The organism is Curtobacterium sp. NPDC090217, from assembly GCF_044746705.1.
Classification (GTDB): domain Bacteria; phylum Actinomycetota; class Actinomycetes; order Actinomycetales; family Microbacteriaceae; genus Curtobacterium.
Map to the genome: position 1 here is coordinate 1,342,273 of NZ_JBIVCR010000001.1, position 56,259 is coordinate 1,398,531.

A 56,259-nucleotide genomic window follows, 5' to 3' on the forward strand; every position below is an offset into this window, starting at 1 on the left:
GACCAGAACACGGTCTACGCCACGGACTCGACCGGCAAGGTCATCGCGATCGACGTGACGAACACCGCGAGCGCTGGCACCACCGCCGACGTCACGTCCCTCGGAACCGATGCGAACAACGGTCTCGGCATCTCCCGCGAGGGCCTGAAGATGTACGCCGCGTCGAACAACGTCAACTCGACGCTCAAGGAGTACACGCCGGCGAACGGTGGCACCGCCGAGGTGTCCAAGACGATCACGACCGACGGCAAGCGCGTCGTGATCCGCGGCGCGGTGGACCCGACGACGGGCATCTACTACTACGGCGACAACACCGGCTGGCTCGGCGCGTACAACCCGAACACCAAGCAGTACCTCGGTCAGGTCGGTCAGATCAACGGCCTCAAGGCGGGCAACGGCGACTTCGCGTTCAGCTCGCGCGGTCTGCTCTTCGTCGTCGCGGCCGACACCGTCTACCGCGTGAACACCCCCACGCTGCCGACGGCCTCCGGGACCACGGCGCTCACGACGACGGCGATCGCGACGCTGCCGAGCGGCACGAACAGCCCCGGCATCGCGTTCTCGTCCGACGGCTACCTCTACCTCTCGTCGTCGCCGGCGGACACGTCGGTCCAGTCGACGACGCTCTACCAGCTCGACCCGACGACGGGGCAGCCGGTCAGGAACTTCGCCGTCAACGCGTCCTTCCGGGCCAGCGACCTCGCGACCTGCAACTACGCCGACACGGTGACCGGTGCCTCGAGCGTCGACGACCGCTGGAACTCCGGCGACCAGTTCGGCCTCGCCGTCACCGGCGGCGGCATCTCCTCGACCAACAGCGGCACCACCGCGACCACCAGTGGTTCGAAGAACGGCGTGCAGGACCAGCAGGCCGGCGCCGTGCTCACCACGCCGGGCAAGGACTACACCGTCACACAGACCGCTGCGGGTACCACGAACCTGGCGAACTACGCCACCACGTGGCGGGCGGTGAACGTCAACAGCGGCGCCGAGGTCGCGAAGGGCACGGGGAACACCGCGACCTTCACCTTCCCGGCCGCAACCTCCTCCGACGGCACCGATGTCGTCGTGACCTTCGCCAACGTGCTGCAGCGCGTCCACGTCGCGACGGCGGCGGACACGTACTCCACCCCGGTCGACACGAAGCTCGACGTCGCGGCCCCCGGTGTCCTCGCGAACGACACCGGTGACGGTCTCTCGGTCACGAGCCACACCGACCCCGCGAACGGCACGCTCACGATGACCGCGAAGGACGGGAGCTTCTCGTACGTCCCGAACAACGGCTTCTCCGGCACGGACCAGTTCACCTACACCGCGACGGACGGCGGTGGCCGGACCTCGACGAGCACCGTGACGATCACCGTCGCGCCGAAGGCCGTCGACGACGCGTTCAGCGTGCACGCCGGCTCGACCGCGACCACCACGACGAAGCAGACCGGCGTCCTCGGCAACGACCGCGGCACCGGCCTGACGGTCACGAACCACACCGACCCGACGAACGGCACCCTGACGCTGAACACGGACGGCACCTACTCGTACACGCCCAAGGCGGGCTTCTCGGGCGGGGACTCGTTCACCTACACGGCGAAGGACACCGCGGGCTCGACCATCACGGGCACCGTGACGATCACGGTCCTGCCGACGGCGAAGACCGAGACGATCACCGCGACCTCCGGCTCCTCGACGAGCGCGACCGCCCCCGGTCTGCTCGGCAACGACCTCGGGTCCGACCTGGTCGTCACCGGGAACACGACGCCCGCGCACGGTGACGTCACCGTGAACCCGGACGGCTCGTACACGTACACGCCCACCAGCGGGTACTCCGGCCAGGACTCCTTCGACTACACCGTCACCGATGCGAACGGCGCGGGGAAGTCCGACACCGTGACGGTCACGGTGACCGTGCTGCCGAAGGCCGTCGACGACACCGTCACGGTCGCCGCGGGCAGCACCGCCGCCACGACGACCCGCGCGACCGGCGTGCTCGGCAACGACCTCGGCACCGGCCTCACGGTCACGAGCCACACCGCGCCGACCAACGGCACCCTGAGCCTCGACGACGCCACCGGCACGTACTCCTACACGCCGAACGCCGGCTTCTCCGGCACCGACTCCTTCAGCTACACGGCGACGGACAAGGCGGGCAACCCGACCACGGCGACGGTCACCATCACGGTGACGCCGGCCGCCGCCGCTGACTCGGCGACCACGCCGGCGCAGACCCCGGTGACGATCGGCGTGCAGGACAACGACCACGGCACGGAGCTCGCGACCACGGTCGTGACCGGTCCGACGAACGGCACCGCGACGGTCCAGCCGGACGGCACGGTCGTGTACGCGCCGAAGGACGGCTTCTCCGGGACCGACTCGTTCACCTACACGGTGACCGACAAGGCGGAACGCACCACCGACCCCGTGACGGTGACCGTGACGGTGACCCCCGTCGCGAACCCGGACACGGCCGCCACGAAGGCCGGCGACACGCTGACCATCCCGGCGGGAGTGCTGACCGGCAACGACACCGGTTCCGACCTGCACGTCACCGGTGCAACGAGCACGAAGAACGGCGACGTCTCGGTCGACCTGACCATCGGCGACGTGACGTACACGCCGAAGGACGGCTTCTCCGGCACCGACACCGTGCCCTACGAGGTCACGGACGCCTCCGGCCAGAAGAGCACCGGCGTCGTCACGATCGTGGTCGGTCCGACCGCCGCGCCGGACACCGCCACCGCGACGGCCGGCGAGACCCTGACCGTCTCGAAGGAGGACGGCGTGCTCGCGAACGACAAGGGCACGGGCAAGCAGGCCGCGGTCGACCAGAAGCCGACGAACGGCGACCTCGACCTCGCGACCGACGGGTCGTACACGTACACGCCCCACGACGGCTTCTCCGGAACCGACACCTTCACGTACACGCTGACGGACGGCTCCGGCCGGACCTCCACGGGCACGGTCACCATCACGGTGAACCCGGGCACCGAGAAGGACGCGATCTCGACGAAGGCGGGCCAGCCCGTCTCGGTGACCTCCGGCGAGCTGACGAAGAACGACCACGGCGACGGCCTGCAGGTCATCGGCGCCCAGGGCGCTGCCAACGGTGACCTCTCGGTCGCCGACGACGGCACCGTCACCTACACGCCGCACGCCGGGTTCTCCGGCACGGACACCTTCACGTACACGGTCATCGACGCCCACGGCAACAAGGGCACCGGCACCGTCACCGTCACCGTCACCCCGGTCGTCGCGGCGAGCACCGGTTCGGCCACCACCGACGAGCCCGTCACGGTCTCCGACGAGGACGGCGTCCTGAAGGACTCCGACGGCACCGGCCTCGAGGTCACCGGCAACACGCAGCCGGAGCACGGCGCCGCCACCGTCGGTGAGAAGGGCGGCTACACCTACACGCCGAAGCCCGGCTACTCCGGTCCAGACTCGTTCGACTACACCGTCACCGACCAGGACGGCAACACGACGACCGGCACCGTGACGATCACCGTGCTGCCGAAGGGCGTCGCCGACACCGCCTCGACCCCGGCCTCCACCCCGGTCGACGTCCCGGTCACGAAGAACGACTCGGGCACGACGCTCACCGTGGCGACCGTCACGAACGGCACGAACGGCACCGTCGGCATCACCGGCCCCGGCACGGTGACGTACACGCCGAAGGACGGCTTCTCCGGAACGGACACGTTCACCTACACGGCGAAGGACCCAACGGGCGGCAGCACGCAGCCCACGACGGTCACGGTGACCGTGTCGCCGACCGCGAAGCAGGACCTCGTCACGACACCGGCCGGCACCCCGCTGCCGATCGCGAGCACCACGCTCACGGCCAACGACAACGGCTCCGGACTCACCGTCACCGGCCACGGCGACGCGGCGCACGGTGACGTGACCACCGGCACCGACGGCGGCCTCGTCTACACGCCGGCCCCCGGCTTCTCCGGCACGGACGAGTTCACCTACACCGCCACCGACAGCAACGACCAGACGACGACCTCGACGGTCATCGTGATCGTCGGTGCGGTCGCCATGCCGGACTCCGGGACGACCACGACGAACGGCACGCTCACGGTGACCACGGCGAACGGCGTCCTCGGCAACGACCTCGGAACCGGCCTGACCGCGAAGATCGACCGCAAGCCGACGCACGGCGACGTCGAGCTCGGCGCGAAGGGTGGCTACACCTACACGCCGAAGAAGGACTGGTCGGGCACGGACACCTTCACCTACACGGCGACGGACACCGACGGCAACACCGCCACGGGAGTCGTGACGATCACGGTCACCCCGACCGCGGGAGATGACAAGACCAGCACCCCGGCCGGCAAGACCGTCACCGTCACGGGCCCCGGCGTCCTCGGCAACGACCACGGCACGAAGCTCACGGTCGTCGGCTCCGGCACCCCGGAGCACGGCACCGTGACGATCGCCGCCGACGGCACGTTCGTCTACACCCCGGCCGCCGGTTTCTCCGGCACCGACCACGTCACCTACACGGTGCAGGACGCATCGGGGCAGCGCACCAGCGCGACGGTCACCATCACGGTGGGCATCATGGCCAAGGACGGCAAGGCGACCACCATCGCCGGCACCGCGGTCGGCCGTGACGGTGCGCACGGTGTGCTCGCCGGCTCGGATGGTGTGGCGCTCTGGGCGAAGATCGACCGGAAGCCCGCGCACGGCACCGTCACCCTGCAGAAGGACGGCGCCTGGGTCTACACCCCGGCCGCCGGCTTCACCGGGGTCGACTCCTTCACGGCCATCGTGACGGACGAGAGCGGGCAGACGACCACCGTGACGACGACCATCACCGTCCTCGCCCACGCCGTCGCGATCGACGACAAGGCGACCGGCACGGCGAACCAGCCGGTGACGATCGACCCGCTCACGAACGACACGCCGACCAGCGGAGCGACGTTCGACCGCGGCAGCCTCCACCTGGTCGACCCGAAGGGCGCACTCGTCGACAGCATCACCGTCGACGGCAAGGGCACCTGGACGATCCGGGACGGCAAGGTCGTCTTCGCCCCGGTGGACGGCTTCACCGGCACCGTGCAGGTCGGCTACAGCATCGTCGACAGCGACGGCCAGCAGGTCCTCGCGACCATCACGGTGGTCTACCCGACCGGGTTGGCCGCGAAGGTCCAGGCCGCCGAGCTCGCCTTCACCGGCACCACCGGCATGGTCGGGCTGTCGCTCGCGGCGCTCACGCTGCTGCTGGCAGGTGTCCTGCTGATCGTCCGCCGCCGGATCCGCGGAACCGACTGACGCACCGGACAGGAGGCCCGGATCACGTCCGCCACACGGCGGACGTGATCCGGGCCTCCCGTCTGCAGTCCGTGGTCGCGCCGGGCGCGACGGCTGCGGTCAGGCGACCGGCTCGATGAGCTCCGGGCCGTTGTTCTTCACGCTGTTGACCGTGCGCGAGACCTCGTACTGCTCGAGGCCCGCCGCGACCGCGAGCGACTCGTGGTCGAGCAGGGACAGCAGGTCGTCGGTGTGCAGGTCGCCGCCGAGCCAGTCGTCGTAGCCGTCGGGCGTGAGGAACGCCGGCATGCGGTCGTGGACCTCGCCAGGAGCCACGTGGGCGTCCCGCGTGATGATCGCCAGCGAGAGCTTCCACTTGTCCGGGTCGCCCTCGGGCTTGGTCGGGTCCGGCCAGGCGCTCACGACACCGGCCATCGCCAGCGCGCCACCGGGTTCGTGCACGAAGTGGGGTTCCTTGCCGTCCTCGCGCACGACCCACTCGTAGTAGCCCTGCGCGGGGACGATGCACCGGTTCGTGGCGAACGCCCGCTTGAACATGCCGCTCGTCGCCACGGTCTCGATCCGGGCGTTGATCGGCTTCGGGCGCTGCTTGACGAAGTCCTTCGCCCAGCTCGGCACGAAGCCCCAGCTGATCTGCGGGAGTTCGCGCTCGCCGTGGCGCTGCCGGACCGCGAACACCGGGTCGGTCGGGGCGACGTTCCAGCTCGGGACGAGCCCGGTGCCGACGACGCCGGTGTCCTCGTCGACGTGTTCGGTGCGATCGGCGAGTTCACCGATGAGCTCGGGGAGCAGGTCGGCGGTGGTGTCGGAGACGACGAAGCGGCCACACATGCGCCCAGTCTGCCCCGCGCCCCCGACAGTGGTCAGTCGCCGGGGAGGCGGATCTTCGAGCCGTTCGGGGTGCGTCGGTACTCTCCCGGCTTCGCCGGGGTGGACGGAACGTCGGGGAGGGTCGCCGCGAGGGCCCTGGCCCGCTCGACCTTGCCGAGCCGGATGACGTTCGCCACGGTGCGGCCAGCGCTGATGACACCGAGCCAGACGGGGAAGACCACGGCGGCGTCCAGCAGGAGGAGCGCCCCGAACACGAGCACCGCCACCGCAGTGAGGACCAGTCCGCGGAACACCTCGGGCACCATCCCGGCGCGCACCGCCTCGGCGTCACGGAGGACGTCGTCCCGGTCACCCGGGTCGATCGTCGGAGCGTCCTTCGCGCGGAAGTACCGCTCGATCGGGTCCGGCGCCGCCATCTGCGACCCCGACCAGTACAGGCGCGTGCCGTCGGCCGCTCGGGGTCGGAACGGGACGACTGCCACGCCGACGGCACCGGACGCGAGGGCGAGCAGCGCTGCGCCGACCCGGGCGGATGGGTGGTGGAGGTCCGGCCACGGTGCGACCGAGCCGATAACGACGAGCACGGCGGCGGCGGCCACGGCGGTCAGCACGCCGACGAGCGCCATCCGGCGGCGGCGTTCCGCGGGGATCGCCCGACCGACGTCCGCTCGGAAGACCGACCACCCGAGGGAGGACGGGCTCATGCGGGCTCGCTGGCCGGGGCGAGCGTCTCGGCGACCGCCCGTGCACGCTCGGCGCGTCCCAGCCGGTGCAGCCACACGGCGATGTTGCCCGCGTAGAGGACGAACCACAACGGGACGACCTGCGAGAACGTCCCGAGCAGCAGTGCGGCGAGGCTCGCGAGCAGGCCACCGACGACGAGCGGGCTCCACTGGGTGACGTCCTTGATGACCCCGCGGCGGTAGAGCAGCGTGTCGGTGAGCACCGCGTGCCGGTCCTCCGGACGCATCGCGGGCATGGTCCGCACGAGGTACCGCTGCACGCTGCCGCGGACCGTGCGGGCGGTGTCCGGTCGGACCTGCCGGCCGTTGATCGTCGCGGCAGGGTCGAGCGGCCGGCCGATCGGGCAGCACGCGATGGCGACGAGTCCGACGCCGAGGGACAGCAGCGCGACGGCGAGTATCGCGCGACCGGCTCCGGGACCGGTCCAGTCGAACGCGAGGTCGAGCCCAGTCATCACCGCGGCGGCGACGACCGTGACGACGGCACCGAACACGAGCGCGCGACGGACCTTGACGACGGACACGCCGTCACCGAAGTGGGTGCGGTAGGCCTGCCATCCGAGTCGGAACACGCCGTCCGTTCTACTCGGTGTCCTCGAGGATCGCTCGGACACGCCCGGAGCGGCGCGATCCCGACGGGTGTGGTCCCCGGAGTGGAGCCGCTCGTCAGGAATCGTCCAGCCTGGAGCGGTCACCTGCTGCCATGAGTCTCGACATCGTCTACACCGCCGTCGCCCACGCCTCCGGGGGCGGCCGCGACGGCCACGTCCGCAGCGAGGACGACCGGCTCGACCTGGACACCCGTCCGCCGAAGGAGATGGGCGGCAGCGGCGAGGGCACCAACCCGGAGCAGCTCTTCGCCGCCGGGTACGCTGCGTGCTTCCTCGGGGCGCTGCACGCGGCGGGTCGCGAGCTGTCGCTCGACACCACGGACGCCGAGGTCTCGGCCGAGGTCGGCATCGGCGGGAACGGGAACGGCGGGTTCGGGCTCGCGGTGGAGCTCGACATCTACGCGCCGGCGGTCGACGGTGCCTCGCGGCAGCGACTGGCGGAGCGGGCGCACGAGATCTGCCCGTACTCGAACGCCACCCGCGGCAACATCACCGTGACGCTCTCCCTCGTCGACTGACATGGACGCGCCCTCGCGCTGCCCGTGCCTGAGCGGCAACCCGTACGGCGAGTGCTGCGGACCCCTGCATGCGGGTGCCGCGGCGCCGACGGCCGAGCGGCTCATGCGGTCGCGGTTCTCGGCGTTCGCGCTCGGGCTGCCGGAGTACCTGCTCCTGTCGTGGCACCCGAGCACGCGTCCGGCATCGCTCGAGCTCGACGCGGATCAGCGGTGGACACGGCTCGACATCCTGTCGACCCGGGACGGAGGCCCGTTCGACTCCCGGGGACAGGTCACGTTCCGCGCGTGGTGGCGGACCGACACCGAGCGTGGCACGCTCGAGGAGACGAGCGACTTCGTCCGTGAGCAGGGCCGCTGGTTCTACCTCGACGGAGTCGTGTCGTCCTGACAGGGAGCCCCATGCGCCGCGACATCACCGCCTTCGGCGCCCACTCGACGGCAGCCGACGTCCTCGACGGGATCGACCTGACGGGCCGCACCGCGATCGTGACCGGGGCGGCCTCGGGCATCGGTGTGGAGACGGCCCGCGCGCTCGCCGGAGCCGGAGCCACCGTGACGTTGGCCGTGCGCGACGTCGCGGCCGGGCGCCGCATCGCCGATGACATCGCCAGCACCACCGCCCGGGCTGCCCCCGCGGTCGCCGAGCTGCACCTGGACCAGCCGGCGTCGATCGAGGAGTTCACCGCGGCGTGGGACGGTCCGCTCGACGTCCTCGTGAACAACGCCGGCATCATGGACGCTCCGGAGTCGTACACGCCAGCCGGGTGGGAGTCGCAGTTCGCCACGAACCACCTCGGCCACTTCGCCCTCGCGCTCGGGCTGCACGATGCCCTGGCGGTGGCAGGCGCGGCGCGCATCGTGTCGGTGTCCTCGAGCGGTCACGGCTCCTCACCCGTGGTGTTCGACGACCTCTTCTTCCGTCGTCGGCCCTACGAGCCCGGCCTCGCGTACGCCCAGTCGAAGACGGCGAACGCGCTGTTCGCGGTCGGTGTCGGGCTCCGCTGGGCGGCGGACGGCATCACCGCGAACTCCTGCATGCCCGGTGGCATCTGGACCGGGCTGCAGAAGCACTGGGACCCGGACGTCCTGGCTGCCACGAAGATCGCCGCCGCGGACGTCGTGAAGACCCCGGAGCAGGGCGCGGCCACCTCGGTGCTGCTCGCGACGGCACCCGAGCTGGCTGATGTGACGGGTCGGTACTTCGAGGACTGCCACGAGGCAGCCGTGGTCGACGCCGTACAGGACGGGCTGTACGGGGTGCTGCCGTGGGCGCTCGACACGCGTGACGCCGACCGCCTGTGGGACGTGTCGGTCGCGCTGCTCGACGCCGAGGCGCGCTCCCGGGCGTCCTGACGGCCCTGGCTCTCAGGCCCCGATCGTCTCCGGCAGGCCGACGGACACGCGCATCGCACGCCGGACGAGTGCCTCGGACGGCAGGAGCTCGTCCTCGTCCCCGGTCAGGAAGAACCGGATCTGGCCGATGGCCTGCTCGGTCAGCATGTCCAGGCCGTTCAGCACGCGACCACCTGCTGCCTCCCAGCGCGACGCGGCAGCGGTCGGCCACGGCTCGTACGCCACGTCGAACAGCAGCGCGTCGGGACCGGACGGCACGAGCGTCAACGAATCCGCGGCGCCACCCGGGAGCGTGGACACGACGAAGCCGAGCGGCCCCGCCTGCTCGAGGTCCGCCAGGGGATGGACCTCGAGCGAGACGCCGAGTCGCGTGGCGAGGCCCACGAGGTCCCGTGCCTTCGTCGTGTCGCGGAGGAACACCCGGACGAGCCGGGCGCCGAGTCGCAACGACGCGGTGAGCGCACTCGCAGCGGTGGCACCGCCGCCGAGGATCGTGGCCTCGCCGGGGACGTGCCCGAGCGCCTCGACCGGACGGACGATCCCCTCGACGTCGGTGTTCGCACCCGCGCGGACGACCCGGCCGCCCTCGTCCCGGAACGCCAGGGTGTTCGCCACCCCGAGCTCGTCGACGAGCGCCGTCGTGCGATCGAGCATCGGCAGGACTTCGCGCTTCAGCGGCATCGTCAGGCTGAGCCCGCGCTGTTCCGGACCCAGCCCCGCGACGAACGCGTCCAGTCCGCCGGACGTGACCTCGTGCCTCCCGTACGTGAACGGCACCCCGAGCACGTCGTAGGCCGCTGTGTGCAACGTGGGCGAGAGGGAGTGCGCGATCGGCGAGCCGAGCACCGCGAGGTGCGTGCGGGCGGGGTCGGGGAACGAGAGAGCCACATCGCCAGCCTAGTGTCGCGCGGTATTAGGGTAGCCTTACCTACGTGATCCGATCCTCCCTCCCCAAGCAGCGCTTCCGTCGCGTGCTCGCCGCGACCGGTGCCGTCGTCGCCGCCTCGCTCGTCCTCGCCGGATGCGCTGGCGGCAGCCCGTCCGACTCGTCCTCCTCCGGCTCGTCCGGCGACGGCGCCTTCCCGGTGTCGATCACGACCGGGCTCGGCACGACGACCATCAAGTCCCAGCCGAAGCGCGTCGTCGCCCTCGGCTGGGGTGACGCGGAGACGGCGCTCGAACTCGGCGTGCAGCCCGTCGGCGCGAGCGACTGGCTGGCGTTCGGTGGCGACGGTGTCGGGCCGTGGCTCAAGGGTGCGTACGACAAGTCCCCGAAGATCATCAACACGCTCGAGCCGAGCTACGAGGACATCCTCAAGCTCAAGCCGGACGTGATCCTCGACGTGAAGTCCTCCGGCGACAAGGACCGCTACGACAAGCTGTCCGCGATCGCGCCGACCGTCGCGATCCCGAAGGGGGCGTCGAACTACCTGGCATCGACGAAGCAGCAGACCACGATGATCGCGAAGGCGCTCGGCAAGGAGGCCGAGGGCAAGAAGCTGCTCGCCGGCGTCGACTCCGCCTACGCCGCCGCGCGCAAGGCCCACCCGGACTTCGCGGGCAAGACCGCCGTCATCGGTGCGTACACGTCCGAGGGCTTCGGCGCCTACGCATCGGCCGACAGCCGTGCGCAGTTCATGCAGGAGCTCGGCTTCACGATCCCGTCCCGCATCGACAAGGAAGCCGGCAAGGAGTTCTCGGTGCACCTGTCGAACGAGAACCTCGACCTGCTCGACGCCGACCTGACCGTGATCCTGCCGATCTACGTCGAGGCCTCCGCTGCCGAGTCCGACCCGCTGTTCCAGAAGGTGCCGTCGGTCGAGGCCGGTCACTACATCGTCTTCGACGACAAGGACGTGTCGTCGGCGTTCTCGATGGGGACCACCGCAGCGATCGAGTGGGCGCTCAAGCGCCTGCCGGACCAGTTCGAGTCCAAGCTGGGCTGACGCCGCCGAATCGACTGGAGGCCCGACTCACCATCTGCAGGACCGCATGCGGTCTGCACGTGGCGAGTCGGGCCTCCAGTGCGTTGCGGCCGGCGGTCTGCCCGACCGGTGCTGCCGGGATCAGCCCGCGAACATCGAGCCGAGGAACGCGAAGAGCAGGGCGATGAGCGGGAAGGCCCCCTGCACGAACGCGGAGTTGAGGTAGCGGCGGCCGGTACCGACGAGGACCACCGCGGCGCCGAGCATGCTCGCGGTCGCGAACACGATGAGCGTCCAGCCCGTCGCGCCGTTGCCCGTGAACGCGAAGACGACACCGAGGATCGCGCCGATCGCCAGGAACAGGTTGTAGAAGCCCTGGTTGAACGCGAGGGACCTGGTCGCCCGGGCTTCGGAGTCGGACGCGATGCCGAAGATCTTCCGCACGCGGGGGCTGGTCCACGCCACCGACTCGAGGAAGAAGATGTACACGTGCACCAGCCCTGCGAGGACTGCGAACACACTCGAGATGACGAGGAGCACCGACATGGACTCCATTGTCCCAGGCTTCGCGCTCCCGACGTAACCGACACCTGGTGGCCAGGGTCCGGCCGTTAGGCTCTGGACATGAGCGAGTACGACGAAGCGGCCGTGGCTGAACTGCAGAGCATCCGGCAGAGCATCGACAACATCGACGCCGCCGTCATCCACATGCTCGCCGAGCGCTTCAAGTACACGCAGCGCGTCGGGTACCTCAAGGCCAGCGCCGGCATGCCGCCGGCCGACCCGGCGCGCGAGCAGATCCAGGTCGCACGCCTGCGGTCGCTCGCTGCGGAGTCGCACCTCGACCCGGCCTTCGCGGAGAAGTTCCTGAACTTCATCGTGGCCGAGGTCATCCACCACCACGAGCAGATCGCCGAGGGAGAAGCGTGACGCTGCCCGCCCTCCCGCCGCTGCCCGCGCTCCCGCCGCTGCCCGCCCTCCCGCCGCTGCTCGTCGGCTCTTACACGGCGACCGGGGGTGGGACCGCGACCGGGATCTCGTTCGTCGAGTCCGGGGCGGCGTCGACCGTCGCCGTGCTCGACGACCCGTCCTTCCTCGCCGTCTCGGGTGACCGTGTCTACGCCGTGTCCGAGACCGCAGACGGCTCCGTCAGCGCGTTCCGTCGCACCGGCAGCGCGCTCGAACACCTCTGGGATGCGCCGTCCGGTGGTGACGCTCCGTGCCACGTGCGGGTCGACCCGTCCGGTGCGCTCGTCGTCACGAACTACGTCTCCGGCACCGTGACCGCGGTGTCCCTGGCCGCGGCCGAGTCGCTCGCCGCGTCCGTGCTCGCGAGCGACGGGGTCGTCGGGACGGCGGTGCACGGGGCCGGTGACACCGTCGTGGTGCCGTCCGATGCCGTCGTGACCGCCGTGCTGCCGGACGTCACGGGGCCCGTCGAGGACCGGCAGGAGGGGCCGCACGCCCACCAGTCGGTCGCGACGCCTGACGGCACGTTGCTCGTCGCTGATCTCGGCGGGGACGCCCTACACGAGTTCCGGGTGGGGGCCCCTGGGGCTTCGGCCGGGTCGGCCGCTTCGGCCGCTTCGGCCGGGTCGTCGTCTGCTTCGCTGTCGCTGTCGCTGTCGCTGTCGCTGTCGCTGGATCTGGTGCGGGTGCACCACGTGGCGCCCGGCGTCGGACCGCGCCACATGGCCTGGTACGACGGCGACCTCATCGTCGCCGGCGAGCTCGACGGCAGGGTGCACCGCCTGCGCCGTGACGAATCAGGGGCGTTCCGGGTGATCGCATCGGCCCCGACGTTCGAGGGGGCCGTGGGGGAGTCGCTCCTCAGCCACATCGAGGTCGACGAGGCCGGTCTCGTGTTCGTCGCCGTCCGCGGGCGTGACCTGATCGTCACGCTGTCCGCGGCGGACGGGGGCCTGTCCGTCGTGGGATCAGGGTCGTGCGGCGGTGTCTGGCCGCGACACTTCGCCCTGGTGCCCGGCTACCTGCTCGTCGCCAACCAGATGTCCGACGCGATCGCCGTCCTGCCGCTCGGCGACGACGGGGTGGTGGGGGAGCCCGCCGGTCAGATCGCCGTCGGCAGCCCCGCCTGCATCGTCCCGCTGTAGCGCTCGCTCCGCGTTTCAGACCTCGATGAGGTTCTCGAACGTGCGGCCCTCGGCCAGCGCTGCCACCTGACGGCGCATGAGCTCGATCGACCGCGGCACGCTGAGGTCCGTGTTGCCACCGACGTGCGGCGTCAGGACCGTGTTCGGCGTCGTCCAGAGCGCGTGCCCCTCGGGGAGCGGCTCGGGGTCGGTGACGTCGAGTCCGGCGGACAGTCGACCGCTCGTGAGCTCCGCGACCAGCGCGTCGGTGTCGACGACCTTGCCCCGTGCCACGTTGACCACGAGCGCACCGTCCGGCAGCGCCGCGAGCAGGTCGGCGTCGACGAGCCGTTCGGTCTCGTCGGTGAGCGGGGCGATGAGCACGAGGACGTCGGTCGTCCTGGCGATCTCCGGCAGTTCGCCGAAGGCGTGCACCTGCCGGCCGTCCTGCTCGCGGGCGGTACGGGCGACCACCGTGACGTCGGTCCCGAACGCCTCGAACCGGGTCGCGATCGCGCTGCCGATGGCACCGTAGCCGACGACCGTCACGCGTCGATCCGCCAGCGACCGCGTCTGCCGGGCGTCCCAGACGCCGTTCGCGCGGTCGAACTGGAACTGCCCGATCTCCCGCAGCGACGTCAGCGCCAGGCCGACGGCGAGCTCTGCCGTCTCGTCGTCGTGGATCCCGCGACCGTTCGCCAGCAGGGCGTGGCCGGGCACGTGCGGCACGGCGTGCTCGTACCCGGCGCTCGGCAGCTGCAGCAGTTCGAGGTTCGGCAGGTCGTGGACGTACTGCCAGCGGTGCCGTCCCTGGAAGTAGAACGGCAGGAACGTGATGGCGACCTCGTCCGCGCGCGGGTACGGTGCTTCGACGTCCCACACGTCCAGCTCGATGCCGTCCGGCACGGGGCCGAACCGGTCGACGAGCTCGGCGAAGGGCAGCGTGACGATCCGGTTCCCGGCTGCGGCGCGCACGGTGTCCGGGTCGGCGTGCAGGTTCTGCGGATCGGTGCTCACGCTGCTGCTCAGCCGTCGGTGCGCGGCGAGAAGGTGCCGTCGGACGCCAGCGGGCCGCGGCCCAGGACGCCCTCGGTCGCGGTCTCCTCGATCACGTCGCCGAACCGGGTCGGCAGGGTCGCGCCGTGCGTGCCGCGGAGTTCGTCCACGGAAGCCTCGAACGCGCCCTGGACCTCGAGCGCCTGGGAGGTGCCGTCGGTCACGCCGATGCGCAGGACCGGGAAGCCCCGGCCGTTGCAGAGACCCTGGAAGCGGACGTCGTCCTCCCGCCGGACGGTCACGATGACACGACCGGTCGACTCCGAGAACAGTGCCGTCGCGGTGTCGACACCGTCACGACTCTCGAGCTCGTCGAGCACGACCCGGGCGCCGACACCGAAGCGGAGCACCGACTCGGCGAGCGACTGGCCGAGGCCGCCGTCCGCCAGGTCGTGCGCGCTCGTGAGCAGCTGCTCGTCCGAGGCGGCGCGGAGCAGCTCGGCGAGGGCCTTCTCGCGGCCGAGGTCGACCGCGGGGGGACGCCCGCCGAGGTGTCCGTGCACCGTGCCGGCCCATGCCGAGCCGTCGAGCTCGAGGCTCGTGGTGCCGAGCAGGTAGATGTTGTGGCCGTCGTCCTGCCAGCCGGACGGGACGCGCTTGGCGACGTCGTCGATGACCCCCAGGACACCGACGACCGGGGTCGGGTGGATCGGGGTGGTGCCGGTCTGGTTGTAGAACGAGACGTTGCCGCCGGTGACCGGGATGCCGAGCTCCATGCAGCCGTCCGCCAGGCCCTCCACCGCCTCGGAGAACTGCCACATGACCTCGGGGTTCTCCGGGGAGCCGAAGTTCAGGCAGTCGGTGACGGCGGCCGGGACCGCGCCGGTGACCGCGACGTTCCGGTACGCCTCGGCGAGGGCAAGACGGGCGCCCTGCTTCGGGTCGAGCTGGCAGTAGCGGCCGTTGGCGTCCGTCGCGACGGCCACGCCGAGCCCGGTCTCCTCGTCGACGCGGATCATGCCGCCGTCGTCGGGGAAGGAGAGCGCGGTGTTGCCCAGCACGTAGGTGTCGTACTGGTTGGTGACCCAGTTCTTCGAGGACAGGTTCGGCGAGCCGAGGAGCTGCAGGAACTGGGCCTTGATCGCGGGACCGGTGTCCGGTCGGTCGAGCGCGGACGCCGAGTCGGCCTGCAGCGCGTCGATCCACGTCGGGTAGGCGACCGGGCGGTCGTAGACCGGGCCGTCGACGGCGACGGTGCGCGGGTCGACGTTGACGATCTCCTGGCCCTGCCAGTCGATGACGAGGCGCCCCGTGCCGGTGACCTCGCCGAGGACGCTGGTCTCGACCTCCCACTTGTTCACGACCGCCAGGAAGGCGTCGAGCTTCTCGGGGGTGACGACCGCCATCATGCGCTCCTGGCTCTCCGACATGAGGATCTCCTCTGCCGTGAGCGTGGGGTCGCGGAGCAGGACGTCGTCGAGCGAGATGTGCATGCCGCCGTCGCCGTTGCTGGCGAGTTCGGACGTGGCGCACGAGATGCCCGCGGCGCCGAGGTCCTGGATGCCCTCGACGAGCTCCTTCTGGAACAGCTCGAGGCAGCACTCGATGAGGACCTTCTCGGCGAAGGGGTCGCCCACCTGGACCGCCGGACGCTTGGTCGGGCCGCCCTCGGTGAAGGTGTCGGAGGCGAGGATCGACGCTCCGCCGATGCCGTCGCCACCGGTGCGGGCGCCGAAGAGGACGACCTTGTTGCCGGCACCCGAGGCGTTCGCGAGGTGCAGGTCCTCGTGCCGGAGGACGCCGACCGCGAGGGCGTTGACGAGCGGGTTGCCCTGGTACACGGCGTCGAAGTAGGTCTCGCCGCCGATGTTCGGCAGGCCGAGGCAGTTGCCGTAGAACGAGATGCCTCCGACGACGCCGTGCACGACGCGCGCCGTGTCCTCGTGCTCGATGGCACCGAAGCGGAGCTGGTCCATCACGGCGACCGGACGGGCACCCATCGAGATGATGTCGCGGACGATGCCGCCGACACCCGTGGCCGCGCCCTGGTAGGGCTCCACGTAGGAGGGGTGGTTGTGCGACTCGACCTTGAAGGTCACCGCCCAGCCGTTGCCCACGTCGACGACACCGGCGTTCTCGCCCATGCCGACCATCAGGTTCTCGGTCATCTCCGGCGTGACCTTCTTGCCGAACTGCCGGAGGTAGTTCTTGCTCGACTTGTACGAGCAGTGCTCCGACCACATCACGGAGTACATCGCGAGCTCACCAGAGGTGGGGCGGCGGCCGAGGATCTCGCGGATCTTGGCGTACTCGTCTGCTTTGAGCCCGAGGGCCTCGTACGGCTGGTCCTTGTCCGGCGTCGCGGCGGCGTCCTGGACGGTGTCGGGCTTGGGGCGAGCGTAGGTCGTCACTGGCCCAGTTTACGTCGGGGACAAGCCCTGCCCGGCACGCGGCGCCCGACGGAGCTGATACCGCCGGTTGCGACTCTGCGGAAGCGCCGTCGGCCAGACCACTTCTTGATCGATCAGCACACGCAACTTCTGTCGCAGAGTGGGAACTGAGAGCGAAGTACGGTCGGCAAGTTCGTGAATGCTGAGTTCTCCGGCGCCTCGGAGTGCCTCAATGATCCGCTCTTCTGGCGACAGCCCTCGAGTCTCCGGCAACTCGTGAAAAATCTCAAGTAGCTCTCCCCCCAGGACCTCGGCATCGATGAGCAGGGCGGCAGGTGTGTATCCGGCCCCGACCCGCTTCGGATACTGCAACCATCCCCTGTGTACGAGTGTGTCGAGTGTGTCGCGAGCTCGTCGACGGTCGATTCCGAGCTGGATTTCCAAGAGGCCGTCATCCACGATTCGGCCCGAGTGGACCAACGCTAGAGTTTTCCGCTGATCTTCCGGGAGATCGGCTGCGCCGACCTGCGTCAGCCAGGTGTCCATCTCCGGGTCAAGGAGTCCGTGCCGGTCCAGAGTGACCGTCATTGAGGTTCGGGCGTCGATGAACTTCGGGGCTGCCAGGCCCTCCCGTTCCAGCACGCCCGTCATCCGCGGAATGCCTGAACCTGCGTTCTCTGAGACCGTCTCGTCACGTCCGCGAAGCGGTACCTCCGTAAGAAGCGATGCGAGTACTGCGTTCCGCGATCGCGATTCGCCGTCGTAGAGGTCAGTGACGTTTCGGCCGCCCCAGATCCCTCCGGGATTATTGACTTCGAGTCGATCCGCGTACAACTCGACCTGAACCTGCGCCCCCTTCGCCCAATCGCTGTAGTCCCGGTGTGACACAGCGTTCGTGACTGCCTCGCGAATTGCATCCAGCGGGATCTCGGGAACGTCCCTTGCCCCGGCGCCGCCGGCACTCACACGACGATGCCGTAAGTTCTCGTCTACAACGCGTACAGCATCGTCGATCATGTCAGGGATCGGCCCGTCGAGAGTTCGACGATCAAGCATCCGCACGTCTCCGCTAGCCCCGGCCTTGGTTGCGGCGGGGTAAGACGCGAATGTGATCACGAGCTGTGGGAAGTGTTCCTGCGGGTACTTCCCAAGCGTCAATAGTCCAGCAAGTGTTGGTACGCCGGTTCCGGTTATCACGTTGAATCGGCGAAGAACTTCATCATCCGTGCGCGTATCGACTACAGCGCGTGGGCGACGACTACGGACGCGTTCGATGAAGCGCCTGATTGCTTCTGAATCGAGGTCCGTGACGCTGGCTCCGACAATCTCCTGGCGGTCGTCCGCGGGTTGGCGAACGTCGCTGCTGAGCAGGTAAACGCCGTATCGACTCATCCGGCGATCGCCATCACCGACGCGCTCGTAAGTGCCGTTCTCCGGGCCCTGTGTCGTCACATAAGTTGGCTTGTCAGTGACCGCGGCTTCGTAGACATCTACTACCACCACCGGCGAACCGTCGACCTCAGCGATACTGATCGACGCGTGCGGGACTGGCGTCAGTGGTCCCGGCGGCTCCTGAGCGCCTCGAGGTCTAAAGCCGTCTGCAACGCGATCTTGTGTAGCTGAGGCATCGAAGCCATCTGCAGGGACGAATCCGGCCGCTTCATCGAGGCCAAGGACAATCAGGCCGCCGCTGCCGTTGGAGAAAGCGCTGACGGTAGTCCAGATCGTCCTCGGAAGGTCGCGGACCGCAGCTTTGGCCTCAACCTGTTCAGTATCGGTGCCCGCAGCTCGCAGCAACGAGACGACCGACGTAAGGTCACCCTGACTTGTTTCCATCGTCAGCCTCACTTTTGCTCAGTGAGGTCACTGTATCACTGTCGGCCTCACTCATATCACTGACGTGAGTGACGAAGTGATGTCACTTGACGAGCGTCGACTCGATTACGGAGGTGAAGAAGGTGAGGCCGTCCGTGCCGGAGGCCATCGCCGCGGGGGTGTCCGGTCCGAACCCGGGCTCCGTCGCGTGCTCGGGGTGGGGCATCAGGCCGACGACGTTGCCGCGCTCGTTCGAGACGCCCGCGATGTCGTCGATGGACCCGTTCGGGTTCACTCCGACGTAGCGGAACACGACCTGGCCGTTGTCCTCGATGCGCTTGATCTCGTCGGCGTCGGCGACGAAGCGCCCGTCGGCGTTCTTCAGCGGGATGGTGATCTCCTGCTGTGCGGCGAAGCCGGACGTCCACGCGGTGTCCGCGTTCTCGACGCGGAGCTTCTGGTCGCGACGGATGAACTGCTGGTGCGCGTTGCGCGTGTGCGCGCCGGGGACCAGGCGGGCCTCTGCGAGCATCTGGAACCCGTTGCAGATGCCGAGCACGGGCATGCCCTTGCCGGCGGCGTCGATGACCTCGGCCATGATCGGGGCCTTCGCCGCGATCGCGCCGGCACGGAGGTAGTCGCCGTACGAGAACCCGCCGGGGAGCACGATGGCGTCGACGCCCTGCAGGTCGTGGTCGCCGTGCCAGAGCGCGACGGGGTCGGCTCCGGCGAGACGGACCGCGCGCTGGGCGTCGCGGTCGTCGAGCGAACCGGGGAACGTGATGACACCGATGCGCATGGAGGTCACTCCGCGTCGGCGACGGTGGTCTCGCCGACGGTGGTCTCGGCGACACTGACCGAGACGACGTCTTCGATCACGGCGTTCGAGAAGATGTCGGCCGCGATCTCGCGGACCTCGGCGAGCTTGGCGTCGTCGACGGGTCCGTCGACGGTCACCTCGAATCGCTTGCCGATGCGGACGTTGGTGAGGTCGTTCTTGCCGAGGCGGGCGAGGGCGTTGCCCACCGCCTTGCCCTGGGGGTCGAGGATCTCGGCCTTCGGCATGACCTCGACGACGATCGTTGGCACGTGTTCACTCCAGCACGGGGGGTCGGGTGGGACCCGACCAGTCTATGCGGCGCGCGCGGCGCGCCGGACCGGGTTGTGGAGAACTCCTCCAAGGCGTATATTCCAAGTCGAATAGTCCGCATGGAACACCGACTGGAGGCTCGGATGCCGTCGCTCACGCCGCTCGCGTTCGCCGCGCTCGGACTCCTCAACGAGGGGCCGATGCACCCCTACGAGATGTTCCAGACCATGACCTTCCGCGGTGACGAGCGGAACGTGAAGGTCCGGCCGGGCACCCTCTACCACCAGGTCGGCCGGCTGACCGACCTCGGCTACGCCGAGGCCGTCGGGACCGAGCGCGAGGGCAACCGACCAGAGCGCACCACGTACGCCATCACCGACGCCGGCCGCACCGCGCTCGCCGAAGCACTCCGGCAGATGGTGGCGGAACCCGCGGACGAGTACCCGGAGTTCCACCTCGCGCTCGCCGAGCTCGAGAACCTCCCGGTCCCGGAGGCGGTCGATGCCGTGCGGGCCCGTGTCGTCGCCCTCCAACGCGAGCGCGACGACATCGACACGGCACTCGCCCGCGTCCACGGACGTGAACTGGCAGAGCGCTACTGGCTGGACGTGTCGTACGTCCATGCCATGCTCACCGCGCAGATCGAGTGGCTCTCCGCCACCGTCGAACGCATCGCGAGCGGTGACATCCCCTGGGACGGCCCGGCCCATCCCGACGACACGACTTCCCCCCACAGCAAGGAACCCTCCGCATGACCACCGCAACGAACCCGCCCACGACCGAGAAGAAGCCCTGGCCAGCGCTCTGGGCCCTCGTCGTCGGGTTCTTCATGATCCTCGTCGACTCGACCATCGTCTCCGTCGCGACCCCCACCATCGCCGCGAAGCTCGACGCCGACATCAACGCCGTCATCTGGGTGACGAGCGCGTACCTGCTCGCCTACGCCGTGCCGCTGCTGATCACCGGCCGCCTGGGTGACCGCTTCGGCCCGAAGGTGCTCTACCAGACCGGTCTCGTCGTGTTCACGCTCGCCAGCCTCTGGTGCGGCCTGTCCGGCTCGATCGAGATGCTGATCGTCGCCCGCGTCGTGCAGGGGCTCGGCGCCGCGATGATGACGCCGCAGACCATGTCCGTCATCACGCGCATGTTCCCGCCGCAGAACCGCGGCGCGGCCATGGGCCTCTGGGGTGCGACCGCCGGCATCGCCTCGCTCGTCGGACCGATCGCGGGCGGCCTGCTCGTCGACGGGTTCGGCTGGGAGTGGATCTTCTTCGTGAACGTCCCCGTCGGCGTCGTGGCCTTCGTCCTCGCGCAGCGCCTCGTGCCCTCGTTCGACCGACACCAGCACCGCTTCGACGTGCTCGGGATCGTGCTGTCCGCGGTCGGCATGTTCCTGCTCGTCTTCGGCATCCAGGAAGGCGAGACCTACGACTGGGGCACCATCACCGGTCCGATCTCGGTCTGGTCGCTGATCATCGCCGGCATCGTCGTGCTCGCGGCCTTCGTCGTCTGGCAGGGCGTGCAGAAGTCCGAGCCGCTGCTGCCCCTCGGGCTCTTCAAGGACCGCAACTTCACGCTCGCGAACATCGCCATCACCGCGGTCGGCGTCGCGATCTCCTCGTTCGCGCTGCCGCTCATGCTGTGGGCGCAGGACGTCAAGCAGTTCAGCCCGACCCAGGCAGCCCTGCTCCTCGTCCCGATGGCCGTGATCTCCGCGGCGTTCGCCCCGCTCGTCGGCAAGAACCTGAACCGCTGGAACCCGCGCTGGGTCGCGGCGTTCGGTCTCGCGTGCTTCTCCGGCGGGCTGTTCTGGTTCGCCGGACTCGTCGCCGCGAACGCCGGGTGGCAGGTCATCCTGCTGCCGAGCGCGCTCCTCGGCATCGCGAACGCCTGCATGTGGGGCCCGCTGTCCGTCTCCGCGACGCGCAACCTCTCGCCGCGCCTGGCCGGTGCCGGCTCCGGCGTCTACAACACCACCCGGCAGATCGGCGCAGTGCTCGGTTCCGCGGGCATCGCTGCGCTGATCGAGGCCCGCATCACGGCGAACTTCCCGGCACAGTCGGGCGGGGCGTCGGCGGGCGGCGCCGAGCAGCAGGTCGGCACGCTGCCGTCGTTCCTGCTCGACCCGTTCTCGAAGGCGATGGGCCAGTCGCTCATCCTGCCGGCCGCGGTCCTCGTGGTCGCGATCGTCGCGGCGCTGTTCCTCGGCAAGCCGAAGCAGACCGTGGCGTGGGCCCAGACCGGTGCGGTCGCGACGCAGCCCGAGGCCGAGCCGGTCGCCGTGCACGGTTCGCACGCAGCGGCTCCCGCGCCGACCAGCCCGGAAGAGGAGCTGGCCTCGACCGACCACCACGGTCGTCACGCCGGCGCCTGACCCGCACGACCGAGAGCCCCCGATCGCCCAGCGGTCGGGGGCTCCGTCGTGCGTGTGCAGACCCTCCCGACCCCGAGTCTGCCCGACCCCGAGTCTGCCCGACCCCGAACGACAGGATCGCTGTCGTACGACCTCGGTTCTGTCGCTCCCACGCGTGCGCAACAGTTGCGCACGCGGGGTTGCGACAAAGTCGTTGTCGTACGACAGCGACGTCGTCGTTCCGAGTCGGCAGGGGGAGGGGCGCCTCAGCCCCGCCGCGACAAGTGCGCCCGCGTGAGCTCGTCCATCTCCTCGTCGGAGAGCGCGTCGACGGCGCGGGCCTCGCGGCGATCGGTGCGCTGCCACCGCACGAACAGCGAGATGAGCACCGGGATGTCGGCGATCTCCGCGATGAACCAGAGCAGGTCGCCGGCCAGGTGCTGATCGCGGAGCGGCGACGGGAACCACGCCGGACCCGATGCCATCACGGTCGCTCGATCGAGCACGTGGTCGGTGATCCGCATGACGATGCCCGGGATCGCGTCGAGCATGAGCTCCACGAACGCCAGCAGGAACTCCGCCGTCACGAAGGTGGAGGAGCGCAGCGCTCCCGCCTCGGACAGCGGTGCCAGCAAGCCGAACCCCAGCATCGGCACGAGCACCGTGATCGCGACCGCCCACACCGGGGACGTGCGGATCACCGCGGACAACGGGGTGAGCAGCACGCAGAAGAGCGCCAGCGCGACCAACGGCGAGACGATCGCGTTGCCGAGCACGCGCACCGGACGCGACCCCATGACCACGGAGGCTGCGTGGGCGAGGCGAGCCGGGCCTCCCGTCCGGAGCAGCGCGAGCGGCGCTGCGAACGCGGCGAACGTCGGGACCGCGAAGAACAGCAGCGCCAGCCGCAGCACGAACGCCCATCGGAGCGTCTGGTCGTACTTGCCGACGATGCCGAACTGCAGGATGCCGAACAGCACCAGTGCCGCCGCGAACGAAAGCGTCCGCCACCAGGGCCAGCGTGTGCCGCGTCGCCGAGCGGTGACGAACCACCAGCCGTACGCGACCGCCGCGACGACGATGAGCGCGGCGGCGAACGGGTCGAACTGCCAGGTGCTCCAGAACTCGGACGGTGACGGCGTGGGGTGCCTCCTGCGGATCGCGCTGCAGGATCATCCTCGACCCGGTCTTCCGGCACGGACGGTCGGATGCGGTGAGAACCGGTTCAGATACGCCGGACCCCGACGGCGGGGACCGTCCGCGACAGGCACCACACCCCCATCGGGATCAGCACCGCGCCGACGGCGGCGAGCCAGAACGACAGGTGCAGCTGCATGACCGCGAACGCCGGTCCGATCGTGCAGAGCACGGCCAGGGCGACCACGGGCCACGCTGGACGGTCCGAACCGGGGACCAGTCGGGGGAGCGGGCGGTCGAACCGGCGGAGGCCCCTGGCGACCCCGAGTGCGGCGGCGAGCACCACGACGAGTGCGATCGCCCGGGTCGCCCACCACGTCGCCGATCCCGGGTCGGGGTACGGCACGCCGATGAACAGGGCGATCCCGTTCAGTGCGATGAACAGCGGCAGGTGCCAGAGGTAGATCGCCATGCCATCGCGCCCGAGCACGAAGACGGTGCCCTGCGCCGCCCGGGTGCGCATCAGCCGCGTGAGCGGCGCGTGCACGAGCTGGACGAGGCAGGCCTGCGCGATCGCCAGGAACGCCAGCGGCAGCATCGGCGGGTTGAGGTCCTGCAGCATGTCGGGCGCCCAGAGCCCGATCGAGGTCATCGGGACGAGGACCGCGTAGACGGCCGCGGCGACGCCGAGCAGCAGCACCTTCGAGCGTCGGGCGAACCACCCGTCGGCCCACAGGAACCCGAGCTGCTGCGCGAAGAGCCACACCGGGCCGAGGTTGAGGAGCCCGACGTCGGCGACCCCGGTGGCCAGTCGGACGCCGTCGACCGCGGCCGCGAGGACGAGGAGTCCGGCGAGCGTCGCCCACGGTGCCCGCTCGTGCAGCCGTGCCATCAGTGGGACGCAGCACTGGGTGATGCCGTACGCGGCGAGGAACCAGAGCGGCGAGCCGATGCCGAACGCGACCTCCGCCAGCAGGTCCCGCGGGGTGCCGAGCAGTGTCGCGGTGCCCAGCCCGATCGCCAGCACGAGGAAGAGCGGGCTCGCCGGGCGGAACAACCGCACGAGCCGCGTGGCCACGTAGTCGCGAGGACCCCCACCCCGCTCGACGGTGCTCCGCCAGCCGACGGCGCTCGCGAACCCGCCGACGACGAAGAACAGCGGCATCACCTGGCCGATCCAGGTCGCCGCGACGTACCAGTCGAGTTCCTGGAGTGGGCTCGTGACCCGGATGCCGGCGTCGTCGGCCGCGACCCCGACCATCGTGACGTGCACGAAGACGACGAGGACGACACATGCCGTCCGGATGAGGTCGACGACCAGGTCACGCTTCGAGATGATCCCCCGGACGTCCACGCTGGTCAGTGCCTGCTGAGTGGACATGCCGGGACGCTACCGGCGGATCAGCGACTCCCAGGCCCGTTCCAGGCGATCGCGACCAAACCGTGACACATCGTATTCCGGTGCGGGAATGTGTCTGGCTGGTGACCATCCGCGAGAACTCGTTGTACAGTGGTGCTTGTCTTGACCGCTGCAAAAGAAGGGTTCGTGATGGACGTCGATGCCGACCTGCTCCGCGACGCCGGTCTGCGCGTCACGACGCCGCGACTCGCGGTCCTCCGTGCCACCGCCACGATGCCGCACGCCACAGCGGACGACATCGTCACGGCGCTGACCGCCGAGTTGCCCACGACGAGCCACCAGGCGGTCTACGGCGTGCTCGCGGCGCTCACCGGCGTCGGACTCGTCCGTCGCATCGAGCCGGCGGGGAGCCCTGCGCGATACGAGCGGCGCACCGGTGACAACCACCACCACATCGTGTGCACCATGTGCGGCGCGATCGAGGACGTCGACTGCGCCGTCGGGCACTCGCCGTGCCTGACGCCGTCCGACACGCACGGCTTCGCCGTCACCACCGCAGAGGTCACCTACTGGGGGATCTGCGAGCGGTGCGCAGCGGCCGAGCGCGACGACGCCACGACCGTCATGGCCTGACCCCGACCCGCGCAGCACGCGGTGCGTGGTCCCCCGCCCCACAGACAACCCGAGCATCCCTGACCGAATCAACCGTTCCACCAAGGAGGAACCGTGTCCGAAGAGAACACGCCGACCGGCACCCCCACGACCACGACGAACAGCGGCGCGCCCGTCTCGAGCGACCAGCACTCCATGGGTGTCGGCGCCGACGGCCCCCTCGCGCTGCACGACCACTACCTGGTCGAGAAGCTCGCCCAGTTCAACCGCGAGCGCGTCCCGGAGCGCGTCGTCCACGCGAAGGGCGGCGGCGCCTTCGGTACCTTCACCGTCACGCAGGACATCAGCCGCTTCACCCGCGCGGCCTTCCTGCAGCCGGGCAAGCAGACCGAGATGCTCGCGCGCTTCTCGAGCGTCGCCGGTGAGCAGGGATCCCCGGACACCTGGCGCGACCCCCGTGGCTTCGCGCTGAAGTTCTACACCGAGGACGGCAACTACGACCTCGTCGGCAACAACACCCCCGTCTTCTTCATCCGCGACGGCATCAAGTTCCCCGACTTCATCCGCTCGCAGAAGCGCCTGCCGGGCTCGCACCTCCGCGACCACGACATGCAGTGGGACTTCTGGACCCTGTCGCCGGAGTCGGCGCACCAGGTGACGTGGCTCATGGGCGACCGCGGTCTGCCGGCGTCGTGGCGGAACATGGACGGCTTCGGCTCGCACACCTACCAGTGGATCAACGCCGAGGGCGAGCGCTTCTGGGTGAAGTACCACTTCCAGACCCAGCAGGGTCACAAGACCCTCACGCAGGAGGACGCCGACCGCATCGCCGGCGAGGACGCGGACTTCCACATCCGCGACCTCCACGAGGCGATCGAGCGCGGCGACAACCCGCGCTGGACCCTCAAGGTGCAGGTCATGCCCTACGAGGACGCCGCGAGCTACCGCTTCAACCCGTTCGACCTGACGAAGGTGTGGCCGAAGGGCGACTACCCGCTCATCGAGGTCGGCACGATGGAGCTCAACCGCAACCCGGAGAACTACTTCGCCCAGATCGAACAGGCGACCTTCGCACCGTCGAACTTCGTCCCCGGCATCGCGGCCAGCCCCGACAAGATGCTCCTCGCCCGCATCTTCAGCTACGCGGACGCGCACCGCTACCGCGTCGGCACGAACCACGCGCAGCTGCCGGTGAACGCCCCGAAGAACGAGGTCCACTCGTACTCGAAGGACGGCGGCATGCGCTTCGACTTCCAGCAGTCCGAGGTCCCGGTCTACGCACCGAACTCCCTCGGTGGTGCACACGCCGACCCGAACGCGACGGACGACGTCCCCGGCTGGGAGTCCGACGGCGCGCTGCAGCGTTCCGCCGCGACGCTCCACCCGGAGGACGACGACTTCGGTCAGGCGGGGACCCTCGTCCGCGAGGTCCTCGACGACGCGGCCCGCGAGCGGCTCGTCGGCAACATCGCCGGGCACGTCTCGAAGGTGACGCGCGACGACCTGCGCGAGCGGGTGTTCCAGTACTGGACCAACGTCGACGCCGACCTGGGTGCGCGCGTGCGCGCCGCGGTCGCGCCGAGCGCGCCCGGATCCAACGAGGACCCGGAGAAGGTCGCGGTCGAGGCGTAGTCCCCGGTCCCCACGAGACGGACGGGAGGCACGGTGCCAGCTGGCACCGTGCCTCCCGTCCGTCTGTTGGGTGCGTCTCGAGCACCTCCGCGCCTTGCCGACAAGTGCACACGCGGGCGCGTGCGCACTTGTCGTCCTGCTGCGCAGGAGCCGCTAGACCTGCTGGCCGTTCAGCCAGATGTCTCCGGCCGGCCAGTCTTCGAGTGCTGCGGCCACCGGCCGCACCATCCAGCCGCCCTGCTCGGTGTTCGAGATGCCGGCGCCCTCGGCGGTGAACGCCGAGAAGGTGCCCACCGCGTCGGGGAACTCGTGCCAGCCGAGCTTCGCGTAGAACGGGATGCGGTTCTCGCCGGCGCCGAGGAAGCCGTAGGGGACGCGGAGTCCGTCGAGGACGGCGTGCGCGCGCTCCATGAGTTCGCGGCCGACACCCGTTCCCTGCAAGCGGGGTGCCACGGCGACGAGGCCGGTGTCCCCGACGAGGACGTCCTCGCCGCCGACCGTGATGTACATCCGGCGGATCCCGACGTGTGCCAGGACGACCCCGTCCGCGTCGCGTGCGATCACCCGGCGTTCGGGCTGCATGCCGGACCAGCTCCGGCCGCCCACGTACCAGTGCGACCAGTCCGGGAACGCCCGCCCCAGCATCGCCGCTACGCCCTCGTGGTCGGGGAGCGTCAGCGTGCTCTCCTCGACCACCTCCCATCGGATGTCGTCACTCATGGGTCCATCCTGCCCGCCGCCGTCTGGCCGGGGCGAGGGGGCGGCGGTGGGCGGCGGGGCGGGCGGATGTGGTCCGCCAAAGCGACAGTCTTGCGCGACCCGAGCGAGTGCAGTCCGCGAAAGCGACAGATTCGCGGAGAAGTTTGGCGGCGTTCTGTCGCTTTGGCAGACCGCGGGCCGGCGGGCCGCGCGGCGGGCCGGCCGGGCCGCGGGCCGGCCGCGCAGGTCAGCCGCGACCGGGGGCCGTCACCTCGATGCGGTTGGCCCACGGGTCCTCGAACGCGACCGTGCGGCCGTCGTCGGCGGTCTGTACGCCGGTGTCCCGCATGCGGGCGACCAGTGCGCCGAGGTCGTCCGCGGCCGGGACCTCGATCCGCACGAGCCCCAGCCCGAGCGCGAGCTGCCGACGTCCGGCGCCGCGGGAGTTCCACGTGTTCATCGCCATGTGGTGGTGGTAGCCGCCCGCGCTGACGAACAGTGCCTCGCCCCAGCCCGCGGTGGTCTCGAAGCCGAGCGTGTCGACGTAGAACGCCCGGGCCGATGCGACGTCCCCGACGGACAGGTGCACGTGGCCGACGCGTCCGGGTCGGGCCGCGGCCTCTTGGAGTGCCTGCTGGGTGAGGTGCTCCTGCAGGAACGCGTTCGGGTCGACGTACTTCGTGTCCATGTCGACCATGCCGTGCGTCCACGACCACGCGGTCCGGTCCCTGTCCCAGTACAGCTCGACGCCGTTGCCCTCGGGATCAGTGCAGTAGAACGCGATGCTCACGAGGTGGTCGGCGCTGCCGGTGAACGTCTGCGGGTACTTCGTCGCGACGGAGTACAGCGCAGCCGCCAGGTCCGCGCGACTGTCGAAGAGGATCGCGGTGTGGAACAGCCCGGCCTCGTGCGGTCCGGCGTGCTGCATCGCGGGTGCGTGCTCGAGGATGACGATCGGCGTGGCGCCCCGACCGAGCACGGCGATGCCGCCCTCGTTCGAGAAGAGCGACAGGCCGATGCCCTCGCGGTAGTAGCCGATCATCCGGTCGAGGTCCGCGACGCGGAGGGTGACGGCACCCATCCCGGTGTCGGCGGCGAGGAGGTCCTGCGTGTGCATGGGATCAGTGTGCGCTCATTTGGTTGACGCGTCAACTAAATGGCATCGCACTCGGCGTCCTGTCGGCGAGGTGCGCCCCGACAGGGCCAAGATGGTGGGATGCCCCGCTCACGACCCGCGCCCGACCGCGGCCGCGCGCCCGACCGTGTCCGCGGTCGTCGACCGGACCCGGGGGCGTTCCCCGTCGAGCAGCTGCGCGACCGGATGTCGTCGTACATCTACGGCAACATCACGGTCCTCGCCGCCGCGATCGCCGTCGACCCCGCAGCGATCCACCACGGTTCGGCGGTCTGGGCCGTCCTCGCGACCGCGGTGCTGACCTACCTGGCGCACGTGCTCTCGCACCTCGTCGCGCACGGGATCGGCGACGACGAGACGGACGACGACGCACGCCGGGAGTCCGTCGTGACGATCGTGCGCAACGCGAACCCGATCGCGACGTCCGGGCTCATCCCCGCCGTGCTCTACGCGGCGGCCTGGATCGGGTGGATCCCGGCGCCGTGGGCACAGACCGCCGCGCTCGTCATCCTGGTCGTGCGCATCGGCATGGTCGGCGTCTTCATGCAGCGGTTCAGTGGGAAGCGTCCGACGTTCCTCGGGCTCTGGGGCGGCATCGTGCTCGCCGCGGTCGCCTTCGTGATCGGACTCGTGAAGGTGGTGCTGACGCATTGAGTGAGACGTCGACCGAGCGGAAGCGCCCCGGGTGGAAGTTCCTGCGGGACCTGGTGATCATCGTCGTCGCGGCGCTGCTCGCCTCGTTCCTCGTGAAGGCGTACCTGGTGCGCTCGTTCTACATCCCCTCGGCATCGATGGAGAACACGCTCCTGGTGGGGGACCGGGTGCTCGTGAACGAACTCGTGCCGAAGGCGGTCGGCCTGCAGCGCGGGGACGTCGTCGTGTTCCAGGACCCGGGCGGGTGGCTCGGCCCCGGGATGGGCGACGACCTCATCAAGCGTGTCATCGGGCTCCCCGGCGACACCGTGTCGTGCTGCGATGCCGATGGCCGGCTGCAGGTCAACGGACACGCGGTCGACGAGCCCTACGTGGTGCTGCGGAGCGGCTCGAACCGTGTCTCCGGCCAGGACTTCACCGAGAAGGTCCCGGCCGGGCAGATCTGGGTGATGGGCGACAACCGCTACGAGTCCGCCGACTCCCGCGTGCACGGGACGGTCCCCGAGTCGGACATCGTCGGGCGGGCGTTCGTCATCACCTGGCCGGCGAACCGGTGGTCGGCGCTGTCCCGGTACGGCGACGAGTGGGACCAGGTGCCCGACGCGGGCTGATCCGGTAGCGTTCCCTCGGACTCTGCGGACGGGAGGTCAGCGATTGGCGGACCAGGACCCCTTCGAGTACGTCACGGGTGGCGACGACGACGTCATGCTCCGGCGGATCGGGACGAGCGGACCCCAGACCGGCACGATCGGGCCCCGACCGACGCACGTGCTGTTCTGGCTCGCCGACGGGCACGCCGTCGTGACCGCCGACTCCGGTGACCGGTGGGAGGTCGGACCGGGACGGCCGCTCATGCTCTCCGCCCCCGTCGCGTACGCGTTCGACACGGACGCGAGCCGGATGACCCTGCTCCACCTCTCGCCGGCGTTCCTCGCCGCGGTGGCCGCACGAGGAGAGGACGTCGTCGATCCCGAACCGGGCGAATTCGTCCAGCCCGAGGCCTCCGACGTGCGACTCGAGCCGCTCCGGACCCTGCTGCGGGAGCTGACCTCGCAGATCCTCGACCCGGAACTGCCCGATGCCGAGCGACGCGCGGTGAACCGCCGGGTCGCCCGGGTCGTGCTCTCGACGTTCACCCGCTCCCGGGCCGACGTCGAGAACCGACTCCGTCGCGCGGTGCGGTTCGTCCACGACCACGCCGGAGACGACATCACGGTCGGTGACCTCGCACAGGCTGCGGGGCTCAGCGAGCGCGGCGTGCAGGACCTGTTCCGCCGGACCCTCGACGTGACGCCGATGCGGTACCTCCGCGAGGTGCGACTCGACCGGGTGCACCTGGAGCTCCTCGCCCGCCCGGCGCGCGGTGTGGTGACGGTGCGGGACGTCGCGGGGAAGTGGCAGTTCGCGCACCTCGGGCGGTTCGCTGCCGCGTACCGGGAGCGCTTCGGGGAGAGCCCGCACGAGACCCTGGTGCGGTCGGAGCCGCGCGACCGGGCCTGAGGGGCGGTCAGCAGCCGCTGGACGTCAGCGTGACGTCGGTGACCTCGCCGCTGTGCACGGTGGCCTCCTGCGGGCAGAGCTCGTCCGCGCGGACGGTGACCTTGCCCACGGCGACGCCGGCGAAGTCGACCGTGCCACCCGCGAAGACCCGCTGGTGCGCAGCGATCCGGCCGTTCGGCACCGAGACCTTCACCTCGTACGGGTGGTCCGCCTCGTTGCCGGACACCGTGACGGAGATGCGACCGGTGGAGTCCTGGGCGCCGCACCCCGTGAGGGTCATGGCTGCCGCGAGACCGAGGACGAGGGCAGCGGGTGCGGAGCGGCGGAACACCCCACCAGCCTAGGCGTCAGCGAGCGGATGCCGAGCCCGCGCCCGAGCCCGAGCCGGAGCTCGAGCGCGACCCGAGCAACCACCCGTTGTCGGCGGCGACCCGCAGCGCCTCGGTGGCGTTCCGCGCCGCGGTCTTCCCGATCGCCGCCGAGAGGTGGTTCCGCACGGTGCCCTCGGACAGGTGCAGCGCCCCCGCGACCCCGGCGACGGTCGGCGCCGTGCGGAACGCGATGAGCACGTCGGTCTCCCGCGGGGTCAGCGGCGACGGTCCGGCGGCGAGGGACTCGGCCGCGAGCACCGGGTCGACCACACGGAACCCACCGGCCACCCGGCGGACGGCGTCGGCGAGCTGTTCAGCGGGGGTGTCCTTCACGACGAACCCGGACGCGCCGGACTCGAGCGCGCGTCGGAGGTACCCGGGACGCCCGAACGTGGTGACGATGAGCGACCGGCACGAGGGCAGCGACGCGGCGAGCTGGGCAGCGGCGGTGAGTCCGTCGGCCCCGGGCATCTCGACGTCGAGCAGGGCGACGGTGGCACCGGATGCACGTGCGGCGTCGAGCACCTCGTCGCCCCTGGCCACCTGCGCCACGACGTCGATGTCGCGCTCGAGGGACAGCAGGGACGCCAGCGCTCCCCGGACGAGCGCCTGGTCGTCGGCGAGGAGCACCCGGATCGGTTCGGTCATCGTCGTCCTCGCTCGACCCGGAGCAGGAAGCCGCCGAGGTCGCTGGTGCCGGTGGTGATGGTCGCCCCCACGGCGTCGGCGCGTTCGTGGAGCCCCCGCAGGCCGTTGCCGCCGAGCACCGGACCGCCGCCGAGCACCGGACCGCCGCCGAGCACCGGACCGGCGGCCGGGCCCGCGAGCAGGCCGGTGCCGTCGTCCTCGATCGTGAGCGCGGTGCGGGTGAGCGTGATGCGGACGGTCGACGCCGATGCGTGCCGGATGACGTTCGTCACGCCTTCGCGGAGGACCCAGGCGAACAGGCTCCGCACGTCGGTGGCGGCGACGGTCTCGTCCGACGCCGGCGGGACCGTGCCGGTGATCGACGCGGCGGACAGCGCCGCGCGGGCGGACACGAGCTCGGCGCCGAGCGACGCCTCGCGGTAGCCGCTGACCGCCTGCCGCAGCCCCTGGAGCGCTTCGCGGGCGAGTCGTTCGACGTCCTGCATCTCGGTCTTCGCGCGCTCGGCGTCGACGTCGACGAGGCGTGCGGCGAGCTCGGACTTCATCGCGACGACGGTCAGCGAGTGCCCGAGGACGTCGTGCAGGTCGCGCGAGAACCTGGCGCGTTCCTCGACCACGGCGAGCCGGGTGATCTCGTCCTGGGCGACCCCCAGCCGGTCCTCGGCTTCGCGCTGCCGCCCGAAGAACAGCATCGACGCTCCGATGGACACCGTCACGACCGGTGCGAAGAGGATGCCGTTCGCCGCGGCCGTGCTCCAGCCGATGGCGGTCACGACGGCGAACTCCGCGAGGCACACCGCCGCCACCATGACGACGACCAGCCAGAGCCGCGCCGCGACGAACCCGCAGAGCGCGACGACGAGCAGCCACGACCACACCGCAGCCGGCCCCACCGGGACCAGGAGCAGCCCGGCGAAGAGCGCCATGCCCGCGAGCACCACGACGCGGCCCGACAGGGAACGGCGCCACAGCAGCTCCGGGACGAGCATGTACGCCGCGTAGAAGCAGAGCAGCGCCGCCGTCGCCACGACGCGGTCGGCGACGGACCCGCCGTTCGTCCACACCGCGACGAGGAGCAGCGCCTGCCAGAGCAGCCCGAAGACCGCGCCGCCGTACCAGCGCTTCCGCGCGACCCGGACCTCGTCCTCGGTCGGCCCCGGTGCGACGGCCCACGGGAAGGACCGGTCGAGACGCGGACGGGAGGCCCGGTGCGCGTCCGCCGCGCCCCGTGCCTCCGCCGTTCCGGTCGCCTGGTCCATGTCGGCCAGCGTAGGGCGCAGCGTCACCGGCACATCATCACTGGCGCGCCGCGTCGCGGCGGTAACGCCACATGATGACGGCCCCGAGGACGATCGCCCAGCCGAGGAGCACGAGCGCCGGTTCGAGCATGCCGCTCGTCCCCGTGGCGCCCGCTCCCATCTGCCCGATGCGGTTGAGCCAGTACGACGGCAGCAGGTGCGCGACGTCGCCCATCCAGCTCGGCATGATCGACAGCGGGACCCACAGCCCGCCGAGGATCGCCAGGCCCATGAACACGACCATGAACAGCGGCTGCGCGAAGTTCGGCTTCGCGAACTGCCCGATCAGGATCGCGATGAGGGCGAACGGCACGACGCCGCACCAGATCCCGAACCCGGCGGCGACCCAGCGCATCGGGTCGAGCGACGCCCCGAGCGCGAGCACCGAGACGAGCGTCGTGATCGTGATCGAGATCGCGGCGAACGCCATCGCGGCGATGACCTTCGACACCAGGAACCCCCAGCCGGACAGCGGCGTCACCCGGAGCTGGCGGTTCCAGCCGATCGAGCGTTCGTTGACGATCGCGAACGCCTGGCTGAGCGCCGCCATCATCGCGCCGTACGCGGCCATCTGGAGCGTCGTGACGACGAGGTACTGCAGCCCCGTCGTCGGGTCCTCCGTCGAGCCGTAGGCGGCCCCGAAGACGAGGAGCATGACGACCGGGACGGCGAACGTGAACACCATCGCGCGGACGTTGCGCATCTGGCGCTTCGTCTCGAGGAGCACGTACCGGATCGGCATGCGTCCGCGGACGTCGGTGGTGGGGAGCGGGGCGGCGATCGCCGCGGCGGTGGTGGTCATGCGCTGACTCCTGGCTGTTCTGGCTGGTCTGCTGTGAGGGCGAGGAAGGCGTCGTCCATCGTGGAGGCGACCACCTCGATGTCGTGCGCCTCCGGGAACGAGGCGAGGAGGGCTCTGAGCGTCTGGTCCGAGCGGTCGGTGCGGAGCGTGACGGAGCCGTGCCGGGCCTCCAGTCCGACCGTGCCCGGCAGACCGCGGAGCGCGACGTGCGCGGACTCCTGCACCCCGCCGAAGCGGATCGTGCGCGTCGCGGCGATCGCCTTGATCTCGGACGGCGTGCCGTCGGCGACCACACGACCTGATCGCATGATGACGATGCGGTCGGCGAAGGTGTCGGCCTCGTCGAGGTAGTGCGTGGCGAACACCACCGTGCGCCCGGCGTCGGTGAACTCGCGCATCGACGACCAGAACACGTGCCTCGCCTCGACGTCCATCGCCGCGGTCGGCTCGTCGAGGACGAGCAGGTCGGGGTCGGAGACCACGGCGACCGCGAATCGTGCGCGCTGGAGCTGCCCGCCGGACAGCTTGTTCACCCGGCGACCCGCGATCTCGGTGCACCGTGCGCGCCGGAGCGCCTCGTCGACGGGCATCGGGTTCCGGTGGGCGGCGCCGACCAGCGCGACGATGTCCCGGACGGTCATGTCGGGGAGCAGCGCACCACCCTGCAGCATCGCGCCGACCCGCCCGTCGACGACGGCGGCGCGGGGGTCCTCGCCGAAGAGCCGGACCGAGCCGGAGGTCGGCGTGGAGAGCCCGAGGGCGAGGTCGACCGTGGTGGTCTTGCCGGCGCCGTTCGGACCGAGGAGGGCGACGACCTCGCCCGGACGGATCGTGAGGTCGATGCCGTCGACGGCGGTCACGGCGCCGAAGCGCTTGCGGAGACCGCTCAGCTGGATGACTGGTGTGCTGTCCATGACCCCAGCGTCGTGCGGGCGGGCGCTCCGTGCCTCTGCCGGGCGTCACGGATCGACCGTGACATCCGTCACGGGTGACCCGTGCGCCGGTTAACCCGTGCACTGCTTGTTCCGTGCACTGCTTGTCCCGTGCACTGGGGGCACTGGTCCGCAGGACGGGGGACAGGCGGTGTCCGGAAGGCGCGTTAGCGTTGGTGCATGACCGGTGAGACCGCGACGATCCTGACGCCCGACTCCGCATCGGAAGCCGTGCGTCGCGGGGCGCTCCTCGCCGCGCTCGACGTGGTGAACGGCAGCGCCGAGGAGCGGTTCGAGCGGATCACCCGCATCGCGCGAGAGGCCTTCGGCGTCTCCGGGTCGTTCCTCAACCTCGCCGGTGAGACCCACCTGCTCCTGAAGTCGCAGCAGATCGAAGCGCGGTTCGACCCGTTCATCCCGCTCGAGGACACGTTCTGCGGTCGCACGCTCGGGCAGGACGGGCCGGTCCTCGTCCCCGACGCGCAGGCCGACCCGCGCTACGCGGACCTACCGATGGTCACCAGCGACCCGAACGTCCGGTTCTACGCCGGCGTCCCGCTGCGCGTCGGGAGCGACGCCCTCAAGGTCGGCACCCTCTGCCTCATCGACCCGACGCCGCGGACGCTCGGCGCCGATGACCTGGCGCTCCTCGAGGAGCTCGGGACCTGGGCGGAGCGCGAGCTCGCAGCCGGCGCGGACGAGGACCGGATGCGATCGGTGCTCGCCGGGCTGTCCCCGCGGGAGGTGTCGGTGCCCGGCTACGCGATCTCCGGGCTGTCGGTGCCGCACGGCGTCGTCTCCGGGGACTTCCACGAGTGGCACCTCTCGGACGGTGCGCTGTACGTGACCGTCGCGGACGTGATGGGGAAGGGCATGTCGGCCGGGCTCCTCGCCGCCGGCATCCGCGGGGCCGTGCTCGCTCGCGGTACCGCCGAGCCGTCGGCGGCGATCGCCGGGGTCGAGGCCCAGGTCGCGCCGGAGCTCGGTCGCGCGTCGTCGTTCGCCACGCTGTTCCACGGACGGCTCGACCCGGCGTCTGGCCGACTCGACTCGGTCGATGCCGGCCACGGGCTCGTGCTGCAGCTGCACGCCGACGGCACCGAGACGATCCACCGGTCGCTCGACCTGCCGATCGGCCTGCACCCGTCCGGGGTTCCGCGTTCGACGGGCTCCCTCCTGCTCGAGCCGGGTGACACGCTCATCGTGGTCAGCGACGGGGCGCTCGAGCTCTTCGACTCCACGCTCGCGTCGCTCTCGAGGCTCGGCGGCGTCTACCGTGCGTCCGGGTCGTCGCAGGAGTTCCTCGAGCGGGTGCGGGCGCGTGCGGCGTCGCACGACCCGGGCGACGACCTCACCGTCGTCGTGCTCTCCCGCGACGCCTGACGCGCGACGCGCGCGTCGCGCCGCGGGCGTCCGAGCAGCCCTGGCGGACGGGCGCGGTCAGGCGCCGAGGCGCTCGATGAGCTCGCGGTAGCGGGCGGCCGTGCGCTCGACGATCTCGTCGGGGAGGACCGGCGGCGTGCCCTGCTTGTCCCAGTTGGCGCTGAGCCAGTCGCGCACGATCTGCTTGTCGAACGAATCGGTGCGGTTGCCCTCGGCGTAGGTCGTGGCGTCCCAGTAGCGGCTGGAGTCGCTCGTCAGGACCTCGTCCCCGATGCGGATCTGTCCGTCGGCGTCGTGCCCGAACTCGAACTTGGTGTCCGCGATGATGACACCGCGCTCGAGGGCGATCGCCGCCGCCTCGGAGTAGACGTGCAGCGAGCGGTCCCTGAGCTGCGTCGCGACCTCGGCGCCGACGAGCTCGACGGTCCGCTCGAACGAGATGTTCTCGTCGTGCTCGCCCTGGGGCGCCTTGTACGCGGGCGTGTAGATCGGCTCCGGCAGCCGGTCGCCGTTCGAGAGCCCGGCGGGGAGCGGCACGCCGCAGACGCTGCCCGACTCCTGGTACTCCACCCAGCCGCTGCCGACGAGGTAGCCGCGGACGACGCACTCGACGGGGAACATCCGCAGGGGCATGACGTGCATCGAGCGGGAGGCCACCGAGTCGGGCACCGGTGTGCTGGTCGCCGTCGGGGTCAGCAGGTGGTTCGGGACGTCGCCGAGCTGGGTGAACCAGAACCGGGACAGGCGCGTGAGGAGCTCGCCCTTGCCGGGGATCGGCGGCTCCAGTGCGAAGTCGTACGCGCTGACGCGATCCGACGCGACGAGGAGCAGCTCGGTCGCGGTGGCGACCGAGGCGGTGTCGGCCGGGACGTAGAGCTCGCGGACCTTGCCGGAGGAGACGTGCTGCCAGCCGTCGACCGCGGGCGCGCTCATCGGGTGACCTTCGCGGCGATGTCGGTGCGGAACTGGGCACCGTCGAGCGTGATGTCGTGCAGGCCGGCGTAGGCACGGTCGCGGGCTTCGGTGAAGTCGGAGCCGGTGGCGACGACGCTGAGCACGCGCCCGCCCGTCGCGACGAGGTCGCCGTCCAGCAGGCCCGTCGCGGCGTGCAGCACGGCGACGCCGTCTCGGGCGTTCGCCGCGTCGATGCCGGAGATCGGACGGCCGGTCTGCGGGTTCTCGGGGTAGCCCTGGCTGGCGAGGACCACCGTCACCGCGGCGTCGTCGCGGAACTCGGGCTCCGGGGCGCCGCCGAGCTGACCCGTCGCGGCCGCCAGCATCAGCGCGCTGAGCGGGGTCGCGAGGCGGGGGAGGACCACCTGGGTCTCCGGATCGCCGAAGCGCGCGTTGAACTCGATGACGCGGACGCCCTGTTCGGTGACGATGAGCCCGCAGTAGAGGAGCCCGACGAACGGCGTGCCCTCGTGCTCGAGTCGGCGGACCGTGGGGAGCGCGACGAGGTCGGCGACCTCTGCCACGAAGGCGGCTTCTGAGCCCCATCGGTCGGCGAGCCAGGGTAGCGGCGAGTACGCGCCCATGCCGCCGGTGTTCGGACCGACGTCGCCGTCGCCGAGACGCTTGTAGTCCTGTGCGGGGCTGAGCGCGCGGACGTCGTGACCGTCGCTGAGGAAGAACAGCGAGACCTCTTCGCCATCGAGGAACTCCTCGACCACGATCGGGCCGTGCTGGAGCCAGTAGGTCGCGTGGTCGATGGCGGCCTGACGGTCCTCGGTGACGAGGACGCCCTTGCCGGCGGCGAGCCCGTCGGCCTTGACGACGTGGGGTGCGCCGAGTTCGTCGATCGCGGCGACGGCTTCGTCGATGGTGCCTGCGGAGACCGGGCGGCCCGTCGGCACGTTCGCCGCCGACATGATGCGCTTGGCGAAGGCCTTCGATCCTTCGAGCGCTGCAGCGGCCTTGCTCGGACCGAAGACCGGGATGCCGCGGGTGCGGACGGGGTCCGCGACACCGGCGATGAGCGGCGCTTCCGGACCGACCACGACGAGTTCGATGCCGTTCTCGATCGCGTACTCGGCGACGAGGGCACCGTTCGTCGGGTCGATCGACACGGTCTCGACGTCGGCGGCGATGCCGGCGTTGCCCGGTGCCGCTGTGATGACGTGGCCGGCCTGTTCTGCCAGGAGCGCCGTGATGATCGCGTGCTCGCGGGCACCGGAACCGAGGACGAGGATTCGCACCCGATCACCCTACCGAGCCCGACCGCTGCCTCGCGATGCACCGGCTAGCCTGTGGACATGCCGAGCAGGACCATCGACGACGCCGAGGGAGCCGCGGCGCTCCGAGCCGTGCTCGCCGGTGCGACCGACCGGCCGACGACGGCGACGGCGGTCAGGTGGACGCTCCAGCGTCTCGCCGAGGACGTCCCGGGGAACAGCGTCGAGGTGCGGGTCCCGCCGTTCGCAGCCGTCCAGGCGGTCCCGGGCCCGAGGCACACGCGCGGGACACCGCCGAACGTGGTCGAGACCGACGCGGCCACGTGGATCGCGCTGGCGACGGGCACGCTGACCTGGACCGAGGCGGTCTCGGCAGCGCGGGCGAGTGCGTCGGGCGCGCGGGCGGACCTCACGGCATACCTGCCGGTGCGGACCGGCGTCTGACGACACGCCGAGTGCATACCGATCGGCATCGAATTAGGTAGTCCCTACCGATGTGGCACAGCGACCCGGGCACGTAGCGTGGGAACCGAGTTGAAGTCGCCGGGATTCGGACCCGACCCGAACGGGTCCGAACCCGGCGACAGCGACCACCGTACGCGATGTCCGGCCCTTCGTGTGCACCATTCGGCGTGGCGTGCTGCATTCCGCAACGGAACTGCGGTTCCCGGCCCGCAGAGCGCGCATCAGAGCAGTTCGGTGAACGCAGAGCAGCTCGGTGATCTCAGAGCAGTTCGGCGAGCTCCGACCGTGCGTGCAGGTCCCACTTCCCGAACACGCGCGACAGGTGGGCGTCGATCGTCCGGACCGACAGCCCGAGCTGCTCGGCGATCCGCCGGTTCGAGAGCCCCTGGGCAGCCAGTGCCGCGACCTCGTACTCGCGGCGGGTGAGCGGAGGACGCTGCGCCCGACCCGCCGTGACGGCCATGCCGTGCGTCGCGAGGACGGCTTGCGCGTCGGCGATCCGCGTGCGGTCCCGCGACCGGATGGCGTCCGCGTACTCGACGATCGCGCTCGCGAGCGGGCCGTCGACCCGTGTCGCTGCTTCGCGCATGCGGTCGAGTGACGCGGTGGAGTCCCGCCCGTTCAGCATGTCCATCGAGTAGTGCAGCGTCTGCGCGTACAGGACGTGCATCCACGCCCCGCTCGCGGCCGCCCGGTCCATCAGCTCGTCGGCGTGCCGGAGCCCAGCGGGGTTGCCGAGCACCGCCTCGGTCCAGCAGATGGTCGTCGCGATCTGGTCCCCGGTGATGCGCATCGCCCGGGGCGGGGTCGCTCGGGCGTGCTCGAGTGCGGCGTTCGCCTCCTCTGCCCGGCCGGAGAAGGCGTACGCCATGGCGAGCCGTGCCCAGGGGTAGGCGCCGAAGCCACCGTGGTCGGCCACCGCGTACCGCTCGCACGCGGCCGAGAACGCCGTGATCGCGTCGTCCCACCGGCGCTGCCCGATCGCGAGGTTGCCGGCACCGATGAGCTCGAGGGTGAAGTCGTACTTCAGGAACGGGCTCGACCGGTTCAGCGAGACCTGGGTGATGAGGCCGTCCATGTCGCCCCGCCACACCTGGACCTGGTGCAGCACGGACATCAGCTCGCCCACGCTCCACGGAGCCTCTTCGATGTGTGCGGTCGCGGTCGTCAGCGCCGCCGTGCCGAGGCGCATCGCGTCGTCGAGCCGGCCGGCCGTCGCCAGTGCCATCACGGCGCACGGCGCGAGGCAGAGGAACGACATCGGCACGGTCGGGGCGTCCACGATCCCGGAGCGTTCGATCTCGGCACGGATCTCCCCGAACCGACCGCCCCAGCCGAGGTGCGACAGTCGGAGCAGGCGGAGCCGTTCGGCGGCCTCGGGACCGACGAACCCGATCGCGACGTCGGTCAGGGCGACGGCCGCCAGGGTGTCGTCGTCGTGGAACTGCCGGATGTTCGCGAGCGTCTCGCACGCCTCGATGACGGCGTCGTCGTCGACAGTGCCGGCACCGGCGATCGCCCACGCCGCCTCGGCATCGGCGCGTCCGGCCTCACGCCCCTCGCTGTAGCCGTGGGCGAGCGACCGCAGGCAGAGCGCGGCCACCCGCTGGGTCGGCGAGAGCTCGGCCCGGAGCGCGGCGGTGGCCAGGGCGACCGCGCTCTCGAGCTCCTGCAGCCGCACGGCGACGTGCGCCGCGTCCAGCAGCTGCGGCACCGGCGGCAGCACCCCGCACTCGAGCGCCCACAGCGCAGCCCGGAGTCGCGCGGCCGGCAGTGCCCCGGAGTCGAGGTCGGCGCGGAAGGCGTTCGCGCGGGCGAACAGCATCGTCCGGCGCGCGACCGGCACCAGGGACCGGACGACCTCGCCGACGAGGGGGTGCGACGGCCGGACCGCTGGGGCGCCCTCGTCGAGCGAGTCGATCCGGACGAGTCCGAGCGCCACGACCCGGTCGACGTCGCCGCCGCTCACCAGCCCGAGCAGTCGGGACAGCGGGATCGGGTCGGCGAGCGCGACGATGTCGACGACGTCGCGGAGGTCCTCCGGCAGTGCGCCGAGTTCCGTGCGGTACATGTCGGCGAGGCTGTTGGACGCGGTGATGCGCCCGCGCCAGTACCAGCCGGACGCCGTGTGCTCGAGGGCCCCCGAGGTCAGCGCGGCACGGACGACCTCTCGGAGGTAGAGCGGGTTCCCGGCGGTCGCCCGGTGCACCCGTTCGACCGACGCCGCCTCGAGCGGGGCTCCCAGCGCCTGGCCGATGAGCGCCGCGGTGTCGTGGACGTCGAGCGGGTCGAGGTCGATCCGCTCGAGGACGTCGTCCTGCCACAGTGCGCGGAGCGGCTCGGCGAGCGCGGTGAAGTCGCGGCAGGTCAGCACGATCCTGGCGCCCTGGTTCCGCACGAGCCACGCGACGTACCTGGCGGAGATCGCGTCGAGGTGGTCGGCGTCGTCCACCCGCAGCAGCAGGTCGCGGTCGACGAGGTCCGCCGTTTCGCGCAGCCGCTGTTCGGCGCCCGCCTCGTCGGCGAGGAGTTCCTCCGGGAGTTCACCGAGGCGCTCGGACACGGCGCCGAACGGCATCGACGCCCCGGTCGCCACGGCGGTGATCGGCACGACGAGCGTCCTGCCTTCGGAGTCACGTCGTGCGACCCGGTCGGTCACCCGTGCGGCAGCGGTGCTCTTCCCGAGCCCTGGTGCGCCGACCAGGGCGACGCTGCACCGGTGGTCGGCGACGACGGCGACGGCGCGGTCCTCTTCCCGCCGCTGCGCGATCGGCCACGAGATGCGCGCCGGGACACCGGGGTGTCGGTCAGCCGCCGTCGATCCGTTCACCCCGCGTCACCTCCACCCGTGGGATACCACTCGATCCGCTCCATCCTCTCGCGGATCCGCACGCGAACACAGGCCGGAGCACGTCCCACAGTGGGGGACAATGGACTCGTGAGCAACACCGATCGACCCGACGACGCTCCGGTCCCGACGCCCGGCACCGTCTCCTCCTCCGACGAGGTCACCATCCGTCGCGCCCCGAAGTTCGGCGTCTTCATCGTCGGTGGAGCGCTCCTCGGCTTCGTCGTCACGCTGATCGTGATCTCGCTCACCATGAACCTCGACCGCGGCGACCAGCAGGAGACGCAGAGCTTCGGCAGCCTGGTGGGGTACTTCGGCCTCTGGGGCGTCGCCATCGGCGGGTTCGTCGGCGCGGTCGTCGCGATCGTCCTGGACCGCGTGCTCTCCCGCCGCGCGGCGCGGCTCACCGCGGAGCGCGTCGAGGTGGAGCTGCCGCCGGAGACCGTGGAGGGCGAGATCGAGGACCACGGCGACCAGGCGCGCTGACGCGCGCACAGACGGACGGGAGGCCCGGTGCCAGCTGGCACCGAGCCTCCCGTCTTTCTCTGGTGGCGGAGCCGCCGGATCAGCTGAGCTGGTTCGCCTCGACCCAGGACAGGTACTCCGGGCTCACCGTGCCGGTGACGTACTCACCGGTGAAGCAGCTCATCTCGAGGTCCGTGACGTCGGAGCCCTCGATGATGGCGTCCCGCATGTCGCCGATCTCCTGGTAGATCAGGTGGTCGCTGCCGAGCACCCGGTTGATCTCGGGGATCTTGCGGTCGTGCGCGATGAGCTCCGCGCGGGTCGGCATGTTGATGCCGTACACGTGCGGGTAGCGCACCGGGGGAGCGGCGGAGGTGAACGTGACCTCGTTCGCGCCGGCGGCACGGGCCATCTCGACGATCTCCTTGCTCGTCGTGCCGCGCACGATGGAGTCGTCGACGATGAGGATGTTCTTGCCCTTGAACTCGGACGACATCGCGTTGAGCTTCTGGCGCACGGACCGCTTGCGCTCCGCCTGCCCCGGCATGATGAACGTCCGGCCGACGTAGCGGTTCTTGTAGAAGCCCTCGCGGTACTCGATGCCGAGCTTCTGTGCGACCTGCATCGCTGCGGGGCGGCTCGAGTCCGGGATCGGCATCACGACGTCGATGTCGCCGGTCGGGGCGTGCTGCGCGATCGTGTCAGCCAGACGGTTGCCGAGGCGCAGGCGGGCGTCGTACACGGAGATGCCGTTCATCACCGAGTCCGGACGGGCCAGGTAGACGTACTCGAACGAGCACGGGACCAGGCGCGGGTTCGCCGCGCACTGGCGGGCGTGCATCGTGCCGTCCATCTCGACGAAGATCGCCTCGCCGGGAGCGACGTCGCGGACGATGTCGTACCCGCCGGACTCCAGCACGAGCGACTCGGACGCGACGACCCACTCGGACTTGCCGGCGTCGTCGAACTTGTGGCCGAGGATCAGCGGCCGGATGCCGAACGGGTCGCGGAACGCGAGCAGTCCGTGCCCGGCGATCGTCGCGATGGCGGCGTACGAGCCCTCCACCCGCTGGTGCACGCGCTCGACGGCGTCGAACACCTGGCCCGGGTCGAGGTCGGCCCCACGCACCTGGCCCTGGAGCTCGTGCGCCAGGACGTTCACCAGGAGCTCGGTGTCCGAGCTCGTGTTGAGGTGCCGGCGGTCGATGTCGAAGAGTTCACGCGTCAGTTCCCGCGTGTTCGTCAGGTTGCCGTTGTGGACGAGGACGATGCCGTACGGCGCGTTCACGTAGAACGGCTGCGCTTCTTCCTCGTTGCTGGCGGCACCCTTCGTGGCGTACCGGACGTGGCCCAGTCCCATGGTCCCGAGGAGGGCGCGCATGTCACGGGTGCGGAAGGACTCGCGGACGTGCCCGCGGGTCTTGTGCATGTGGTGGATGTGACCCTCGACCGTGGCGATGCCCGTCGAGTCCTGTCCCCGGTGTTGCAGGAGGAGCAGAGCGTCGTAGATGGATTGATTAGCAGGCCCCTGCGCAACGAGGCCGACGATGCCGCACATTCGCGGTGTGCTCCAGACCGTAGAATCGGGTGGTACCGAACAAGTCTGCCATGCCACGACGGAGGACTCCGCATGCCCAACCCGTACGCAGAGGCCGGGGTCGACACCGCCGCAGGTGATCTGGCCGTCGAGCTGATGAAGTCCGCAGTCGCGGCGACGCACAATGACTCGGTCCTGGGTGGTGTCGGTGGGTTCGCCGGGCTGTACGACGTCTCCTTCCTGAAGGACTTCTCACGGCCGCTGCTCGCGACCTCGACCGACGGCGTCGGCACGAAGGTCGCCATCGCGCAGGCGATCGACAAGCACGACACCATCGGCCAGGACCTCGTCGGCATGGTCGTCGACGACATCGTCGTGGTCGGTGCGAAGCCGATGTTCATGACCGACTACATCGCGTGCGGCCGGGTCGTGCCGTCCCGGATCGCGGACATCGTCGCCGGGATCGCCCGCGGCTGCGCCGAGACCGGCACCGCGCTGGTCGGCGGCGAGACCGCCGAGCACCCCGGGCTCCTCGGGCCGGACGACTACGACGTCGCGGGCGCGGCGGTGGGCGCTGTCGAGGCTGACTCCGTTCTGGGTGCCGATCGCGTTCTCGACGGGGATGTCGTCCTGGCGATCGCGTCCTCCGGTCTGCACTCGAACGGGTACTCGCTCGTCCGGCACATCCTCTCGACCCGCGGGGTCGGGTACACGGACTCGCTGCCGGAGTTCGGCGGGCTCGTGGGTGAGGCGCTGCTGGAGCCGACCCGGCTCTACACCTCCCCGCTGCTCTCCGTGATCTCCTCGAGCGACGGTGCGGTCCACTCGCTCTCGCACGTGACCGGTGGTGGCATCGCGGCGAACCTGGCACGCGTGCTGCCCGTCGGCTCCTGGGTCGAGGTCGATCGTTCGACGTGGGAGCCCCTCCCCGTGTTCCGCGTGCTCGCCTCCATGGCGGGGATGCCGATCGAGGACACCGAGAGCACGTGGAACCTCGGCATCGGCATGTTCGCGGTCGTGTCGGCTGCGGCCACTGGCTCGGTCATCGACGCGCTCGGGACGGCCGGGCTCGCGGCGTGGCAGGTCGGCACGGTGTCGATGTCCGCGCGGGACCTCGACGGGTTCGAGCAGGGGGCGAAGGGCGTCGACGGCGGCGCCGTGCGGCTCGTGGGGAGCTACGCCGGCTGACTCCGCGCGGGGTCGTCGGGTCGCGTCGCGTGCTGGCTCGACGCGGTCGCTCTGTCGACGCAGGACGACACCGTCGCGGTCGTACGACAGCGGGCCTGTCGTTGGTTGCGGGCGCGGGCTGTTGCGGGTGCAAGGTGCGACACAACCGTTGTCGTACGACGGTGGCCCTGTCGTTGGTTGACGGCGCGGGCTGTTGCGGGCGCGGGCTGTTGCGGGTGCAAGGTGCGACACAACCGTTGTCGTACGACAGCGAGCCTGTCGTTGGTTGCGGGCGCGGGCTGTTGCGGGTGCAAGGTGCGACACAACCGCTGTCGTACGACAGCGGGGCTGTCGTTGGTTGCGGGCGCAGGTTGTTGCGGGTGCAAGGTGCGACACAACCGTTGTCGTACGACAGCGAGCCTGTCGTTCTGGGTCGCGAGGGCGAGCGGCACGCGGAAACGCCGCGTCACCCCGGAGGGTGCGCGGCGTCAGCTGACCAGGAGGTCAGGCGGACTTGTTCTGGTCCTGCTGGGGCTCGAACTCGTCGTCGCCCTCGAGCTGGTCATCCCCGTATTGGTCTGCCCAGCGGTCGACGTAGGAGTTCTCGTCCGAGTCGTGCCCGGCGGAGAGCTCGCGTTCGAGCGCACCGTAATTCGTCTCCGGGCTGAAGTACTTCAGCTCCCGGGCGACCTTGGTGTGCTTTGCCTTCTGACGGCCGCGCCCCATGCGTGACCCCCTCGTGATCGGCTCGTGTCCGGTGCTACGGGAGACGAGTCATCACCCGGAGAATCCGAACGGTTCGTGGTTGGAAATCTGCCGATCACTCTACCATGTACCCCTATCTGGACATGGCCGAGCGGTGCGCGCGTCCAGCAGAATCGGATGTGATGACGGACGCGACACCGACCCCTGACGACCAGCACGCCCGGGTGGTCGTGATCGGTGCGGGGCAGGCCGGTCTCTCCGTGGCCTACCACCTGCGCCGGCTCGGTCTGCGGCCGGGGAGCGACGTGGTCGTCCTGGACCGGGCGCCGAGCACGGGCGGCGCGTGGCAGTACCGCTGGGAAGCGCTCCGGCTCGGGTCCGCCCACCGCGTGCACGACCTCCCCGGCATGCGGGCGATGGGCCTGCGGTTCGACGACGCCGATCGGTCCCGCCCCGCGCGCGACGTCGTCGGTGAGTACTACCGCCGGTTCGAGCAGCACTACGACCTCCAGGTCCGACGGCCGGTCACTGTGACGAGCGTCACCCGTGCGGGAACCGGACTGTGCGTGACGACCCGGACGCCGGACGGCCGTGTCTCCCGGATCACGGCGGATGTGGTCGTCTCCGCGGCTGGAACCTGGGGCACGCCCTTCGTCCCGTGGTACCCGGGGCGCGACACCTTCCGCGGGCGGCAGATCGACACGACCGAGTACCGGTCGGCTTCGGAGTTCCGCGGGCAGGACGTCGTCGTGGTCGGCGGCGGGACGAGCGCGATCGGCTTCCTCCTGGAGCTCGACGGCGTCGCGCGGTCGACGAGGTGGTTCACCCGTCGACCGGTGGAGTGGTCCGACACCGCCGGGCTCGACCTGGAGTCGGCGGTCGCCGCGGTGGACGAGCAGGACCGCGCGGCCCGGGCAGGGGAAGCCCTGCCGAGCATCGTCAGCGGCACAGGCGTCCCGGTGTCACGCCGCATCCGCGCGGGGATCGACCGCGGGGTCCTGCACCCGGAACCCGTGTTCGTCGCGATGGAGCCGGACGGGGTGGTCACCCGCGAGGGCGAGCACGTCCACGCTGACGCGGTGATCTGGGCGACGGGCTTCCGGGCCGACCTCCGGCACCTCGCACCGCTGGGGCTCCGGACATCGGGCGGCGGCGTGGTGGTCGCGGACGGGCGGTCGGCGGACGAGCCCCGGCTGTTCCTCGCCGGCTACGGTCCCCAGGCGTCGACGATCGGGGCGAACCGGGCCGGCCGGCTCATCGCGCGCCAGGTGATGGATGAGCTCTCGGCCTGAGCGACGGTCCTCGGGCACGGGCCCGCGAGAAGTGTCGCTGGGCGCGAAACGGAGCCCGGACGGCGCCCCTACGCGGGCAGCGGCTCCGCGACACCACGCCGACGCCGCGACGCGCGCAGCACCAGCGCATCGAGGGACAGGCGGCCCGGCCCGGTCAGCGCCACGGCGAGGGCACCGGCGGCCAGGACGAGCACGTACTCGAACCCGCCCTCCTGCGAGAAGAACCCGGCGGACGCGTGTGCCAGGAACCCCGCGACGACCATGTCGACCGCGAGCAGCACACCGACGAACCTGGTGGCGACCCCGAGCACGAGGAGCGCACCACCGACGAGCTCGAGCCCGGCGACCAACGGCGCCGCGATCGATGCGAGCGGCACTCCCATTCCGGCGAAGCCGTCGGCGACGGCGGGGATGCCCTGCCCGAACTTCTGCGCGCCGTGGGCGATGAACACCACGCCGAGGACGACGCGGAGGACGGTGAGGCCGATCGAGGTCGATGTCGTTCGCATGGCCCCGACCGTAACCAGTGACGTGTCATCGATCGCCCCTCGTTCGGGGGTCTGCCCGGGTATCGCCAGGACATGCCCAGCCCCGGGTCCCCAGAACGACGGACAGAGCCGACGACGGACAGCGCCGACGACGGACAACTCCGCCGCCGGCGCGACACGTCAGGAGTCGCCGCGCCCCGTCTTCGACTGCAGTCGGTCGATGTGCTCCGACGCCTCGGCCTTGGTCAGGTCCGCGGGGAGCTCCTCGCCGGCTTCGCGCGCCAGCGTGTCGAGGTAGCTCCGCTGCGGCCCGGTCATCGGCTCGTCACCGGTGACCCAGGTCTCCGGGTCCTTGCTCGCGTCGGTCGTGGGGTCGGGGCGGGCGCCGCCGAGGGTTTCACCAGTGCTGTCACTCATGCGCCGGACGCTACGCGCGACCCACGACACCACGGTCAGCCCGAGCGCCCCCACGGGGGACAAACGTCAGCCGGACATCCGGACAGCCGGACAGCCGGACAGCCGGACAGCCGTCAGACCGGTACCGCCGTGTACCGCACCAGGTCCGGCCCGACCTCGTTCGCCGCGATCGGCACCGACCGCCCCTCCCGGGTGATCCAGAGCGTGTTGCCCGGCTCGTCGAGCCGCTCGACCGGGGACAGCGACCCGTCCAGCAGCACCGCGGCGGACACGCTCACCCGTCCGGACGCGGGCCGCGGCGGGAGCCCCGGCACGTCGTCCGCATACGCCGGGTACGTCCCCGGTGCCAGGAGCGGGCTGATCGGCGTCGTCACGATCTCCACGCCGGCCGCGCCGGAGGCGGTCACCGCGTCAGCGGTGACGACGACCAGTCGGACCACCTGGTCCTTCGGCAACGGCAGGTCCACGACCCCCGACCCGGCCAGTGCGCGGAACGCGGGCCGACCGTCGGGGCCGAGGTGGGCCTCCAGGCCGTCGATGCGGACGCGACCGCGTCCACGCGTGTCCGCGTAGGTGCCGGGCTGCAGGTCGGAGCGACGCGCCTCGAGCGACGACACCACGATCCGGTCGGGTCGGTACCAGTCGCGGAGGGTGGCCGGGTCGACCCAGCCGATGCTCGCGGTGCCGACCGGCCGCTCGTCGAGCGCGCCGATCGGGTGCTCGCCGCGCACCGCGACGAGCCCCTCGTACCGGTCGTCGGAGTGGTCGAGGACCTCGACGCGCTTGGACACCTTGCCGCCGTGGCCGTCGAACGTCGCGAAGGTGCGCAGGTCGGGTGCGTCGGTCATGGGTTCAGATCGTATGCCGGGAGGCGCGGATCACTCCGCAGACGTCGGCGTGCGTCCGGGGGACGCCGGCACCAGGACCTGCATCTCACCGGTGCAGAGGGCCGGGTCCACCCCGTCCGCCGGCCCGGCCGGGCGGCTCGCGCGTCGCGACTGCATGCTGGCGCGCTGCGCGGGACTGAGGAGGTTGTTGCGCTGGTCGGAGCGGAGGACGCGGTCCTCCTCCTCGCTGCGGAAGACGCCGTTCGGCGAGCGGCGGAGCGCCGGTCGGACGGGGTCGCCACGGCGCTCCTGGCCGGGGAACGGCCGCGAGCGGCGGCCGTAGAGCAGTTCGGACGAGTCGAGGAGCCACGGCACCAGCGCCACGGTGACGCCGTGAACGAGCAGGAGCTTCTTGCGGATCCGACGACCGCGGTGGTTGTGGAGGAGTCCCTCCCACCAGTGGCCGACGACGAAGACGGGGGTGTAGACCGTGACGACCTCGGAGCCGTGCTCCATCCGGTGTGCCTTGATGTACTTGATCAGCGGCATCGAGATGTCGCGGTACGGGCTCGGGACGATGGTGAGCGGGACCTCGATGCCGTGCTCGGCCCACTGCTCGACCAGGAGTGCGGCTTCGGCCTCGTCGATGGAGACGTGCACGGCCTCGAGGCCGGCGTGCTTCGCGGCGATGGCGTAGTCGAGCGCCTTGAGCACCGGCTTCTGCAGCTTGTTCACGAGGACGATCGCGTGGTCGCCCGTCGCGCCGAACTCCGTCTCGACGTCGGCTTCGATCTCGTGCTTGACGTCGCGGTAGTAGCGGTTCACGCCGAGCATCAGCACGAACAGGACCGGCATGATGACGAAGACCAGCCACGCCCCGTGCGTGAACTTCGTGATCGTGACGATGACCAGGACGACGAAGGTGAACGTGGCGCCTGTCGCGTTGATGAGCCGGGAGCGGATGACCTGGCCGCGGTTCAGCGGTGGTTCGCCGTCGGCCGCGGCGGTGCCGTCGTCGCGTTCGCGGTCCTCGCGCAGCAGCCGGGTCCAGTGCCGCACCATGCCCGTCTGCCCGAGCGTGAACGACACGAAGACACCGATGATGTAGAGCTGGATGAGGCTCGTGACGTTTGCCCGGTAGACCACGAGCAGCGCGGCCGCGACGAGCGCCAGCACGATGACGCCGTTCGAGTAGATGAGGCGGTCGCCGCGCGTGGAGAGGGCCTTCGGCGCGTAGGAGTCGCGCGCCAGGATCGAGCCGAGCAGCGGGAAGCCGTTGAACGCGGTGTTCGCGGCGAGGAGCAGGACGGCAGCGGTCGTCGCCTGGATGACGAAGAACAGGATCGTGTTGTTCCCGAACGTCGCCGACGCGATCTGGGCGATGAGGGAACGCTGCGGTGTCGTGGCGCAGTTCGCGAAGCCCTGCAGGTCGCACGCGCTCTCGGCGTAGTGCACGCGGGACACCAGCGCCAGGGTGATGAGGCCGACGAACAGGACGATCGCGATGCCGCCCATGAACACGAGCGTCATCTGGGCGTTCTTGACCTTCGGTCGGCGGAAGGCCTGCACGCCGTTCGCGATCGCCTCGACGCCGGTCAGCGCCGAACAGCCGGACGCGAAGGCACGGAGGAGCAGCAGGATGAACGCCGCCTGCGTCGTGTGCTCGACGTTCTGCACCGTGTACTCGGCGGACTCGGCCACGGGGGCGTTTCCCGCGAGCACCCGGATCAGGCCGGTCACGACCATGACGAACACGCTCGCCACGAACAGGTAGGTCGGGACGGCGAAGGCCTTGCTCGACTCCCGCACGCCGCGGAGGTTCGCGGCCGCGAGCAGGATGACGAAGACCAGCGCGAGCTCGACGCGGAACTCGTTGAGGACCGGGAGCGCGGAGATGATGTTGTCCACACCGGAGGCCACCGACACGGCGACCGTCATCACGTAGTCGACGAGCAGGGCGCTCGCGACGACGAGACCGGCCTTCTCGCCGAGGTTGCGGTGTGCGACCTCGTAGTCGCCGCCGCCGGACGGGTACGCCTTGATGAGCTGCCGGTAGGAGGCGACGACCACCAGCAGCAGCAGGACCACGAGCGCGGCGACCCACGGCGCGAAGGTGAGGAACGACATCCCGCCGAGCAGCAGGATCATCAGGAGTTCCTGCGGCGCGTACGCCACGCTGGACAGCGGGTCGCTCGCGAAGATCGGCAGTGCCAGGTGCTTCGGGAGGAGCTGTCCTTCGAGCTTCTCGGAGGGGAGGGGATCCCCGATCAGCCGCGACTTCAGCGACCGGATCTCGTTCGTCACGAGCGGCAAACCTACTCAATTCCGGGCGCGAGTCAACACGGGTCGAGGGGTCGGTATTCCGCTTCCGTCGAACGCGACCCCGGCGGATCCCCCGAAAGCCCTTGCGGTTGACGCTGCGTCAACCGCTACCGTCGCCTCCATGAGGGAATCGACAGACACGGCGTCGCCAGCTGCCAAAGCCCCGCACGGCATCGCCGACGTGGCGCGTTCGGCGGGGGTGTCGAGCAGGACGCTCCGGCACTACGACGCCATCGGACTGCTCCCGGCCACGGCGGTCGGTGACGGCGGACTCCGCCGGTACGACGACCGTGCGCTCGTCCGGTTGCAGCGCATCCTGCTGCTCCGGGGGCTCGGGCTCGGGCTGCCGGCGATCCGCGAGGTCCTCGACGGCGAGCTCGACGACGTCGCCGCCCTCACCGCGCACGTGGCGTGGCTGGAACGCGAACGGGACCGTCTCGCTCGGCAGCTCGCCGCGGTGCGCACCACCATCACGAGACTCCGGAAGGGAGAGGACATGAACACGGACGACACGTTCGACGGGTTCGACCAGTCGCGGTTCCGCGCCGAGGTCGAGGAACGCTGGGGTGCGGACGCGTGGCAGCGCGGCACGACCTGGTGGGACGCGAAGGACGCAGCCGGCAAGGAGGCGTTCCAGGCCGAGCAGCGCGCCATCGCCGCCGACGCGGCAGCGCTCGCCGCGTCCGGTGACGGGCCGGCGTCCTCGCGCGGGGTCGCGCTCGCGCGGCGCCAGTTCGCCTGGCTGGCGCAGGCGACCCCGCCCGCCGAGCTCACCGCGGAGCGCTTCCGCACCCTCGCCGACATGTACGTGGCGGACGAGCGGTTCACGCACGCTTATGAGTGGGCGGGCGCCGGTGCGTCCCGCGCGTTGCGCGACGCGATGCACGCGTTCGCCGACGCGGCGTTGTAGGCGGAAGCGCGGCGGCCGCGCGGCGGCGCGGCGCGGTTCGCTCCCGCACAACCGAAAGCACTCCGCACCACGGGTTTCCGCGGTGCGGAGTGCTTTCGGTTGTGCGGCGAGCGGACGGGAGGCGGGGGTCGCCTCCGCCCCGTCGGCGCGGACTCAGAGGGACTTGCGCAGGTCCTCGAGCCCATCGCGCAGGCGCGTCACGGTGTCCGCGGTGAGCGTGCCACGTGTCGCACGGCGGCGCAGGTCGGCGCGGACCTGCTGCCGGAACGACGACAGTGCCATCTCGAGCTCGCGGAGGGCGCGGGCGCTCTCGGACGGGACGGAGACGGGTTCCTCGGTGTTCGTCGACTGCGCGTTCGTCGACTGCGCTGACGCGGCGAGGTCGGCGCGGAGGGACCGCATCGCGTCGCTGACCGAGGCGCGGACACCGTCGGCGAGGGACTTCACCGAGTCGTTCACGCCGGCCTCGAGCGAGGCGATCTCCTCGCTGCGAGCGGTGAGCTCGGCGCGGCCCGCATCGGTGATCGCGTAGACGGTCTTGCGGCCGTCGGCGGTCTTGGAGACGAGGCCGTCCTCCTCCAGCTTCGCCAGGCGCGGGTAGACCGTGCCGGCGCTCGGGACGTACGTGCCGCCGAAGCGGTCCCCGAGGGCCTGGATGACCTCGTACCCGTGCATCGGGTGGTCGGCGAGCAGGACGAGCAGGTACAGCCGCAGGTGGCCGTGGGCGAAGACCGGACTCATTCGAACACCTCGCTCTCGGTGTCCGCTGGCGTCGTCACCGGCGGGGCGTGCAGCACGGCGATGTCCCCGGACACCGAGTTCACCCGGAGGTCGAGCCACTGGCCGGAGAGCTCCCCGCCCTGCTTGACGTACGAGCCCCTGACGCCCTTGATCTCGGCGTCGTCGAACTGGAGCTTGCCGGACGCCGTGCTGACGGTGCACCGGAAGGCGACGCCGTCCTCGAGCCGGACGCTCACCGAGCCGGACACGGTGTTGACGCGCGCCGAGTCCGGCGTGCCGTGCAGGTCGAGCACGACGTCGGCGGACACGCCGTCGGCCGAGAACCGCGGGATCGCACCGGTCGCGACGACGTCGCCCGAGACGGTGTGCACCGTGAGGGCGCCGTCGAGGTCGCGCATGGTGGTCGCGCCGGACACCGCGTTCACGGTGACGTCACCCGCGACGCCGTCCACGACGACGTCCCCGGAGACGGTGTTGAGCGTCGCGCCGCGGTTCGTGCCGGACAGCAGTGCGCCGGCCGAGACGAGGCCGAGGGTCACGCCGGCGTCACGGGGGACCAGGATGCTGACGTCGGCGTGGGCCTTGCCCCGGAAGGACTTCAGGAACCCGATGGGGTCGTCCCAGCGGATCTGCGGATGGTCGACCGTCAGGGTGTCGCCGTCCAGTTCCACCTTCAGCGGCTTGCCGGACACGCTGTGGACCTCGACGCGTGCGGTGGGTTCGTCGTGTGCGACGACGTCGACCTGCCCGCCGACGAGGCCGACGCGCAGTGACCGGACGATGCCGGTGTCGATGACCTTGGGCTCCTCGACGAGCCACTTCTCCTGAGCCATGTTGTCTCCTCGAACTCGCGATGTATCGCGTCTGGTGACGACACGTTATATCGCGTCTCGCGGATCCGCAAGAGCCGCCTGGTGCGCTGAGGTCGTCACGGCCCTGGAACCGTCACGGGACGGGCGTGGGCTCCGTGGCGGGGGTGGGGCGGGCCTCCAGGCCGGCTGCCCGGTCGGGGCTCCACGGGAACCGGCGGAAGAGCGGCATGAGCGGCTGGACCATCGGGCCGATCGCGAACGCCGCGATCACCGTGCCGACGCCGACGTCCCCGCCGAGGAACCAGCCGACGATCACGACCGTGACCTCGACCAGGGTGCGCGCGAGCCAGATCGGCCAGCCGAGTCGCTCGTGCAGCCCGACCATCAGCCCGTCGCGTGCCCCCGTGCCGAACCCGGCGCCGATGTAGAACGCCGTCGCGACCGCCAGCAGGAGCAGCCCGGCGACGAACAGCCCGATCCTGCCGAGGAGGTCCGCCGGCGTCGGGACGAGCCAGAGCACCAGGTCGGCCGACGGGCCGATCGCCAGGGCGTTCAGCAACGTGCCGATGCCGGGCTTCTGGCGGAGCGGGATCCAGAACAGCAGGATCACGCCGCTCGAGACCACGGTGATGAGGCCGAACGACCACGGCACGACGTTCTCGAGACCCTCGGTCAGGACCGTCCACGAACTCACGCCGACGATCGCCCTGACCTGCAGGGCCGTGGATGCGCCGTAGAGGAACAGGCCGACGAAGAGCTGCACGAAGCGGAGCGTGAGGGCGGTGGGGCGGGACATGGCTCCGATGCTCGCCGTGATTGGACTGCTGGTCGAGAGCCAATTGCGCTAGCGTGGATCCATGACGCCGCTCCTCCTCAGTTCCCGCTCCGCAGCGCTCCTGCTCCACGAGTGGCGCGACGGCTCCGAGGCCCCCGCGTACGAGGCCCTCGCCGATGCGATCCGCGTGCTCGTGATCGACGGCAGGATCCCGCTCGGAGCCCGGATGCCCGCCGAGCGTGGGCTGGCGGAGGCGCTCGGCGTGTCCAGGACCACCGTGGCGAACGCGTACGCCCGGCTGCGCGACTCCGGGTACCTGGTGTCCCTGCGGGGCTCTGGCAGTGTCGTGCGGTTGCCGCGGGACCTCGCGGGGCGGCCGGACCCCGAACGGCTCGGCGGAGTGGTGTCCGGCGACGTGCTCGACCTCCGCAAGGCGGCCCTGCACTCCGCGCCCGGTGTCGCCGAGGCCGTCGAACGGGCGATGCGACACGTGCCGGCGGCGCTCGCCGGCATCGGGTACGACACCGTCGGGGACCCTGGGCTGCGTGCGGCCATCGCGGCGCGGTACACCGCTCGCGGTCTGCCGACCGACCCGTCGGAGATCGTGGTGACCATCGGGGCGCAGCACGCGATCGCCCTGCTCGCGCGGGTGCTCGTCCGTCGCGGCGACGCCGTCCTCGTCGAGTCGCCGACCTACCCGCACGCGCACGAGGCCTTCCGTGAAGCCGGCGGCCGACTCGTCGGCGTGCCCGTCGACGCGCGCTCCGGATGGGACGTCGGGGTGCTCGAGACGGCGTTGCGGCGGTCGGCGCCCGCGGTGGCCTACGTGATGCCGGAGCTGCACAACCCGACGGGGGCGACGATGTCGGCGTCGGTGCGGTCCGTGCTGCTCTCCGTCGCGGCGTCGACGGGCACGACGGTGATCGCGGACGAGACGATGGGGGAGCTGCGGATCGACGGGGACGCTGCTGTGCCGTTGGCGGCGTTCGCCGGTACCGGTGCGTCCGGTGCGTCCGCCGGTTCCGGTGCGTCCGTCGTGATGATCGGGTCCGCCGACAAGGTCTTCTGGGGCGGCCTGCGGATCGGTTGGATCCGCGCGTCGCCCGACCTGCTGCAGCGGCTGTTGCTCGCCCGGCCGAAGGGCGACCTGGGCACGCCCGTCCTCGACCAGTTGGTCGCCAGGGAGCTGGTCCCGCGGACCCACGCCGTCCTGGAGGCTCGGCGCGAGTACCTGAGACATGGTCGCGACGAGGTCGTGGGGGCGTTGCGCGCGCGGCTCCCGGAGTGGGACGTCCCGTCCCCGGCCGGCGGCTTGGCGACGTGGGTCGGGCTCGGGCGGCCCGTGTCGAGCGCGCTGGTGCTCGCGGCGCGTGCCGAGGGGGTGGTGCTCGCGTCCGGCGGGGTGTTCGGGCCGGACGGTGGCTTCGAGCGGTTCCTCCGGGTGCCGTTCACCATGCCGCCCGCGGACCGGGTGCGGCTCGTCGACGTGCTCGAGCGGGCGTGGGACCGGGTCGGTGGGGCGTCGTCGGGGGTGCAGGGGTCGTTGGCCGCCGTGGTGTGACGTGCTCGGTCGTGCGCGGTCGGTCGCGGGCTGTGGGTGCGCGGTGGTGGGTCATCCGATGGGGTGACGTCGGTTCGGCCCGTGGGGTGATGTCCTCGTGTCCGGGTTCCGTCATGCTCGACGGCATGACCCCGCTCGTGTCCTCCCGCCCCGTTGCTCCGGTGCCGACCGTGCCCGCGTTCGCCCGGCTGACGATGGCGCTCGGTGGCGCGTTGCTCGCCGGGGTGCTCACGTCGTACGGGCAGGCGGTGCCCGGGCTGTCGACCGTCTCGAACTCGGCGGGCCCCTGGTTCGTCGTCGCGGTCGCGCTGCTGCTGCTCATGGGGGTCCGCATCGGCCGCGTGGGGCTGCCCGTCGCGATGGTGTCCGGGGTGGTGCTGCTCGAACTCATGCACATCGGGTACTGGGCGACGTCGAACCTCCGCGGGTACCCGGACTTCCTGTCGATCACGAACTTCTGGGTGCTGATGGCGGTCCCGGCCGGGGCGCTCGCGGGCGCGGTCGCCGTACTCGTGCGCTCGGCTGACGGACGGTGGCGCGGAGCCGCGTTCGGCGCCGTCGCCGCCGTGCTCATCGGTGAGGGGATGCGCGCGCTGCT

Annotated in this window: 53 protein-coding genes (2 of these 53 cut by a window edge); 22 read left to right on the forward strand and 31 right to left on the reverse strand. The window is 70.8% G+C overall.

The window, feature by feature from the left end:
- A protein-coding gene (locus ACIPJ2_RS06620) for a beta strand repeat-containing protein (RefSeq protein WP_402728102.1) crosses the window boundary here: on the forward strand, positions 1–5,274 show its 3' portion. It extends 171 nt beyond the left edge of the window; 5,274 of the gene's 5,445 nt are visible here — the last part of the coding sequence; its start codon lies beyond the left edge, outside the window; its stop codon occupies positions 5,272–5,274.
- 99 nt (positions 5,275–5,373) lie between these two features.
- Here the strand turns inward: ACIPJ2_RS06620 and ACIPJ2_RS06625 are convergent, their stop codons facing one another.
- From ACIPJ2_RS06625 to ACIPJ2_RS06635, 3 genes are read right to left on the reverse strand one after another with little or no spacing between them, the layout of a single operon-like run.
- The gene (locus ACIPJ2_RS06625) at positions 5,374–6,105 is read right to left on the reverse strand and encodes an SOS response-associated peptidase (RefSeq protein WP_281266880.1); all 732 of its coding nucleotides are present in this window, start codon (positions 6,103–6,105) and stop codon (positions 5,374–5,376) included.
- Between the two features lie 32 nt (positions 6,106–6,137).
- Positions 6,138–6,809 carry a hypothetical protein gene (locus ACIPJ2_RS06630; RefSeq protein WP_402728103.1) on the reverse strand — a complete coding sequence of 224 codons (672 nt, stop codon included), beginning with the start codon at positions 6,807–6,809 and terminating at the stop codon, positions 6,138–6,140.
- Complete coding sequence (locus tag ACIPJ2_RS06635; protein WP_402728104.1) at positions 6,806–7,420, reverse strand: hypothetical protein; 615 nt, start codon at positions 7,418–7,420, stop codon at positions 6,806–6,808. The genes ACIPJ2_RS06630 and ACIPJ2_RS06635 overlap by 4 nt, the downstream gene beginning before the upstream one ends.
- 131 nt (positions 7,421–7,551) lie before the next feature.
- Between ACIPJ2_RS06635 and ACIPJ2_RS06640 the strand changes: the two genes are divergently transcribed.
- Genes ACIPJ2_RS06640 through ACIPJ2_RS06650 form a run of 3 tightly spaced genes read left to right on the forward strand, consistent with a single transcriptional unit; the run spans position 7,552 to position 9,330 of the window.
- A complete protein-coding gene (locus tag ACIPJ2_RS06640) occupies positions 7,552–7,977 on the forward strand; it encodes an organic hydroperoxide resistance protein (protein WP_402728105.1) in 426 nt (141 codons plus the stop codon).
- Between the two features lies 1 nt (position 7,978).
- Positions 7,979–8,365: a YchJ family protein gene (locus ACIPJ2_RS06645; RefSeq protein WP_402728106.1), complete on the forward strand. Its 387-nt coding sequence runs from the start codon at positions 7,979–7,981 to the stop codon at positions 8,363–8,365.
- A gap of 11 nt (positions 8,366–8,376) precedes the next feature.
- Positions 8,377–9,330 (forward strand): SDR family NAD(P)-dependent oxidoreductase, encoded by a 954-nt coding sequence (locus ACIPJ2_RS06650; protein ID WP_402728107.1) that lies wholly within the window; start codon positions 8,377–8,379, stop codon positions 9,328–9,330.
- 12 nt (positions 9,331–9,342) lie between these two features.
- Here ACIPJ2_RS06650 and ACIPJ2_RS06655 read toward each other — a convergent pair whose 3' ends face one another.
- Positions 9,343–10,218, reverse strand: coding sequence for a shikimate dehydrogenase family protein (locus ACIPJ2_RS06655; RefSeq protein ID WP_402728108.1), 876 nt, complete (start codon positions 10,216–10,218; stop codon positions 9,343–9,345).
- 44 nt (positions 10,219–10,262) lie between these two features.
- Here ACIPJ2_RS06655 and ACIPJ2_RS06660 point away from each other — a divergent pair, with 44 nt between their 5' ends.
- The gene (locus tag ACIPJ2_RS06660; protein ID WP_402728109.1) at positions 10,263–11,276 is read left to right on the forward strand and encodes an iron-siderophore ABC transporter substrate-binding protein; all 1,014 of its coding nucleotides are present in this window, start codon (positions 10,263–10,265) and stop codon (positions 11,274–11,276) included.
- A gap of 120 nt (positions 11,277–11,396) precedes the next feature.
- Here the strand turns inward: ACIPJ2_RS06660 and ACIPJ2_RS06665 are convergent, their stop codons facing one another.
- A complete protein-coding gene (locus tag ACIPJ2_RS06665; protein WP_402728110.1) occupies positions 11,397–11,801 on the reverse strand; it encodes a DUF1304 domain-containing protein in 405 nt (134 codons plus the stop codon).
- 78 nt (positions 11,802–11,879) lie between these two features.
- Between ACIPJ2_RS06665 and ACIPJ2_RS06670 the strand changes: the two genes are divergently transcribed.
- Together ACIPJ2_RS06670 and ACIPJ2_RS06675 are read left to right on the forward strand one after the other, a co-directional pair.
- Positions 11,880–12,185, forward strand: coding sequence for a chorismate mutase (locus ACIPJ2_RS06670; RefSeq protein WP_402728111.1), 306 nt, complete (start codon positions 11,880–11,882; stop codon positions 12,183–12,185).
- Positions 12,182–13,369: a lactonase family protein gene (locus ACIPJ2_RS06675; protein WP_402728112.1), complete on the forward strand. Its 1,188-nt coding sequence runs from the start codon at positions 12,182–12,184 to the stop codon at positions 13,367–13,369. Before ACIPJ2_RS06670 ends, ACIPJ2_RS06675 begins: the two co-directional genes overlap by 4 nt.
- 15 nt (positions 13,370–13,384) lie before the next feature.
- Here ACIPJ2_RS06675 and ACIPJ2_RS06680 read toward each other — a convergent pair whose 3' ends face one another.
- The 5 genes from ACIPJ2_RS06680 to purS form a co-directional block, all read right to left on the reverse strand.
- Positions 13,385–14,365: a 2-hydroxyacid dehydrogenase gene (locus tag ACIPJ2_RS06680; RefSeq protein ID WP_402728113.1), complete on the reverse strand. Its 981-nt coding sequence runs from the start codon at positions 14,363–14,365 to the stop codon at positions 13,385–13,387.
- 8 nt (positions 14,366–14,373) lie between these two features.
- The gene (gene purL, locus ACIPJ2_RS06685; RefSeq protein ID WP_402728114.1) at positions 14,374–16,755 is read right to left on the reverse strand and encodes a phosphoribosylformylglycinamidine synthase subunit PurL; all 2,382 of its coding nucleotides are present in this window, start codon (positions 16,753–16,755) and stop codon (positions 14,374–14,376) included.
- A 9-nt stretch (positions 16,756–16,764) separates the two neighbouring features.
- A complete protein-coding gene (locus ACIPJ2_RS06690) occupies positions 16,765–18,582 on the reverse strand; it encodes an ATP-binding protein (RefSeq protein ID WP_402728115.1) in 1,818 nt (605 codons plus the stop codon).
- 70 nt (positions 18,583–18,652) lie between these two features.
- Positions 18,653–19,348 (reverse strand): phosphoribosylformylglycinamidine synthase subunit PurQ, encoded by a 696-nt coding sequence (gene purQ / locus ACIPJ2_RS06695; protein WP_281266892.1) that lies wholly within the window; start codon positions 19,346–19,348, stop codon positions 18,653–18,655.
- A 5-nt stretch (positions 19,349–19,353) separates the two neighbouring features.
- The gene (gene purS, locus ACIPJ2_RS06700; RefSeq protein WP_402728116.1) at positions 19,354–19,638 is read right to left on the reverse strand and encodes a phosphoribosylformylglycinamidine synthase subunit PurS; all 285 of its coding nucleotides are present in this window, start codon (positions 19,636–19,638) and stop codon (positions 19,354–19,356) included.
- A 120-nt stretch (positions 19,639–19,758) separates the two neighbouring features.
- Between purS and ACIPJ2_RS06705 the strand changes: the two genes are divergently transcribed.
- Both ACIPJ2_RS06705 and ACIPJ2_RS06710 read left to right on the forward strand, forming a co-directional pair.
- Positions 19,759–20,394, forward strand: coding sequence for a PadR family transcriptional regulator (locus ACIPJ2_RS06705; RefSeq protein ID WP_402728117.1), 636 nt, complete (start codon positions 19,759–19,761; stop codon positions 20,392–20,394).
- Complete coding sequence (locus ACIPJ2_RS06710; protein ID WP_402728118.1) at positions 20,391–22,013, forward strand: DHA2 family efflux MFS transporter permease subunit; 1,623 nt, start codon at positions 20,391–20,393, stop codon at positions 22,011–22,013. The genes ACIPJ2_RS06705 and ACIPJ2_RS06710 overlap by 4 nt, the downstream gene beginning before the upstream one ends.
- 245 nt (positions 22,014–22,258) lie before the next feature.
- On the opposite strand, the gene ACIPJ2_RS06715 is transcribed toward ACIPJ2_RS06710, so the two are convergent.
- Together ACIPJ2_RS06715 and ACIPJ2_RS06720 are read right to left on the reverse strand one after the other, a co-directional pair.
- Positions 22,259–23,074, reverse strand: coding sequence for a cytochrome c oxidase assembly protein (locus tag ACIPJ2_RS06715; protein WP_402728324.1), 816 nt, complete (start codon positions 23,072–23,074; stop codon positions 22,259–22,261).
- Between the two features lie 143 nt (positions 23,075–23,217).
- Positions 23,218–24,510, reverse strand: coding sequence for an acyltransferase (locus ACIPJ2_RS06720; RefSeq protein ID WP_402728119.1), 1,293 nt, complete (start codon positions 24,508–24,510; stop codon positions 23,218–23,220).
- Between the two features lie 168 nt (positions 24,511–24,678).
- Between ACIPJ2_RS06720 and ACIPJ2_RS06725 the strand changes: the two genes are divergently transcribed.
- A complete protein-coding gene (locus ACIPJ2_RS06725) occupies positions 24,679–25,122 on the forward strand; it encodes a Fur family transcriptional regulator (RefSeq protein ID WP_281267666.1) in 444 nt (147 codons plus the stop codon).
- A 93-nt stretch (positions 25,123–25,215) separates the two neighbouring features.
- A complete protein-coding gene (locus ACIPJ2_RS06730; protein ID WP_281266897.1) occupies positions 25,216–26,733 on the forward strand; it encodes a catalase in 1,518 nt (505 codons plus the stop codon).
- A gap of 153 nt (positions 26,734–26,886) precedes the next feature.
- On the opposite strand, the gene ACIPJ2_RS06735 is transcribed toward ACIPJ2_RS06730, so the two are convergent.
- Positions 26,887–27,453 carry a GNAT family N-acetyltransferase gene (locus ACIPJ2_RS06735; RefSeq protein WP_402728120.1) on the reverse strand — a complete coding sequence of 189 codons (567 nt, stop codon included), beginning with the start codon at positions 27,451–27,453 and terminating at the stop codon, positions 26,887–26,889.
- A 226-nt stretch (positions 27,454–27,679) separates the two neighbouring features.
- Positions 27,680–28,549, reverse strand: a complete 870-nt coding sequence (locus ACIPJ2_RS06740) for a VOC family protein (protein ID WP_402728121.1) — start codon at positions 28,547–28,549, stop codon at positions 27,680–27,682.
- A gap of 99 nt (positions 28,550–28,648) precedes the next feature.
- On the opposite strand from ACIPJ2_RS06740, the gene ACIPJ2_RS06745 reads away from it, so the two are divergent.
- Genes ACIPJ2_RS06745 through ACIPJ2_RS06755 form a run of 3 tightly spaced genes read left to right on the forward strand, consistent with a single transcriptional unit; the run spans position 28,649 to position 30,721 of the window.
- Positions 28,649–29,221 carry a hypothetical protein gene (locus tag ACIPJ2_RS06745; protein ID WP_402728122.1) on the forward strand — a complete coding sequence of 191 codons (573 nt, stop codon included), beginning with the start codon at positions 28,649–28,651 and terminating at the stop codon, positions 29,219–29,221.
- Entirely contained in the window at positions 29,218–29,832 is a 615-nt protein-coding gene (gene lepB, locus ACIPJ2_RS06750) for a signal peptidase I (RefSeq protein WP_402728123.1), read from the forward strand. The genes ACIPJ2_RS06745 and lepB overlap by 4 nt, the downstream gene beginning before the upstream one ends.
- 43 nt (positions 29,833–29,875) lie before the next feature.
- Entirely contained in the window at positions 29,876–30,721 is an 846-nt protein-coding gene (locus ACIPJ2_RS06755) for a helix-turn-helix transcriptional regulator (protein ID WP_402728124.1), read from the forward strand.
- Positions 30,722–30,728: 7 nt separating this feature from the next.
- On the opposite strand, the gene ACIPJ2_RS06760 is transcribed toward ACIPJ2_RS06755, so the two are convergent.
- Genes ACIPJ2_RS06760 through ACIPJ2_RS06780 form a run of 5 tightly spaced genes read right to left on the reverse strand, consistent with a single transcriptional unit; the run spans position 30,729 to position 34,754 of the window.
- Positions 30,729–31,052, reverse strand: a complete 324-nt coding sequence (locus tag ACIPJ2_RS06760) for a hypothetical protein (RefSeq protein WP_281266903.1) — start codon at positions 31,050–31,052, stop codon at positions 30,729–30,731.
- Positions 31,053–31,068: 16 nt separating this feature from the next.
- Positions 31,069–31,740 (reverse strand): response regulator, encoded by a 672-nt coding sequence (locus tag ACIPJ2_RS06765; protein ID WP_402728125.1) that lies wholly within the window; start codon positions 31,738–31,740, stop codon positions 31,069–31,071.
- Positions 31,737–33,026 carry a sensor histidine kinase gene (locus ACIPJ2_RS06770; protein ID WP_402728126.1) on the reverse strand — a complete coding sequence of 430 codons (1,290 nt, stop codon included), beginning with the start codon at positions 33,024–33,026 and terminating at the stop codon, positions 31,737–31,739. The genes ACIPJ2_RS06765 and ACIPJ2_RS06770 overlap by 4 nt, the downstream gene beginning before the upstream one ends.
- A gap of 10 nt (positions 33,027–33,036) precedes the next feature.
- Positions 33,037–33,840 carry an ABC transporter permease gene (locus tag ACIPJ2_RS06775; protein WP_402728127.1) on the reverse strand — a complete coding sequence of 268 codons (804 nt, stop codon included), beginning with the start codon at positions 33,838–33,840 and terminating at the stop codon, positions 33,037–33,039.
- Positions 33,837–34,754 carry an ABC transporter ATP-binding protein gene (locus tag ACIPJ2_RS06780; protein ID WP_402728128.1) on the reverse strand — a complete coding sequence of 306 codons (918 nt, stop codon included), beginning with the start codon at positions 34,752–34,754 and terminating at the stop codon, positions 33,837–33,839. Before ACIPJ2_RS06780 ends, ACIPJ2_RS06775 begins: the two co-directional genes overlap by 4 nt.
- Positions 34,755–34,952: 198 nt before the next feature.
- Here ACIPJ2_RS06780 and ACIPJ2_RS06785 point away from each other — a divergent pair, with 198 nt between their 5' ends.
- A complete protein-coding gene (locus ACIPJ2_RS06785; RefSeq protein ID WP_402728129.1) occupies positions 34,953–36,155 on the forward strand; it encodes a PP2C family protein-serine/threonine phosphatase in 1,203 nt (400 codons plus the stop codon).
- A 57-nt stretch (positions 36,156–36,212) separates the two neighbouring features.
- On the opposite strand, the gene ACIPJ2_RS06790 is transcribed toward ACIPJ2_RS06785, so the two are convergent.
- Together ACIPJ2_RS06790 and purD are read right to left on the reverse strand one after the other, a co-directional pair.
- On the reverse strand, positions 36,213–37,088 hold the full coding sequence (locus tag ACIPJ2_RS06790) for a phosphoribosylaminoimidazolesuccinocarboxamide synthase (protein WP_402728130.1): 876 nt from the start codon (positions 37,086–37,088) through the stop codon (positions 36,213–36,215).
- Entirely contained in the window at positions 37,085–38,353 is a 1,269-nt protein-coding gene (gene purD, locus ACIPJ2_RS06795) for a phosphoribosylamine--glycine ligase (protein WP_402728131.1), read from the reverse strand. Before purD ends, ACIPJ2_RS06790 begins: the two co-directional genes overlap by 4 nt.
- Before the next feature lie 57 nt (positions 38,354–38,410).
- Here purD and ACIPJ2_RS06800 point away from each other — a divergent pair, with 57 nt between their 5' ends.
- The gene (locus tag ACIPJ2_RS06800; protein WP_402728132.1) at positions 38,411–38,773 is read left to right on the forward strand and encodes a sterol carrier family protein; all 363 of its coding nucleotides are present in this window, start codon (positions 38,411–38,413) and stop codon (positions 38,771–38,773) included.
- Between the two features lie 280 nt (positions 38,774–39,053).
- On the opposite strand, the gene ACIPJ2_RS06805 is transcribed toward ACIPJ2_RS06800, so the two are convergent.
- On the reverse strand, positions 39,054–41,624 hold the full coding sequence (locus ACIPJ2_RS06805; RefSeq protein WP_402728133.1) for a LuxR C-terminal-related transcriptional regulator: 2,571 nt from the start codon (positions 41,622–41,624) through the stop codon (positions 39,054–39,056).
- A gap of 108 nt (positions 41,625–41,732) precedes the next feature.
- On the opposite strand from ACIPJ2_RS06805, the gene ACIPJ2_RS06810 reads away from it, so the two are divergent.
- Positions 41,733–42,128 carry a hypothetical protein gene (locus tag ACIPJ2_RS06810; RefSeq protein WP_402728134.1) on the forward strand — a complete coding sequence of 132 codons (396 nt, stop codon included), beginning with the start codon at positions 41,733–41,735 and terminating at the stop codon, positions 42,126–42,128.
- Positions 42,129–42,207: 79 nt separating this feature from the next.
- Here ACIPJ2_RS06810 and purF read toward each other — a convergent pair whose 3' ends face one another.
- Entirely contained in the window at positions 42,208–43,665 is a 1,458-nt protein-coding gene (gene purF, locus ACIPJ2_RS06815) for an amidophosphoribosyltransferase (protein ID WP_281266914.1), read from the reverse strand.
- A gap of 72 nt (positions 43,666–43,737) precedes the next feature.
- Between purF and purM the strand changes: the two genes are divergently transcribed.
- Positions 43,738–44,832 (forward strand): phosphoribosylformylglycinamidine cyclo-ligase, encoded by a 1,095-nt coding sequence (gene purM, locus ACIPJ2_RS06820; protein ID WP_402728135.1) that lies wholly within the window; start codon positions 43,738–43,740, stop codon positions 44,830–44,832.
- A gap of 483 nt (positions 44,833–45,315) precedes the next feature.
- Here the strand turns inward: purM and ACIPJ2_RS06825 are convergent, their stop codons facing one another.
- On the reverse strand, positions 45,316–45,537 hold the full coding sequence (locus ACIPJ2_RS06825) for a DUF3073 domain-containing protein (RefSeq protein WP_281266916.1): 222 nt from the start codon (positions 45,535–45,537) through the stop codon (positions 45,316–45,318).
- Positions 45,538–45,698: 161 nt separating this feature from the next.
- Between ACIPJ2_RS06825 and ACIPJ2_RS06830 the strand changes: the two genes are divergently transcribed.
- Positions 45,699–46,808 carry an FAD-dependent oxidoreductase gene (locus tag ACIPJ2_RS06830; protein ID WP_402728136.1) on the forward strand — a complete coding sequence of 370 codons (1,110 nt, stop codon included), beginning with the start codon at positions 45,699–45,701 and terminating at the stop codon, positions 46,806–46,808.
- Positions 46,809–46,876: 68 nt separating this feature from the next.
- On the opposite strand, the gene ACIPJ2_RS06835 is transcribed toward ACIPJ2_RS06830, so the two are convergent.
- The 4 genes from ACIPJ2_RS06835 to ACIPJ2_RS06850 all read right to left on the reverse strand — a co-directional run bounded on the left by ACIPJ2_RS06835 (position 46,877) and on the right by ACIPJ2_RS06850 (position 50,853).
- Positions 46,877–47,317, reverse strand: coding sequence for a DoxX family protein (locus tag ACIPJ2_RS06835; RefSeq protein WP_402728137.1), 441 nt, complete (start codon positions 47,315–47,317; stop codon positions 46,877–46,879).
- A 159-nt stretch (positions 47,318–47,476) separates the two neighbouring features.
- Entirely contained in the window at positions 47,477–47,713 is a 237-nt protein-coding gene (locus tag ACIPJ2_RS06840) for a DUF3072 domain-containing protein (protein ID WP_281266919.1), read from the reverse strand.
- A gap of 113 nt (positions 47,714–47,826) precedes the next feature.
- Entirely contained in the window at positions 47,827–48,561 is a 735-nt protein-coding gene (locus ACIPJ2_RS06845) for a hypothetical protein (RefSeq protein WP_402728138.1), read from the reverse strand.
- Positions 48,562–48,591: 30 nt separating this feature from the next.
- Positions 48,592–50,853, reverse strand: coding sequence for an APC family permease (locus tag ACIPJ2_RS06850; protein WP_402728139.1), 2,262 nt, complete (start codon positions 50,851–50,853; stop codon positions 48,592–48,594).
- A 130-nt stretch (positions 50,854–50,983) separates the two neighbouring features.
- On the opposite strand from ACIPJ2_RS06850, the gene ACIPJ2_RS06855 reads away from it, so the two are divergent.
- Positions 50,984–51,772 (forward strand): MerR family transcriptional regulator, encoded by a 789-nt coding sequence (locus tag ACIPJ2_RS06855; protein WP_402728140.1) that lies wholly within the window; start codon positions 50,984–50,986, stop codon positions 51,770–51,772.
- Positions 51,773–51,925: 153 nt separating this feature from the next.
- On the opposite strand, the gene ACIPJ2_RS06860 is transcribed toward ACIPJ2_RS06855, so the two are convergent.
- The 3 genes from ACIPJ2_RS06860 to ACIPJ2_RS06870 all read right to left on the reverse strand — a co-directional run bounded on the left by ACIPJ2_RS06860 (position 51,926) and on the right by ACIPJ2_RS06870 (position 54,121).
- Positions 51,926–52,513, reverse strand: a complete 588-nt coding sequence (locus ACIPJ2_RS06860; protein WP_402728141.1) for a PadR family transcriptional regulator — start codon at positions 52,511–52,513, stop codon at positions 51,926–51,928.
- The gene (locus ACIPJ2_RS06865; protein ID WP_402728142.1) at positions 52,510–53,346 is read right to left on the reverse strand and encodes a DUF4097 family beta strand repeat-containing protein; all 837 of its coding nucleotides are present in this window, start codon (positions 53,344–53,346) and stop codon (positions 52,510–52,512) included. The genes ACIPJ2_RS06860 and ACIPJ2_RS06865 overlap by 4 nt, the downstream gene beginning before the upstream one ends.
- A 112-nt stretch (positions 53,347–53,458) precedes the next feature.
- The gene (locus tag ACIPJ2_RS06870; protein WP_402728143.1) at positions 53,459–54,121 is read right to left on the reverse strand and encodes a YitT family protein; all 663 of its coding nucleotides are present in this window, start codon (positions 54,119–54,121) and stop codon (positions 53,459–53,461) included.
- 61 nt (positions 54,122–54,182) lie between these two features.
- On the opposite strand from ACIPJ2_RS06870, the gene ACIPJ2_RS06875 reads away from it, so the two are divergent.
- Positions 54,183–55,661: a PLP-dependent aminotransferase family protein gene (locus ACIPJ2_RS06875; protein WP_402728144.1), complete on the forward strand. Its 1,479-nt coding sequence runs from the start codon at positions 54,183–54,185 to the stop codon at positions 55,659–55,661.
- A 125-nt stretch (positions 55,662–55,786) separates the two neighbouring features.
- On the forward strand, positions 55,787–56,259 hold the 5' portion of the coding sequence (locus ACIPJ2_RS06880; RefSeq protein WP_402728145.1) for a DUF6518 family protein. 178 nt of this gene lie beyond the right edge of the window; only the first 473 of its 651 coding nucleotides appear in the window; it begins with the start codon at positions 55,787–55,789; its stop codon lies off the right edge, out of view.

Coding starts and splice junctions, on each gene's coding strand:
- ACIPJ2_RS06775 (WP_402728127.1), bottom strand. CDS start 33,840: ATGACCACCACCGCCGCGGCGATCGCCGCCCCGCTCCCCACCACCGAC.
- ACIPJ2_RS06665 (WP_402728110.1), bottom strand. CDS start 11,801: ATGTCGGTGCTCCTCGTCATCTCGAGTGTGTTCGCAGTCCTCGCAGGG.
- ACIPJ2_RS06780 (WP_402728128.1), bottom strand. CDS start 34,754: ATGGACAGCACACCAGTCATCCAGCTGAGCGGTCTCCGCAAGCGCTTC.
- ACIPJ2_RS06765 (WP_402728125.1), bottom strand. CDS start 31,740: ATGACCGAACCGATCCGGGTGCTCCTCGCCGACGACCAGGCGCTCGTC.
- ACIPJ2_RS06725 (WP_281267666.1), top strand. CDS start 24,679: ATGGACGTCGATGCCGACCTGCTCCGCGACGCCGGTCTGCGCGTCACG.
- purM (WP_402728135.1), top strand. CDS start 43,738: ATGCCCAACCCGTACGCAGAGGCCGGGGTCGACACCGCCGCAGGTGAT.
- ACIPJ2_RS06670 (WP_402728111.1), top strand. CDS start 11,880: ATGAGCGAGTACGACGAAGCGGCCGTGGCTGAACTGCAGAGCATCCGG.
- ACIPJ2_RS06650 (WP_402728107.1), top strand. CDS start 8,377: ATGCGCCGCGACATCACCGCCTTCGGCGCCCACTCGACGGCAGCCGAC.
- ACIPJ2_RS06720 (WP_402728119.1), bottom strand. CDS start 24,510: ATGTCCACTCAGCAGGCACTGACCAGCGTGGACGTCCGGGGGATCATC.
- ACIPJ2_RS06630 (WP_402728103.1), bottom strand. CDS start 6,809: ATGAGCCCGTCCTCCCTCGGGTGGTCGGTCTTCCGAGCGGACGTCGGT.
- ACIPJ2_RS06845 (WP_402728138.1), bottom strand. CDS start 48,561: ATGACCGACGCACCCGACCTGCGCACCTTCGCGACGTTCGACGGCCAC.
- purF (WP_281266914.1), bottom strand. CDS start 43,665: ATGTGCGGCATCGTCGGCCTCGTTGCGCAGGGGCCTGCTAATCAATCC.
- ACIPJ2_RS06800 (WP_402728132.1), top strand. CDS start 38,411: ATGCCGAGCAGGACCATCGACGACGCCGAGGGAGCCGCGGCGCTCCGA.
- ACIPJ2_RS06870 (WP_402728143.1), bottom strand. CDS start 54,121: ATGTCCCGCCCCACCGCCCTCACGCTCCGCTTCGTGCAGCTCTTCGTC.
- ACIPJ2_RS06735 (WP_402728120.1), bottom strand. CDS start 27,453: ATGAGTGACGACATCCGATGGGAGGTGGTCGAGGAGAGCACGCTGACG.
- ACIPJ2_RS06785 (WP_402728129.1), top strand. CDS start 34,953: ATGACCGGTGAGACCGCGACGATCCTGACGCCCGACTCCGCATCGGAA.
- ACIPJ2_RS06860 (WP_402728141.1), bottom strand. CDS start 52,513: ATGAGTCCGGTCTTCGCCCACGGCCACCTGCGGCTGTACCTGCTCGTC.
- ACIPJ2_RS06855 (WP_402728140.1), top strand. CDS start 50,984: ATGAGGGAATCGACAGACACGGCGTCGCCAGCTGCCAAAGCCCCGCAC.
- ACIPJ2_RS06710 (WP_402728118.1), top strand. CDS start 20,391: ATGACCACCGCAACGAACCCGCCCACGACCGAGAAGAAGCCCTGGCCA.
- purQ (WP_281266892.1), bottom strand. CDS start 19,348: ATGCGCATCGGTGTCATCACGTTCCCCGGTTCGCTCGACGACCGCGAC.
- ACIPJ2_RS06835 (WP_402728137.1), bottom strand. CDS start 47,317: ATGCGAACGACATCGACCTCGATCGGCCTCACCGTCCTCCGCGTCGTC.
- ACIPJ2_RS06790 (WP_402728130.1), bottom strand. CDS start 37,088: ATGAGCGCGCCCGCGGTCGACGGCTGGCAGCACGTCTCCTCCGGCAAG.
- ACIPJ2_RS06645 (WP_402728106.1), top strand. CDS start 7,979: ATGGACGCGCCCTCGCGCTGCCCGTGCCTGAGCGGCAACCCGTACGGC.
- ACIPJ2_RS06840 (WP_281266919.1), bottom strand. CDS start 47,713: ATGAGTGACAGCACTGGTGAAACCCTCGGCGGCGCCCGCCCCGACCCC.
- ACIPJ2_RS06705 (WP_402728117.1), top strand. CDS start 19,759: ATGGAACACCGACTGGAGGCTCGGATGCCGTCGCTCACGCCGCTCGCG.
- ACIPJ2_RS06740 (WP_402728121.1), bottom strand. CDS start 28,549: ATGCACACGCAGGACCTCCTCGCCGCCGACACCGGGATGGGTGCCGTC.
- ACIPJ2_RS06830 (WP_402728136.1), top strand. CDS start 45,699: ATGACGGACGCGACACCGACCCCTGACGACCAGCACGCCCGGGTGGTC.
- ACIPJ2_RS06745 (WP_402728122.1), top strand. CDS start 28,649: ATGCCCCGCTCACGACCCGCGCCCGACCGCGGCCGCGCGCCCGACCGT.
- ACIPJ2_RS06865 (WP_402728142.1), bottom strand. CDS start 53,346: ATGGCTCAGGAGAAGTGGCTCGTCGAGGAGCCCAAGGTCATCGACACC.
- ACIPJ2_RS06640 (WP_402728105.1), top strand. CDS start 7,552: ATGAGTCTCGACATCGTCTACACCGCCGTCGCCCACGCCTCCGGGGGC.
- ACIPJ2_RS06825 (WP_281266916.1), bottom strand. CDS start 45,537: ATGGGGCGCGGCCGTCAGAAGGCAAAGCACACCAAGGTCGCCCGGGAG.
- ACIPJ2_RS06625 (WP_281266880.1), bottom strand. CDS start 6,105: ATGTGTGGCCGCTTCGTCGTCTCCGACACCACCGCCGACCTGCTCCCC.
- ACIPJ2_RS06875 (WP_402728144.1), top strand. CDS start 54,183: ATGACGCCGCTCCTCCTCAGTTCCCGCTCCGCAGCGCTCCTGCTCCAC.